General features: G+C 59.0%; 44 protein-coding genes. 23 read left to right on the top strand and 21 right to left on the bottom strand.

Annotation, left to right across the window (positions count from 1 at the left end; all coding sequences use genetic code 11):
• Positions 1-1,030: ammonium transporter (locus KGA83_RS20040; protein WP_223530637.1), on the bottom strand; the 1,030-nt coding region annotated here is incomplete at its 3' end.
• A gap of 328 nt (positions 1,031-1,358) precedes the next feature.
• On the opposite strand from KGA83_RS20040, the gene KGA83_RS20045 reads away from it, so the two are divergent.
• The 7 genes from KGA83_RS20045 (at position 1,359) to KGA83_RS20075 (ending at position 9,047) form a co-directional block, all read left to right on the top strand.
• A complete protein-coding gene (locus KGA83_RS20045) occupies positions 1,359-1,673 on the top strand; it encodes a YqjD family protein (RefSeq protein ID WP_007983472.1) in 315 nt (104 codons plus the stop codon).
• A 1-nt stretch (position 1,674) separates the two neighbouring features.
• Positions 1,675-2,067 (top strand): phage holin family protein, encoded by a 393-nt coding sequence (locus tag KGA83_RS20050; protein ID WP_108219619.1) that lies wholly within the window; start codon positions 1,675-1,677, stop codon positions 2,065-2,067.
• Complete coding sequence (locus tag KGA83_RS20055) at positions 2,064-2,408, top strand: hypothetical protein (RefSeq protein ID WP_108219620.1); 345 nt, start codon at positions 2,064-2,066, stop codon at positions 2,406-2,408. The genes KGA83_RS20050 and KGA83_RS20055 overlap by 4 nt, the downstream gene beginning before the upstream one ends.
• A 215-nt stretch (positions 2,409-2,623) precedes the next feature.
• Positions 2,624-3,952: a deoxyguanosinetriphosphate triphosphohydrolase gene (locus tag KGA83_RS20060; RefSeq protein ID WP_108219621.1), complete on the top strand. Its 1,329-nt coding sequence runs from the start codon at positions 2,624-2,626 to the stop codon at positions 3,950-3,952.
• Positions 3,953-4,130: 178 nt separating this feature from the next.
• Entirely contained in the window at positions 4,131-4,523 is a 393-nt protein-coding gene (locus KGA83_RS20065; protein WP_223530639.1) for a response regulator, read from the top strand.
• 247 nt (positions 4,524-4,770) lie between these two features.
• Positions 4,771-5,397: a response regulator transcription factor gene (locus KGA83_RS20070; protein WP_218427741.1), complete on the top strand. Its 627-nt coding sequence runs from the start codon at positions 4,771-4,773 to the stop codon at positions 5,395-5,397.
• Between the two features lie 8 nt (positions 5,398-5,405).
• Positions 5,406-9,047 carry a transporter substrate-binding domain-containing protein gene (locus KGA83_RS20075; RefSeq protein ID WP_223530641.1) on the top strand — a complete coding sequence of 1,214 codons (3,642 nt, stop codon included), beginning with the start codon at positions 5,406-5,408 and terminating at the stop codon, positions 9,045-9,047.
• An 86-nt stretch (positions 9,048-9,133) separates the two neighbouring features.
• Here KGA83_RS20075 and KGA83_RS20080 read toward each other — a convergent pair whose 3' ends face one another.
• Together KGA83_RS20080 and KGA83_RS20085 are read right to left on the bottom strand one after the other, a co-directional pair.
• Entirely contained in the window at positions 9,134-9,616 is a 483-nt protein-coding gene (locus tag KGA83_RS20080) for a GAF domain-containing protein (RefSeq protein WP_108219625.1), read from the bottom strand.
• On the bottom strand, positions 9,613-10,503 hold the full coding sequence (locus KGA83_RS20085; protein WP_223530643.1) for an ATP-binding protein: 891 nt from the start codon (positions 10,501-10,503) through the stop codon (positions 9,613-9,615). Before KGA83_RS20085 ends, KGA83_RS20080 begins: the two co-directional genes overlap by 4 nt.
• A gap of 165 nt (positions 10,504-10,668) precedes the next feature.
• Here KGA83_RS20085 and KGA83_RS20090 point away from each other — a divergent pair, with 165 nt between their 5' ends.
• The gene (locus KGA83_RS20090; RefSeq protein ID WP_115948253.1) at positions 10,669-12,990 is read left to right on the top strand and encodes a response regulator; all 2,322 of its coding nucleotides are present in this window, start codon (positions 10,669-10,671) and stop codon (positions 12,988-12,990) included.
• Here KGA83_RS20090 and KGA83_RS20095 read toward each other — a convergent pair.
• From KGA83_RS20095 to msrB, 3 genes are all read right to left on the bottom strand, one after another.
• Positions 12,974-13,435 (bottom strand): MarR family winged helix-turn-helix transcriptional regulator, encoded by a 462-nt coding sequence (locus KGA83_RS20095; RefSeq protein ID WP_115948254.1) that lies wholly within the window; start codon positions 13,433-13,435, stop codon positions 12,974-12,976. The two genes, KGA83_RS20090 and KGA83_RS20095, sit on opposite strands and share 17 nt — an antisense overlap.
• Positions 13,432-13,917 carry a glutathione peroxidase gene (locus KGA83_RS20100; protein ID WP_115948255.1) on the bottom strand — a complete coding sequence of 162 codons (486 nt, stop codon included), beginning with the start codon at positions 13,915-13,917 and terminating at the stop codon, positions 13,432-13,434. Before KGA83_RS20100 ends, KGA83_RS20095 begins: the two co-directional genes overlap by 4 nt.
• 125 nt (positions 13,918-14,042) lie before the next feature.
• On the bottom strand, positions 14,043-14,438 hold the full coding sequence (msrB, locus tag KGA83_RS20105) for a peptide-methionine (R)-S-oxide reductase MsrB (protein WP_115948256.1): 396 nt from the start codon (positions 14,436-14,438) through the stop codon (positions 14,043-14,045).
• A 226-nt stretch (positions 14,439-14,664) separates the two neighbouring features.
• Here msrB and KGA83_RS20110 point away from each other — a divergent pair, with 226 nt between their 5' ends.
• Complete coding sequence (locus KGA83_RS20110) at positions 14,665-15,876, top strand: pyridoxal phosphate-dependent aminotransferase (protein WP_115948257.1); 1,212 nt, start codon at positions 14,665-14,667, stop codon at positions 15,874-15,876.
• A gap of 315 nt (positions 15,877-16,191) precedes the next feature.
• Positions 16,192-17,082 carry a protease HtpX gene (gene htpX / locus KGA83_RS20115; protein ID WP_007973520.1) on the top strand — a complete coding sequence of 297 codons (891 nt, stop codon included), beginning with the start codon at positions 16,192-16,194 and terminating at the stop codon, positions 17,080-17,082.
• 178 nt (positions 17,083-17,260) lie between these two features.
• Here htpX and KGA83_RS20120 read toward each other — a convergent pair whose 3' ends face one another.
• Positions 17,261-17,917 (bottom strand): thiopurine S-methyltransferase, encoded by a 657-nt coding sequence (locus tag KGA83_RS20120; RefSeq protein ID WP_223530645.1) that lies wholly within the window; start codon positions 17,915-17,917, stop codon positions 17,261-17,263.
• 102 nt (positions 17,918-18,019) lie between these two features.
• On the opposite strand from KGA83_RS20120, the gene KGA83_RS20125 reads away from it, so the two are divergent.
• Complete coding sequence (locus KGA83_RS20125) at positions 18,020-18,787, top strand: DODA-type extradiol aromatic ring-opening family dioxygenase (RefSeq protein WP_223530647.1); 768 nt, start codon at positions 18,020-18,022, stop codon at positions 18,785-18,787.
• A 137-nt stretch (positions 18,788-18,924) separates the two neighbouring features.
• On the opposite strand, the gene KGA83_RS20130 is transcribed toward KGA83_RS20125, so the two are convergent.
• The gene (locus KGA83_RS20130; RefSeq protein ID WP_108219631.1) at positions 18,925-20,598 is read right to left on the bottom strand and encodes a DEAD/DEAH box helicase; all 1,674 of its coding nucleotides are present in this window, start codon (positions 20,596-20,598) and stop codon (positions 18,925-18,927) included.
• A gap of 422 nt (positions 20,599-21,020) precedes the next feature.
• Here KGA83_RS20130 and KGA83_RS20135 point away from each other — a divergent pair, with 422 nt between their 5' ends.
• Positions 21,021-21,812, top strand: coding sequence for a crotonase/enoyl-CoA hydratase family protein (locus KGA83_RS20135; RefSeq protein ID WP_115948260.1), 792 nt, complete (start codon positions 21,021-21,023; stop codon positions 21,810-21,812).
• Between the two features lie 101 nt (positions 21,813-21,913).
• Here the strand turns inward: KGA83_RS20135 and KGA83_RS20140 are convergent, their stop codons facing one another.
• A complete protein-coding gene (locus KGA83_RS20140; protein ID WP_115948261.1) occupies positions 21,914-22,669 on the bottom strand; it encodes a spermidine synthase in 756 nt (251 codons plus the stop codon).
• Positions 22,670-22,819: 150 nt separating this feature from the next.
• Between KGA83_RS20140 and KGA83_RS20145 the strand changes: the two genes are divergently transcribed.
• On the top strand, positions 22,820-24,166 hold the full coding sequence (locus KGA83_RS20145) for a class II 3-deoxy-7-phosphoheptulonate synthase (RefSeq protein WP_108219634.1): 1,347 nt from the start codon (positions 22,820-22,822) through the stop codon (positions 24,164-24,166).
• A 102-nt stretch (positions 24,167-24,268) separates the two neighbouring features.
• Here the strand turns inward: KGA83_RS20145 and KGA83_RS20150 are convergent, their stop codons facing one another.
• The gene (locus KGA83_RS20150; protein WP_223530649.1) at positions 24,269-25,498 is read right to left on the bottom strand and encodes a winged helix-turn-helix domain-containing protein; all 1,230 of its coding nucleotides are present in this window, start codon (positions 25,496-25,498) and stop codon (positions 24,269-24,271) included.
• A 64-nt stretch (positions 25,499-25,562) separates the two neighbouring features.
• A complete protein-coding gene (locus KGA83_RS20155) occupies positions 25,563-25,778 on the bottom strand; it encodes a DUF1127 domain-containing protein (protein ID WP_046043392.1) in 216 nt (71 codons plus the stop codon).
• Between the two features lie 95 nt (positions 25,779-25,873).
• On the opposite strand from KGA83_RS20155, the gene KGA83_RS20160 reads away from it, so the two are divergent.
• A complete protein-coding gene (locus KGA83_RS20160) occupies positions 25,874-26,728 on the top strand; it encodes a LysR substrate-binding domain-containing protein (RefSeq protein WP_223530651.1) in 855 nt (284 codons plus the stop codon).
• Here the strand turns inward: KGA83_RS20160 and KGA83_RS20165 are convergent.
• Positions 26,718-27,467 carry a sulfite exporter TauE/SafE family protein gene (locus tag KGA83_RS20165; protein WP_115948263.1) on the bottom strand — a complete coding sequence of 250 codons (750 nt, stop codon included), beginning with the start codon at positions 27,465-27,467 and terminating at the stop codon, positions 26,718-26,720. The two genes, KGA83_RS20160 and KGA83_RS20165, sit on opposite strands and share 11 nt — an antisense overlap.
• Before the next feature lie 111 nt (positions 27,468-27,578).
• On the opposite strand from KGA83_RS20165, the gene KGA83_RS20170 reads away from it, so the two are divergent.
• The 4 genes from KGA83_RS20170 to KGA83_RS20185 all read left to right on the top strand — a co-directional run bounded on the left by KGA83_RS20170 (position 27,579) and on the right by KGA83_RS20185 (position 30,879).
• A complete protein-coding gene (locus KGA83_RS20170) occupies positions 27,579-28,535 on the top strand; it encodes a LysR family transcriptional regulator (RefSeq protein ID WP_223530653.1) in 957 nt (318 codons plus the stop codon).
• Between the two features lie 67 nt (positions 28,536-28,602).
• Positions 28,603-29,064, top strand: a complete 462-nt coding sequence (locus tag KGA83_RS20175; RefSeq protein ID WP_008017203.1) for a MarR family winged helix-turn-helix transcriptional regulator — start codon at positions 28,603-28,605, stop codon at positions 29,062-29,064.
• Positions 29,065-29,411: 347 nt separating this feature from the next.
• Positions 29,412-29,831: an organic hydroperoxide resistance protein gene (locus tag KGA83_RS20180; protein WP_046031808.1), complete on the top strand. Its 420-nt coding sequence runs from the start codon at positions 29,412-29,414 to the stop codon at positions 29,829-29,831.
• Positions 29,832-29,865: 34 nt separating this feature from the next.
• Positions 29,866-30,879, top strand: coding sequence for an alpha/beta hydrolase (locus KGA83_RS20185; protein WP_223530654.1), 1,014 nt, complete (start codon positions 29,866-29,868; stop codon positions 30,877-30,879).
• Between the two features lie 187 nt (positions 30,880-31,066).
• Here the strand turns inward: KGA83_RS20185 and KGA83_RS20190 are convergent, their stop codons facing one another.
• Together KGA83_RS20190 and earP are read right to left on the bottom strand one after the other, a co-directional pair.
• Positions 31,067-31,636 (bottom strand): elongation factor P, encoded by a 570-nt coding sequence (locus tag KGA83_RS20190; protein WP_007943632.1) that lies wholly within the window; start codon positions 31,634-31,636, stop codon positions 31,067-31,069.
• A 48-nt stretch (positions 31,637-31,684) separates the two neighbouring features.
• On the bottom strand, positions 31,685-32,827 hold the full coding sequence (gene earP / locus KGA83_RS20195) for an elongation factor P maturation arginine rhamnosyltransferase EarP (protein WP_223530656.1): 1,143 nt from the start codon (positions 32,825-32,827) through the stop codon (positions 31,685-31,687).
• 124 nt (positions 32,828-32,951) lie between these two features.
• Between earP and KGA83_RS20200 the strand changes: the two genes are divergently transcribed.
• On the top strand, positions 32,952-33,362 hold the full coding sequence (locus KGA83_RS20200) for a hypothetical protein (protein WP_115948266.1): 411 nt from the start codon (positions 32,952-32,954) through the stop codon (positions 33,360-33,362).
• Positions 33,363-33,364: 2 nt separating this feature from the next.
• A complete protein-coding gene (locus KGA83_RS20205) occupies positions 33,365-33,847 on the top strand; it encodes a GreA/GreB family elongation factor (RefSeq protein WP_108219643.1) in 483 nt (160 codons plus the stop codon).
• A gap of 16 nt (positions 33,848-33,863) precedes the next feature.
• Here KGA83_RS20205 and cysB read toward each other — a convergent pair whose 3' ends face one another.
• The 5 genes from cysB to KGA83_RS20230 form a co-directional block, all read right to left on the bottom strand.
• Positions 33,864-34,838, bottom strand: coding sequence for an HTH-type transcriptional regulator CysB (gene cysB, locus KGA83_RS20210; RefSeq protein ID WP_007998136.1), 975 nt, complete (start codon positions 34,836-34,838; stop codon positions 33,864-33,866).
• A gap of 112 nt (positions 34,839-34,950) precedes the next feature.
• On the bottom strand, positions 34,951-35,454 hold the full coding sequence (locus KGA83_RS20215; protein WP_108219644.1) for a universal stress protein: 504 nt from the start codon (positions 35,452-35,454) through the stop codon (positions 34,951-34,953).
• A gap of 95 nt (positions 35,455-35,549) precedes the next feature.
• On the bottom strand, positions 35,550-36,455 hold the full coding sequence (locus KGA83_RS20220) for a 5'-nucleotidase (RefSeq protein ID WP_115948267.1): 906 nt from the start codon (positions 36,453-36,455) through the stop codon (positions 35,550-35,552).
• Positions 36,456-36,480: 25 nt separating this feature from the next.
• On the bottom strand, positions 36,481-37,434 hold the full coding sequence (locus KGA83_RS20225) for a putative 2-dehydropantoate 2-reductase (RefSeq protein WP_115948268.1): 954 nt from the start codon (positions 37,432-37,434) through the stop codon (positions 36,481-36,483).
• Positions 37,431-37,817: a thioredoxin family protein gene (locus KGA83_RS20230; protein WP_095966396.1), complete on the bottom strand. Its 387-nt coding sequence runs from the start codon at positions 37,815-37,817 to the stop codon at positions 37,431-37,433. Before KGA83_RS20230 ends, KGA83_RS20225 begins: the two co-directional genes overlap by 4 nt.
• On the opposite strand from KGA83_RS20230, the gene KGA83_RS20235 reads away from it, so the two are divergent.
• A complete protein-coding gene (locus KGA83_RS20235; RefSeq protein ID WP_115948269.1) occupies positions 37,816-38,259 on the top strand; it encodes a PilZ domain-containing protein in 444 nt (147 codons plus the stop codon). The two genes, KGA83_RS20230 and KGA83_RS20235, sit on opposite strands and share 2 nt — an antisense overlap.
• Before the next feature lie 188 nt (positions 38,260-38,447).
• A complete protein-coding gene (locus tag KGA83_RS20240; protein WP_108219649.1) occupies positions 38,448-39,524 on the top strand; it encodes a 3-deoxy-7-phosphoheptulonate synthase in 1,077 nt (358 codons plus the stop codon).
• Between the two features lie 71 nt (positions 39,525-39,595).
• On the opposite strand, the gene KGA83_RS20245 is transcribed toward KGA83_RS20240, so the two are convergent.
• The gene (locus KGA83_RS20245; RefSeq protein WP_057397257.1) at positions 39,596-39,883 is read right to left on the bottom strand and encodes a GNAT family N-acetyltransferase; all 288 of its coding nucleotides are present in this window, start codon (positions 39,881-39,883) and stop codon (positions 39,596-39,598) included.
• A 638-nt stretch (positions 39,884-40,521) separates the two neighbouring features.
• Here KGA83_RS20245 and oprI point away from each other — a divergent pair.
• Positions 40,522-40,773: an outer membrane lipoprotei OprI gene (gene oprI, locus KGA83_RS20250; protein WP_003199355.1), complete on the top strand. Its 252-nt coding sequence runs from the start codon at positions 40,522-40,524 to the stop codon at positions 40,771-40,773.
• A gap of 122 nt (positions 40,774-40,895) precedes the next feature.
• On the opposite strand, the gene KGA83_RS20255 is transcribed toward oprI, so the two are convergent.
• On the bottom strand, positions 40,896-41,870 hold the full coding sequence (locus KGA83_RS20255) for a L,D-transpeptidase family protein (RefSeq protein ID WP_108219650.1): 975 nt from the start codon (positions 41,868-41,870) through the stop codon (positions 40,896-40,898).
• Positions 41,871-42,228: the final 358 nt, after the last annotated feature.

A 42,228-nucleotide genomic window follows, 5' to 3' on the forward strand; every position in this document is an offset into this window, starting at 1 on the left:
CACCCAGCCCGCCCAAGGCGCTCTGACCGAAAATGCCGCAGGCAATGCCGCCCCACACGCCGCACAAGCCATGCAACGGCCACACACCCAATACATCGTCGATGCGCCATTTGCCTTGGGCCGCGGTAAAGCACCAGACAAACAGGGCCCCCGCGATGGCACCGGTGACCAGCGCCCCCACAGGATGCATCAGGTCGGAACCGGCACAGATTGCCACGAGCCCCGCCAACGGACCGTTATGCAGAAAGCCGGGGTCGTTGCGCCCGACAATCAACGCCGCCACCGTACCGCCCACCATGGCCATCAGCGAGTTCACCGCCACCAGTCCGCTGACACCTTGCAGGGTTTGCGCGCTCATGACGTTGAAGCCGAACCAGCCAACGATCAGGATCCACGAGCCCAACGCCAGAAACGGGATGCTCGATGGCGCGAACGCAACCAGGCGACCTTCGCGATAGCGGCCATTACGTGGCCCGAGCAACAGCACCGCCGCCAGTGCCAGCCAACCGCCCATGGCATGCACCACCACGGAGCCTGCGAAATCATGGAAACCGGCGCCGAAGCGCTCCAGCAACCAGGCTTGCAAACCCAGGTTGCCATTCCAGACCATGCCTTCGAAGAACGGATAGATGAACGCGACAATCAACGCGGTTGCACACAATTGCGGGACAAACCGGGCGCGCTCGGCGATCCCGCCGGAAATGATCGCCGGGATCGCCGCGGCAAAGGTCAGCAGGAAGAAAAACTTCACCAGTCCATAGCCATGGTCGGCATTGAGCACGGCCGCTGGCTGCATGAATGTCACGCCATAGGAAATCCAATAGCCTATAAAGAAGTAGGCCAGTGTCGAAACGGCGAAGTCACTGAGGATTTTCGACAACGCATTGACCTGGTTTTTCTGTCGCACGGTTCCGACTTCGAGAAAGGCAAAACCGGCGTGCATGGCCAGAACCATGACCGCACCGATCAGAATGAACAGCGTGTTGGAGCTATGGACCAGGGTGTCCACAGCGCTTTGCAGGTTTTCCATGGGATGGGCAGACCTTATGGCAGAAAAAAGCACCAAAGCAGTTCGCGATGACTGTCCATGCACCAAGTTGCGGCTTCCAAGCATCAGCGCACTGATCTCGTTGAACCACTTTGGCGCACGGACGCCCTCCAGGAAAAACGCGCCCCGGACGTTTACGCGAGTTTTTGATTGTTGGTCCTACGGTTTTACTGAAATCATGCCCGGCCATAGCGCAATGATGCGAACCGGTGCACCACGACAAAGCAAAAGTTGTACCAGTCATTTGTACTGAACCTTCGCCGAAGGCTCATACTCGAACACATCAGAAAGCCACTTAAGGAGATCCACCATGGCCCGCACCCAGGCAAAGACCGCCCAAGAAATCCTGATGAACGACTTTCAGACACTGGTCAGTGACACCGAACGGTTGCTGGAGCACACCGCGACCCTGGCCGGCGATCAGGCCGACGAATTGCGCGAGCAGATTCACGACAGTCTCTTGCGTGCCCGTGAAACCCTGAAACTGACCGAAGACTCCCTGCGCGAACGCGGCAAGGCGGCTGTCACCGCCACTGAAGACTATGTCCAGGCCAACCCTTGGCAATCCGTCGGGATCGCGGCCGGTGTGGGTTTCCTGATCGGCCTGCTGGCCAGCCGGCGCTGATATGTCGATCGGTGAATCCGGCCCGTCTGTAGCGGGTACCAGCAGCTCCTCATCGCGACGCCTGGGCGCTGCCTTCCTTGGGTTGCTGCACAGCCATGTCGAACTGTTCGGCATCGAATTGCAGGAACAAAAAGCCCGCACCGTCAGCCTGCTGCTGTTTGCCGGCCTGGCGCTGGTGTTTGCATTGCTGCTGTTGGTGGGGTTGTCGACGCTGGTGCTTATCGTGTTCTGGGACACCTATCGCCTGACCGCCATCATCGGGCTCTGTGTGTTCTACACCCTCGCCGCCATATTCTGTGGAATGCGTTTGAGAGCAGCAATTTTCGATGAGTCCTCGCCCTTCCACGGCACACTGCAAGAGCTGGCCAACGATCGGGAGCGCCTGCTGCCATGAGCCTGCCTGAATTGCCACACAACAGCTCACGCACGGAAATGCGCAAGGCCCTGATCCGCTTGCGCATGGAAATGCATCGTCAGGAAATCCGCCACGAATCCGCGCAACTGCTACAACCTTTGCAGCGGGTGCGCGGGATCACACAAAACCTGCAGGACGGTTTTGGTATCAAGCACGCGCCACTCTGGGGCGTGGCCGCCGTCACCTTGCTGGGCTTTCTGAGCGGCAAGGGTGCAAAAAACGGCGGCGGCCTCAGCAGCCTGACCCGGCTGGTCCGGCTCGGTGCCACACTGGCGCCGCTGATCAAGCTGATCACGCAGGGCTCTTCGCGCAAAGACTGACCAGTTTTTTCTGGCTGTATTCTTGCCATGCCGACGGGATGCGCCCCTCTATCGAGGGGTGCAATCCTGTGCGCCTACCCGGTCAACAGGCACCCTGCAAAAAAAATCTTGCAAGGAGGCCTCGATATCGGTTTCGCCGAGTTGTAGTTCCGCTTGCAGGTCATGGCGCGAAACGGGAAGCTAGGCTATCAGTCACCTGACGGAGAGACCCCGCCTTGGATTGGCACACTCTGCTTACCCGCGAACGCCTCGGAAAACCTCTGCACAGCCCTGAAGAGCTCGGCCGCAGCCCTTTTCACAAAGACCACGACCGCATCATTTTCTCGGGGGCTTTCCGCCGCCTCGGGCGCAAGACCCAGGTCCATCCGGTGTCCAGCAATGATCACATCCATACGCGCCTGACCCACTCGCTGGAAGTCAGTTGCGTGGGTCGCTCACTGGGCATGCGGGTCGGCGAAACCATCCGCAATGCCCTGCCCGACTGGTGCGAACCCAGCGACCTGGGGATGGTGGTGCAATCGGCTTGCCTGGCACACGACATCGGCAACCCGCCTTTCGGCCATTCCGGTGAAGACGCGATCCGGCACTGGTTCCAGCAGGCCGCCGGCCGTGGCTGGCTGGATGCAATGAGTGAAGCCGAGCGCAATGACTTCCTGAACTTCGAAGGCAATGCCCAGGGCTTTCGGGTACTTACTCAACTGGAGTATCACCAGTTCGACGGCGGCACCCGACTGACCTATGCAACGCTGGGCACGTACCTGAAGTATCCATGGACGGCCAGGCACGCCGACTCGCTGGGCTACAAGAAACACAAGTTCGGCTGTTATCAGAGCGAGCTGCCGCTACTTGAGCAGATCGCCCATAAACTCGGCCTGCCACAACTGGAGGAGCAACGTTGGGCGCGACATCCTCTGGTGTACCTGATGGAGGCTGCCGACGACATCTGCTATGCACTGATCGACCTGGAAGACGGCCTGGAAATGGAGTTGCTGGAATACGCCGAAGTCGAGTCCCTGCTGCTGGGCCTGGTGGGCGATGACTTGCCTGAGACCTACCGCCAGCTCGGTCCCGGCGATTCGCGCCGACGCAAACTGGCGATCCTGCGCGGTAAAGCCATCGAGCACTTGACCAATGCCGCGGCCCGGGCGTTTGTCGAGCAACAGGATGCGCTGTTGGCCGGTACGCTTTGCGGCGACCTGGTGGAACACATGCACGGTCCCGCCAAGCGTTGCGTGCTGAATGCCAAGGACATGGCCCGCAAGAAAATCTTCCAGGACAAGCGCAAGACTCTGCACGAGATCGGTGCCTACACCACACTGGAAATCCTGCTCAACGCCTTTTGCGGCGCAGCGCTGGAGCAACACAATGGACGAACGCCGTCGTTCAAGAGCCGTCGTATCCTTGATCTGCTGGGCAACAATGCACCCGACCCTCACGGCCCATTGCACACTTCGTTTTTGCGCATGATTGATTTCATCGCCGGCATGACCGACAGCTATGCCAGTGACATGGCCTTGGAAATGACCGGACGCGCCAGCCACTGAGGTGTATCGATTGATCAGCCATTACGGCATTCGTAATGGCTGATCCCCCCTTCAAACTCCAACAGCACTCAAGTTTCGTCGAATCGCCCTACAGCACCTGTCGAGCAAACTGATCGCTTGTCCGGCACTCTCGCGAAACAATCGCCCTCCCTTCTGTTCGACAGATGAAGTGCGCCCCATGGCCGAAGACGATCTACGCATCCTCGTGGTGGAAGACCATCCCTTTCAACTAATAGCCACTCAGTACTTGCTGGAAAGTTATGGTTTCACCCGGCTGACTACCTCCGATAGCGCCAAAAGCGCCATGCAGCAAATGCTCGGGGCGGACCAACCGTTCGACATTCTTTTATGCGATCAATGCCTGCCCGATCTGACGGGACTCGATCTGGTCCGGTTCGCCAGCCAGCGAAGGCTGATCAGACAGGCGATCATTCTGAGTAGCCTGACAACGTCTGAATTGGATGAGCTTGTAAAAACGGCCACTGATTACGGGCTGCCATTATTGGGATACTTGATAAAACCACTGAAACAATCTGAATTTAGAGACTTGTTGACCTCAGCACCACTATAGAAAAAAGAAACATATAAAAGCCGGAAAACATACAGCGTAAAACTTACAAACAACCTCCTTCCAAAGTGCACCAAAGCGCTGGACTTCCCTAGCCTTCCTAATAAGAAACCTAGTTGATACGTAGTCCCATTCCTTTTAATTTGTAGGATTTCTCCTATATTGCTGCTACAGCTCGGTCAGTTCATGCGGCCCTTCAAGTATCTGAGCTAAGGTGCGCGCTTTATTTGAGCTCGCATGGGACTTGATTATGAACTCCGTTTTTATTGTCGACGATCACCCGGTTATCCGCCTTGCCGTTCGAATGCTGCTGGAGCATGAAGGTTACAAAGTCGTCGGCGAAACTGACAATGGGGTCGACGCCATGCAGATGGTTCGCGAATGCATGCCCGATCTGGTCATTCTCGACATCAGCATTCCAAAACTGGATGGCCTGGAAGTGCTATCCCGATTCAACGCAATGAATACACCTATTAAAACACTGGTACTGACAGCACAATGCCCGACACTTTTCGGCATTCGTTGCATGCAATCCGGTGCCTCGGGCTATGTCTGCAAACAAGAGGACATCAGTGAACTGGTCAGCGCCATAAAAGCGGTATTTGCAGGTTACAACTATTTTCCGAGCGAGGCCTTGAACCCCATCCGCGGAGATGAAACACGCTGCATCGAACTGGAACTGTTCAAATCCGTAAACGACCGGGAACTGATGGTCTTGCAACTTTTTGCGCAAGGTCGCACAAACAAGGAAATCGCCAAGGGAATGTTTCTGAGCAACAAGACCGTGAGCACCTACAAAAAGCGCCTCATGCAGAAGCTCAAAGCCAAATCCCTGGTTGAACTCATCGAGATGGCTAAACGAAACGCGCTAGTGTGAGATCCTCGATGCCCAGCCGTTTGAAGGTTTATCTGATACAGGTGACTGCAGGTCTATGCGTGAGCACCTCGTTGTTTGGGGCTCCGAACAGTGAACGCTACACGCTGCTCAGCCGTTCGAAGGCCGGAGCAATGGAGGTTCGACTGGATGAATCCCAACGGCAATGGATAAAGCAAAAACATGAACTGACGCTCGGAACGTCGGCCCCGGACTACCCCCCTTTCGACCTGACCACCAGTGGGCAGGACTATGAAGGGTTTACCGCCGATTACGCGGGTCTTCTGGGAAAAATAACCGGTTTGCCCGTCACGGTTCAGCGTTTCGATTCCCGAGGGGCCGCGATCGCTGCACTGGAAAGCGGCGAAGTCGATCTGCTAGGCACCGCCAATGGATTCGAAGCTGGCAATGCCGACATTGCACTGTCGATACCCTATGCCGTCGACCAACCCGTATTGGTGACCCGCGAAGGGGAAACCCGATCCCTCACCGATGGCCTGGCCGGATTGCGCCTGAGCATGGTGTATCACTATTTGCCGCTGACGGAAGTCAGGGCGTTGTACCCGAAGGCGATCATCACGTCCTATCCCTCCTACCAGAATGCAATCAACGCCGTTGCTTTCGATCAGGCGGACGTGTTTCTCGGTGATACCATTTCAACTCACTACATGATCAACAAGGGATACCTGAACAACATCCGGATGGCCAACTTCGGCAAACATGAAGCCTATGGTTTCAGCTTCGCCGTTAACAGGAACAACCCCGAGCTGCTTGGCATCATCAACGCGACGATCACGGCCATCCCCTCCAGTGAGCGAGAAAACATCGCCAAACGCTGGAGCGCCGGTAGCGACATTCTGCTGACCGATCAAAAATTGCAACTCACTGAACGGGAAGAACGCTGGCTGGCACGCCACCCGATAGTGCGCGTCGTCGTCAACGAAGCCTTTGCGCCACTGACGTTTTTCGATAGCAACGGCAACTTTCGCGGGGTCACCGCAGATTTGCTTGAGCTGATCAGGCTGCGCACCGGCTTGCGCTTTGACATCCGGCACAGTCGGAGCGATGACGAGATGATCAAACAGATCAAGGACAACAAGGCCGATGTGATCGCCGCGTTGCTTCCCAGCGCGCAACGTCAAACCCAACTGAACTTTACCCGACCCTTTCTGGAAAATTCCTACGTCCTGCTGACCCGCAAAGCCGCCGACAGCCCGACCAACCTCGTGCAGTTGCAGGACAAGCGCCTGGCCATTGCCCGCGGCAATCCACTCATGGACTACCTGCGCAGAGAATTTCCCCGGATCAAGTTGATCGAAGCCCCGGACACCTTCAGCGCCGTAGAGTTACTCGCCGGAGGCCAGGCCGAGGGCGCGGTGAACTCACTGATCATTGCCAATTACTTCATTTCGTCGCGACTGTTCGAGCACACACTGCAAATCAGCACCACCATCGGCACCGAGCAGGCAGCGTTTTCCCTTGCCACCGCTCAGGGCGCCAAAGAGCTGAACGCGATTCTCGACAAGGCGTTACTCAGCATCTCGCCGGAAGAGCTGGGCATCATCAACAGCCGTTGGCGCGGCTATTCGGCGTCTTCGCAAAACACCTGGCGCAACTATCAACGACTGTTCTATCAGATCGTCATCGGTGCCGGCGTGCTGTTGCTGATTTCCATTGCGTGGAACGACTACATGCGACGCCAGATCAAGCAACGCAAGGCCGCCGAGCGTGCGTTGAACGATCAGTTCGAGTTCATGCGATCGCTGGTCAATGGCACGCCCCATCCGATCTACGTACGTGATCGCCAGGGGCTACTGCAAAGTTGCAACGACAGCTACCTGCAAGCGTTCAGCGCCAGGCGTGAAGATGTCATCGGCAAAAGTGTCATGCAGGGATCGATGAGCAATGTATTCGAAGCCCGGGAGTACCAGGCTGACTACCAACGCGTGGTGGCCGAGGGCAGGCCTTTGATCGTCGATCGCGAACTGCACATTGGCGGCCGGCGGCTGACGATCTATCACTGGATTCTTCCCTATCGGGACTCCAGCGCAAAAGTGCAAGGCATTATCGGTGGCTGGATCGATATCAGCGAACGGCGGCAACTGCTCGATGATCTGCGTTGCGCGAAAGAACGTGCCGATAACGCCAACCGGGCCAAAAGCACGTTTCTGGCCACGATGAGCCATGAGATCCGCACGCCGATGAATGCAATCATTGGCATGCTTGAACTGACACTCAAGCGTCTTGATCATCAGCACCCGGAGCGTGCGGCCATCGATGTCGCGTACAACTCGGCGAAAGGGTTGCTGGAGCTGATTGGCGACATTCTAGACATTGCCAGAATCGAATCAGGACGCTTGAGCCTGAGCCCGGAGCGCGTTATTCCGGGTGAACTCGTAGCCTCGGTCGTGCGGATTTTCGATGGTCTGGCCCGACAGAAGGAGCTCGAGCTGGTACTTGAGTTCCCATCGGCCAACCCGACCTTCGATGTGTTGCTGGACCCTTTGCGCTTCAAGCAAGTGCTGTCCAACCTGATCAGCAATGCCATCAAGTTTACCGAGCAAGGTCAGGTCCGGGTCATTGTCGATCTGCAGCCGGCAACGCAATCCGGGCGCGTGCAGATGCAGGTGCAGGTTCACGACAGTGGTATCGGGATCAGCGAACAGGATCAACAGCACCTGTTCGAACCCTTCGCCCAGGCCGACAACGCCATGCAATCGGCAAGGGGGGGCGCAGGGCTGGGGCTGGTGATCAGCCGCAACCTCTGCGAGATGATGGGCGGCAGTCTGCAATTGCGCAGCGAGCCGGGCGTCGGCACTCAAGTGGAGGTGTTGCTGCTGCTGGAAACATTGCCGCTGCAACAGTCAGCCCAGGTGGCCGAAACGCAAATCATCGTCGCCACTACCCCGTTGAGTGTGCTGGTAGTCGACGATCACCCGGCCAATCGCTTGCTCACGTGCCAGCAACTGGAGTTTCTTGGACATCGATTTACCGTCGCGGCCGATGGCCAGGAGGGACTGGATGCATGGAAAGACCAGCCGTTTGATCTGGTGATCGCCGATTGCAACATGCCGGTCATGAACGGTTACGAGCTGGCCCGCGCCATTCGCCAGCATGAACGACAAAACCATCGTCCTCCCTGCACCGTTCTCGGTTTTACCGCCAACGCCCAACCGGAAGAAGTACAACGCTGCAAACAGGCGGGAATGGACGACTGCCTGTTCAAACCCCTCAGCCTCGGTGCCTTGAGTCAATGGGTGGAAGGCATTGGGCCCACCCAGGCAACCCCGGCGTTCAACCTGCACGGGTTGAAACTGATGACCGGAGGCAACCCGATGTTGAACCGGCGATTGCTCAACGAGTTGGCGAATAGCAACCGCCAGGATCTGCAAACACTGTTGGCACTGTCCAGCCCAGGGGATACGCAGGCGCTGCAGGACATTGCCCACAAAATCAAAGGCGCAGCCCGGATAGTGCAGGCATCCCGCTTGATCGACCGCTGCGAGGCACTTGAAGCAGCCTGCCATGAGGATTTCGATCGCGAAAAAGTGGCTGCATGCTGCAAATCCATGGAGTGCGCCATGCTTGAGCTGGAGGACGCGTTACTACGTCAGATCGAGCATTACGACGAAGGCAAAGTGACAGAGCCTTGACGATGCCCGGACCCTCGGCAGGGTGTTGACCGTCATGGAGAAAACCGGCGTCAGGCCTGCTGCTCAAGGCAGGCCCGGAGTCTTGATCAGCAGTCGGTCAGGCGCAGGAAAATCGCCGCCAGGTGTTCGATTCCTGCCTGGTCCTGTGCAGTGAAACGCGCCAGTTTCGGACTGTCGAGATCGAGCACGCCGATCAATCGGCCGTCCTTGACCAGCGGCACCACCAGTTCGCTGTTCGAGGCGCTGTCGCAGGCAATGTGACCGGGAAACGCGTGCACATCTTCGACCAACTGAGTCTGCAAGGTGGCTGCCGCTGTCCCGCATACGCCGCGACCGAACGGAATCCGCACGCAAGCGATCTGCCCCTGAAACGGCCCCAGCACCAGTTCTTCATGGCGGTTGAGGTAGAAGCCGGCCCAGTTCAAGTCATCGAGCTGATTGAACAGAAACGCCGAGAACTGCGCGGCATTAGCGATGAAATCCCGCTCGTCCGCCAGCAAGGACTCCAGTTGCGCGTGCAGCATGCCGTAGCCTTCGAGGCCCTGGCCGCTCTTTTGTAAATCGATCATGCCTTGTGCTCCAACAGTTTCAGCCCGACCCAATAACGGGCAAATTGATAAGCGCAACGTCCATTGCGATTGCCTCTGCCTGTGGCCCAGCGTACCGCCAGAATGTCCAGTTCCTCGGTGCGCTGCCACGCCAGTCCGGCCTTGCCGGCCAACTGGCCGATCCAGTGGTCGACGACGTCGAGGAAGTGTTCTTGGGTAAACGGATAGAACGACAGCCACAGGCCGAAGCGGTCCGACAGCGCGATCTTGTCTTCCACCGCCTCGCTTGGATGCAATTCTCCGTCGACCCGTTTCCAGTTTTCGTTGTCGCTTTCCTTTTCCGGCACCAGGTGGCGACGGTTGGACGTGGCGTACAGCAAAACGTTGTCCGGCGCCTGTTCCAGCGAGCCATCGAGGACGCTTTTGAGCACTCGGTAATCACCCTCGCCCGACTCGAAGGAAAGGTCATCGCAAAACAGCACGAAACGCTGGGGCAGTTTGCCGATCTGTTCGACCACTCGCGGCAGGTCTGCCAGGTGATCACGTTCAATCTCGATCAAGCGCAAACCGGCTTGGGCGTGCTCGGCCAACAAGGCGCGCACCAGTGACGACTTGCCCGTGCCGCGCGAGCCCCAGAGCAAGGCGTGGTTGGCCGGCATGCCATCGAGAAACTGTCGGGTATTGCGCCCAAGCTGCTCGACTTGCCGGTCGACGCCGATCAGGTCCGACAGGCGCATGTCGAGGCAGACCTGAAGCGGCATCAGATAACCGCCGCTCGACTCACGCTGCCAGCGCGCGGCCAGGCATTGCGTCCAGTCGATGGCTGGCCGGGGGGCCGGCAGCAACGGCTCGATACGGGCCAGAACGGCATCGGCGCGTTCAAGAAAAGCATTCAATCGGGAATCCACGACTTCTCCTCGGGCACGTTCACAGTAATGATGGTGATACAGCGACGAAACACAGCGTCACACAAGCGGTGGCCCTCGCAGTACAGGCCTCGCGAGAACATCAACAGGCAGGCATGATCGACTATGCTTGAGCAGCGAAAGGAAACGGAAGTGGTTCACCCCTCCATGGACATCAAATTCACCAACCGACTGTCATTCAAGCAAGCCCGGCTTACCGTGCTGGTCGGTTTCATTCTGGGCACGCTGCTCAGCCTGCTGCAAATAGGCATCGATTATGCCAGTGAAGACGCCTCCATCAATCGTGAAATCCTTTCATTACTGGAAATCAGCCACAACCCGGCCTCGCGAATTGCCTACAACATCGACGCCGAACTCGCCAAGGAACTGACCCTGGGCCTGCTGCGCTCGCCAGCGATCACTGGTGTGAAACTGACCGACAACAACGGCACTGTGCTGGCCAGCGTCAAGCGACCTGGTGTGGAAAACGGATACCGGATGCTCAGTGACTTCCTGTTCGGTGCCAACCGACAGTTCGAAGACCGGCTTTACCTGGATCATTTACCCAACGAATCCCTGGGTACGCTGCGACTGAACGTCGATACTTACGCTTTCGGCGACCGGTTCCTGCGCCGGGCCGAAGTGACCCTGCTCAATGGTTTCGCCCGCAGCCTGCTGCTGTCCGGCATCCTGCTGGCGCTGTTCTATGTGATGCTGACCAAACCCCTGGTGCGGGTCATCCGCGAACTCAGCGGTCGCGACCCGAGCAGCACCGAGCCGACCTCACTGGAGTGTCCCGCCGGGCACACCGACGATGAGATCGGCGTGTTGGTCAAGGTTGCCAACCAGCAATTCAAAAACATCGCCACCGAAATCCAGCAGCGGCGCAATGCGGAAAACCGCCTGACCGAGTATCTCGGCCAACTGGAAAATATCGTCTCGGCCCGTACTGCCGAACTCAACGCGATCAATGCCCGGCTGAGCCAATCCAACGAGGAACTGGAAGTCGCTCGCAGCACAGCACTGGACATGGCCGACGCCCGCTCGGTGTTCCTGGCCAACATGAGCCATGAAATCCGCACGCCCCTCAATGGCTTGCTCGGGATGATCGCGCTGTCCCTCGACGGGCCGCTGACTGCCGAACAACAGCAACAGCTGTCCATCGCCCATGACTCGGGCAAAGTGCTGGTGGAATTGCTCAACGATATTCTCGACTTGTCGAAGTTCGATGCCGGTCAACTCGAACTCGAACACATCCCCTTCGACCTCGGTTCGCTGATCGAAGACACTGCCAACCTGTTATCGCAGAACGCCGCCCCCAGCGTCGAACTGACCTGCCTGATCGATCCGCATTTCCCGACACTTGTGCTCGGCGATCCGACCCGGGTGCGGCAGATCGTCAGTAATCTGCTGTCCAACGCCCTCAAGTTCACCCGTTTCGGGCGTGTCGACGTGCGCCTGTCGACGTTCGGGGACGGCGTCAGAATCGAAGTGTGTGACACCGGCATCGGAATCCCGCTGGATGCCCAAGTGAAAATTTTCCAGCCTTTCACTCAGGCCGGCGCCGGTATTACCCGCCAATTTGGCGGCACCGGGCTGGGCCTGGCACTGACCTACAACCTTTGCGAAGCCATGCAAGGGCGCCTGACGATCGACTCCGAGCCGGGTTTTGGCAGCCAGTTCTGCGCGGACTTGCCATTGCCCAGCCATACCCGTGCAATGCCTGCTGTTTCGCTCAAGGGCAAAGTCATCGCCATCACGTCCGCCAGCAGCGGGCTGGGCGAACTGTTGAACGGCCTGTTACCTGGCTGGGGACTGGACTATGAACGGCGCTCCATGGATGACCCACTGCTTGGCCTGGCGGCCGACGTGCTCATCACCGACTGCCCCGAGTGCCTGTTCAATTTGCGCCCCACCCTCAGCGCGCCGATCCTGCTGGTTACCGCTTATGGCAATTTCATGCCCAGCGAAGAGGTCAACGCCCTCGCCCCCTTGCAACAGCAGGCCCGCCCCCTGGCACGCAATACGCTGCATCAGTTGTTGCGGCGAATCCTGCAACCGCAAACCCACCCGATCAACAATGCCCCACTCGACGCGCAAAGCCCGCCGCGCCGCGGGCGCGTGCTGCTGGTGGAAGATAATCCGGTCAACCAACTGGTGGCCAAGGGCATGCTCGGTAAACTCGGCTGCGAGGTGACCACCGCGGCCCATGGTGCCGAAGCCCTGGATCAACTCGAACAACGGGAATTCGATCTGGTGCTGATGGACTGCAACATGCCCGTGATGGACGGCTATGAGGCCAGCCGGCAAATCCGCCGCAGCGGACGCTGGCCCCAACTGCCCATCGTCGCCCTGACGGCCAACGCCATGTCGGAAGAGCGCGAACGCTGTCGTGCCGCGGGCATGAGTGACTACCTGGCCAAACCCTTCCGGCGGGAAGAACTGGCTGCCCTGCTGGACTTGTGGATCTGCGCTACGTCAGCGCCTTGATCTGTCCCAACAAGTGATCGAGACCATCGCGCAAATCATTGAGACGGCTCAGATCGACCCCGCTGTCGCACAACAGGCGGGCCTTGAGTGGCCCTACCTGATCACGCAGGGCCGTGCCGGCTGGCGACAGGCTCAGATGCACTTCACGCTCATCGCGCGCCGAACGCTGACGCTGCACCAGTTGCAGTTGTTCGAGGCGCTTGAGCAACGGTGTCAGCGTGCCGGAATCCAGGGCCAGGCGCTCGCCCAGCGCCTTGACGGTCGGCTGCTCCGGGGGCGATTGCTGCCACTCCCACAGCACCAGCATCGCCAGGTACTGAGGGTAAGTCAGGCCCAACTGATCGAGCATTGGCTTGTAGGCGCGAATGACCGCCCGGGAAGCGGCGTACAGCTTGAAACACAGCTGGCTGTCGAGCTTCAGGGAATCGACTGACAAGGTATTCATTTGAGCAGGGCTTCGATCTCGCGGGTCAGGTCCTGCGGCTTGGTCGCCGGGGCGAAGCGCTTGACCAGTTGCCCGTCCTTGCCGATCAGGAACTTGGTGAAGTTCCACTTGATGCCCTGGGAACCCAGCACACCCGGTGCGCGCTTTTTCAATTGCACGAACAGCGGATGGGCGTCGGCACCGTTTACGTCGATCTTTTTGAACAACGGGAAGCTGACACCGAAGTTCATCTCGCAGAATTCGGAGATCGCCCCTTCGTTGCCCGGCTCTTGCTTGCCGAACTGGTTGCAGGGAAAACCGAGCACCACAAGGCCCTGGTCCTTGTAGGTCTGCCACAGTTCTTCCAGGCCTTTGTACTGCGGAGTGAAACCGCATTTGCTGGCCGTGTTGACCACCAGCACGGCCTTGCCGGCGAAATCCGCCAGGGTCTTTTGCTCACCCTTGATGGTGGTGCAAGGGATGCTCAGCAGGTTGTCGCTCATGTTTGAGGGTCCGAGTGAATGGAAGATATAACAAAATAGCGAGCAATTGAATTGCGTGCAATTTAATTAATCAAAACACTGACCAACTGTAGGAGCTGCCGAAGGCTGCTCCTACAGGGCTCGCATTACGCGCGGGGCACCAGGTCCAGGCACACTGAGTTGATGCAATAGCGCAGACCGGTCGGCGGCGGACCATCGGGGAATACATGCCCCAGGTGCGCGTCGCACTTGGCGCAGACCACTTCGGTGCGGATCATGCCGTGGCTGACATCACGGATTTCGGTCATGGCGCTGTCACCGATCGGTGCGTAGAAACTTGGCCAGCCGCAGCCGGAATCGAACTTGGTGCTGGAGTCGAACAACGGCTCGTTACAGCAGATGCAGTGGTAGATACCGTCGGTCTTGGTGGCGTTGTATTTGCCGGAAAACGGACGTTCGGTGCCTTTGAGGCGGCACACGTTGTACTGCTCTGGGTCGAGCATCGCCTTCCATTCTTCCAGGGTTTTTTCCAACTTTTCCATCATCACACCTCAGCGGCTGAAAAAGCCCGATCTGTACCTTTTCCACGGATCGGGCGGCACGTATGATTGCGCCTCGTCAAACGCCAGTCTGGCAGCCAGTCCACGCGCATTCAAACGGAAATATGGGTGCTGCATCTCAAGGCGTCAGGCCTGTGTGAATACGCAGGATTCCCAGCACGGTTGCCCAAACGCCGTCTGGATCGTTCATTTTCGGGAACACATCGCCATGCAGGTCAGCAAATCGAACAAGCTCGCCAACGTCTGCTACGACATTCGCGGCCCGGTGCTCAAGCACGCCAAGCGCCTGGAAGAGGAAGGCCATCGCATCCTCAAGCTGAACATCGGCAACCCGGCGCCTTTTGGTTTCGAAGCGCCGGATGAAATTCTCCAGGACGTGATCCGCAACCTGCCGACCGCCCAGGGCTACAGCGATTCCAAGGGCCTGTTCAGTGCGCGCAAGGCCGTGATGCAGTACTACCAGCAAAAGCAGGTGGAAGGCGTCGGCATTGAAGACATTTACCTGGGCAACGGCGTTTCCGAACTGATCGTGATGTCGATGCAGGCCCTGCTCAACAATGGCGACGAAGTGCTGGTGCCGGCGCCGGACTATCCGTTGTGGACCGCAGCCGTGAGCCTGTCCGGCGGCAATCCGGTGCATTACCTGTGCGACGAGCAAGCCAACTGGTGGCCGGACCTGGCCGACATCAAGGCCAAGATCACCCCGAACACCAAGGCCCTGGTGATCATCAACCCGAACAACCCGACCGGCGCGGTGTATTCGAAGGAAGTGCTGCTGGGCATGCTGGAACTGGCCCGCCAGCACAATCTGGTGGTGTTCTCCGACGAGATCTACGACAAGATTCTCTACGACGATGCCGTGCACATCTGCACCGCCTCCCTGGCGCCCGACCTGCTCTGCCTGACCTTCAACGGTCTGTCCAAGTCCTATCGCGTGGCCGGTTTCCGTTCCGGCTGGATCGCCATTTCCGGCCCGAAACACCACGCCCAGAGCTACATCGAAGGCATCGACATGCTGGCGAACATGCGTCTGTGCGCCAACGTGCCGAGCCAGCATGCGATCCAGACCGCCCTGGGTGGCTATCAGAGCATCAATGACCTGGTGTTGCCGCAGGGCCGCCTGCTGGAGCAACGCAACCGCACCTGGGAGTTGCTCAACGACATTCCGGGCGTGAGCTGCGTCAAGCCAATGGGCGCGCTATATGCATTCCCACGGATCGACCCCAAGGTCTGCCCGATCCATAACGACGAAAAATTCGTCCTCGACCTGCTGCTCTCCGAAAAGCTGCTGGTGGTTCAAGGCACTGCGTTCAACTGGCCATGGCCAGACCACTTCCGCGTCGTGACCCTGCCGCGTGTCGATGAGCTGGAGATGGCCATCGGACGCATCGGCGGCTTCCTCAAGTCCTACCGCCAGTAAGTGATCTGTCACCGTGCGACGCCCCCGAACGTCGCACGGTGATTCATCCGGCAACATTTGTTTGCATTGCGCCACTGGCAGTCGCTTTGTCGCTGCCGGACAGCGCCTTGCCTGCTCGCGCCTAACAAAGGCGGGGCCTTCGACACGAATTGACTGACAAACACTTCCCGCATACTTGTCGGAAATGCCCTGCAAGCAGCTAGACTGTTGCCGTAGGACACAGTTTGAAATAGTCACCCGGTTGAATACCCCGGTGCAGCACTTTATATACCCCGCAGTACGCTACATCTTTAGCATGAGGAGATTTCTACAACCATGATGCGCATCCTGCTGTTCTTGGCCACTAACCTGGCGGTCGTGCTGATTGCCAGCATCACCCTGAGCCTTTTCGGCTTCAACGGGTTCATGGCGGCCAATGGGGTTGACCTCAACCTCAATCAGCTGCTGATCTTCTGTGCGGTCTTTGGTTTCGCAGGTTCCTTGTTCTCGCTGTTCATCTCCAAGTGGATGGCGAAAATGAGTACCAGCACCCAGATCATCACCCAGCCACGCACCCGTCACGAGCAATGGCTGCTGCAAACCGTCGAGCAACTGTCCCGCGAAGCCGGGATCAAGATGCCCGAAGTCGGTATCTTCCCGGCCTACGAGGCGAACGCCTTCGCTACCGGCTGGAACAAGAACGACGCATTGGTCGCGGTCAGCCAGGGATTGCTCGAACGCTTCTCGCCTGATGAAGTGAAAGCCGTCCTGGCCCACGAAATCGGTCACGTGGCCAATGGCGACATGGTTACCCTGGCGTTGATTCAGGGCGTGGTGAACACCTTCGTGATGTTCTTCGCACGGATCATCGGCAATTTCGTCGACAAGGTGATCTTCAAGAACGAAGAAGGCCAGGGCATTGCCTACTACGTGGCGACTATCTTCGCCGAACTGGTTCTGGGCATCCTGGCCAGCGCCATCGTCATGTGGTTCTCGCGCAAGCGTGAATTCCGGGCCGACGAAGCCGGTGCAAACCTGGCCGGTACCGCCGCGATGATTGGCGCCCTGCAACGCCTGCGGGCGGAACAGGGACTGCCGGTGCACATGCCCGACACCCTGAATGCCTTCGGCATCAACGGTGGCATCAAGCAAGGGTTCGCTCGCATGTTCATGAGCCACCCGCCGCTGGAAGAACGTATCGATGCGCTGGCTCGTCGCCGGGGCTAAGAGGCTCCACAGCAAAAAAAAAGGCCCGCAGCGATGCGGGCCTTTTTTGTCGGCTAATTATTGGTATGTGTGAGGGCCTCATCGCGAGCAGGCTCACTCCTACAGGTGATTTGTGAACGATGCAGACCCCTTGTAGGAGCGAGCCTGCTCGCGATGAGGCCAGAACTGTCGCTACAAATTACCGCGTGGAAACCCGATACACCCGCTCCTCAAGCCTCGTAACACCCGCCTCCAGGAATTTCCCGCCTTCACTCAATACATCCTGATCTTCCAGGATCTTCAGCGTCCACGAGTCCCCGAACAACCGCCGCACCTCATCATCGAGCACGGCAAACGGCGGGCCGGACATTTGCGCCTGGTCATAGTCCAGGGTAATCACCAGGCCAAGGGACTCCTTCGGCAGTATCCGCTTCAAATGGGCGGCGTAGCGCTCGCGCATTTCCGCCGGCAACGCGATCAACGCCGCGCGATCATAAAGCGCGGAGCAATCGGCAACATCGCCTGCCGTCAGCTCGAAGAAATCGCCGCACCACAGCTCAATGGAACCTGCCCGATAAACCTTGAACGGCCCCTGCTCGCTGACGGCCGGATCAAAGCCATGCTCGCTGAAAAACTCCTCGACGGCTTTTTCCGACAGCTCTACTCCCAAGACCTCATGGCCTTGATGGGCGAGCCACAGCAAATCCAGGCTTTTTCCACATAACGGCACCAACACGCGCGCGCCTTCTTCAAGGCTTAACGCCGGCCAGAACCGCTTCAGATGAGGGTTCACCTGCGGCAGGTGAAAGCCGATCTGGTTCGCCGCCCACTTTTTGTGCCAAAACTCCGGCTGCATAAATAACCCCGAAAATTCGATCAAAACACCCTAAAACTTATATTAGATTTAGATTAATGATCTGACTGAAGATGTTGCATCTTAACTCTCAGGAGCTCATTCATGTTCCCCAGCCTGTACATATCCCACGGCTCCCCCATGCTTGCCCTGGAACCCGGCGCCAGCGGACCGGCACTCGCCCGCCTGGCCGCCGAGATACCGAAGCCAAAAGCCATCGTGATTGTTTCCGCACACTGGGAAAGCGATGAGCTGCTGGTCAGCGGCAATCCACAACCGGAAACCTGGCATGACTTCGGTGGCTTTCCCAAAGCCTTGTTCGAAGTGCAGTACCCAGCCCCAGGCGACCCACGACTCGCCGCAGAGGTTGCCGGGTTATTGAAAACCGCTGGCTTTCCAGCACGTGTCGACAGCAATCGGCCTTTCGACCATGGCGTCTGGGTGCCTTTATCGCTGATGTACCCGCAGGCAGACATCCCGATTGTCCAGGTTTCGTTGCCCACCCGGGGCGGCCCCGCCCTGCAGACCCGCGTTGGCCACGCGCTGGCCAGCCTGCGCGAGCACGGAGTCCTGCTGATCGGCTCAGGCAGTATCACCCACAACCTGCGGGAACTGGATTGGCATGCCGCTCCCGAGAGTGTTGAGCCCTGGGCTCTGGCGTTTCGCGACTGGATGATCGACAAACTCGCGGCGAACGACGAAGCCGCGCTACACGACTATCGTGCGCAGGCACCGAATGCCGTGCGCAACCATCCCAGCGACGAGCACTTGTTGCCGCTGTACTTTGCCCGTGCCGCCGGTGGGCCGTTCAGCGTTGCCCATCAGGGGTTCACCATGGGTGCGTTGGGCATGGACATCTATCGATTCGGCTAGCCCATGGACCGAGTTGCTCCCTTCGCGAACAGGCTCGCCCCCACAGGGCTCAAGCGTCGGCCACAAATCAGCAGGCAAAAAAAATCCCCGAACCAGTCGGGGATTTTTCATGTTCGATCAATCAGCCCGAAAGCGGATCAATCTTCGCGGTAGCGACGCAGCTTCAACTGCTTGCCGGCAACGCGAGTGTCCTTCAGCTTGGTCAGCAACTTCTCAAGACCATCTTCCGGCAGCTCTACGAGGCTGAAGCTGTCACGCACCTGGATGCGACCGATCGCTTCACGTGCCAGACCACCTTCGTTGAGGATGGCGCCCAGCAGGTTCTTGGCGGCGATACCGTCACGCGCGCCCAGCGCGGTACGGCAACGTGCACGGCCTTCGCCCAGTGGCATCGGAGCACGACGCTCGCGATCACTACGCTCTGGACGATCACCGGAACGCTCTGGACGATCGCCACGCGGTGCATTGTTCGGCACCAGTGGACGCTCTTTCTCGATTGCAGCCAGGGTCAGCGCTTGAGCGTTGGTTGCCTTGCGCAGCAGGGCTGCGGCCAGGGCACGCGGGCTGCAACCGATGTCGGCAGTCAGGCGATCGAGCAGATCACCGTGAGTCGATTCGGCATCGGCCACCAGCGGCGACAGGCTGTTGGTCAGTTTTTTGATGCGCGCATCCAGAACAGCTTGAGCGTCTGGCAGGCGAACTTCAGCAACCTTTTGACCGGTTACACGCTCGATCACTTGCAGCATGCGGCGCTCACGCGGAGTCACCAGCAGCAGTGCACGACCTTCGCGACCGGCACGGCCGGTACGGCCGATACGGTGAACGTAGGATTCCGGATCGTACGGCATGTCAACGTTGAACACGTGAGTGATGCGCGGAACGTCCAGGCCACGAGCAGCAACGTCGGTCGCCACAACGATGTCCAGACGGCCATCCTTGAGGGAGTCGATCACGCGCTCACGCTGGTTCTGGGCGATGTCACCGTTCAGCGCAGCGGCTTTGTAGCCTTTGGCTTCCAGGGCACTGGCCAGATCCAGGGTCGCTTGCTTGGTGCGCACGAACATGATCAGGGCGTCGAAATCTTCCACTTCCAGCAAGCTGAGAACGGCGGATGTCTTCTGGTCAGCGTGAACCAACAGGTGAGCCTGTTCGATCGCGGTAACGGTCTGGGTCTTGGTCTGGATCTTCACGTGTTGCGGATCGCGCAGGTGGCGTTCGGCAATGGCACGGATCGACTGCGGCAAGGTAGCCGAGAACAATACGGTCTGACGGGTTGCAGGCAGAGCCTTGAAGATAACCTCCAGGTCGTCCATGAAACCCAGCTTGAGCATTTCGTCGGCTTCGTCGAGAACCAGGTGGTTCACGGTCGCCAGTACTTTTTCGTCGCGACGCAGGTGGTCGCACAGACGCCCCGGAGTGGCGACAACGATCTGTGCGCCATTACGGATTGCTTTCAGTTGTGGGCCCATCGGCGCGCCGCCGTAGACAGCCACAACAGTCACGCCCGGCATTTGCTTGGCGTAGGTTTCGAAAGCGGTTGCAACTTGTAGCGCCAACTCACGAGTTGGCGCCAGGATCAGGGCTTGCGGTTCGCGCTTTGCAGGATCGATGCGATGCAGGATCGGCAGGGCGAACGCAGCGGTTTTACCCGTACCGGTTTGCGCCTGACCAATCATGTCGTGACCGGCCATGATGATCGGGATCGATTGCTGCTGAATAGCCGATGGCTCTTCGTAGCCAGTCGCGGTGACGGCTGCAAGAATATTCGGATTAAGATTAAAAGCGGCGAAGCCGCCGGTTTCCTGGGTCATGGGTCTGCCTCTAAGTGCATCCGCAAAGACCCATGCTCCAAAGCTGCGCGTGCCGTGTTGAGACTCAAGAGTCGCCCTGGCAGCTTTGTCGGCGGGGATTTGCGAAAACGAATGAATGAAAAGAATCGTCAAGGGAGAGTCCGCAGTACGGACGTGCAGCCGAAGCTGACTTCGGGGAATTGCTCTACCTAAACGCGGCCCGGCTAAAGGCCGGCGCGCACTATACCGGAATTTGCCCAAAAAGGGAGCTTTTTTTATCGGAAATCCACCGGATACACCTTTGTGTCACAGGCTTTGCGAATAATCGATCAGCCGTCTACTTTTCAAAGGCCCGGCCTTGCGGGTGATGGCGCTAAAACGGTTCACCCATTGCCGTGCAGACCGCCGGTCTGGCACGCCTTTCCCACCCCGAGGATCACTCCATGAATCAGCCTAACTCCAGTCGAGTCAGCCGCGAACGGCATGGTCATGTGTTCATGATCGGTCTGGATCGGGTAGCCAAGCGCAATGCCTTCGATCTCGACCTGCTCAACGCATTGAGCCTGGCCTATGGCGAGTTCGAAGCCGACAGCGAGGCGCGCGTGGCGGTGGTGTTCGCTCATGGCGAGCACTTTACCGCCGGGCTCGACCTGGTCGATGCCAGCGTTACACTCGCCGAAGGCTGGCAGGTGCCCGCTGGCGGCTGTGATCCGTGGGGGGTGTTCGCTGGCCCCAGGGTCAGCAAACCGGTAATCGTCGCCGCCCAGGGCTATTGCCTGACCATCGGCATCGAGTTGATGCTGGCCGCCGATATCAACCTGTGCGCCAGCAACACCCGGTTCGCGCAGATGGAAGTGCAACGCGGGCTCTTCCCGTTCGGCGGCGCCACCCTGCGCCTGCATCAAGTCTCCGGTTGGGGCAATGCCATGCGCTGGTTGTTGACCGGTGATGAGTTCGACGCCCGTGATGCCTTGCACCTGGGTCTGGTGCAGGAAGTCATGGCCAGTGAAGACTTGCTGCCCCGTGCGATTGAACTGGCCGAGCGGATCGCCCGGCAGGCGCCGCTCGGCGTTCAAGCGACGCTGATGTCTGCGCGACAGGCCCGGTATGAAGGGGAAACCGCTGCCGCACAAGCATTGCCTCTGCTAGTCAAGAAGTTGATGGCTAGCGAGGATGTCAAAGAAGGTGTGCGGTCGATGGTGGAGAAGCGGCCTGGGGTTTTCAAAGGTTGCTGAAAGTCTGTGTAGGAGCTGCCGAAGGCTGCGATCTTTGATATTGCTTTTGAAGATCAAAAGATCGCAGCCTTCGGCAGCTCCTACAAGGGGATCTGTGCTCCTCAGGTAGCCGGGCGAATGCACTTGATCAACGACTGCAACGAATACCCCAACCGCGGAGCCAGCGCTTCGGCGCGGGCGATCAGGCCGTCCATGTCCAGTTCCTGATCCAGCTGCGACGGCACGATCAGAATCACGTTACCCTCCTTCACCGGCAGTTCCCAGTAATGTCGGTGGTACAAACCACGCAACAACGCGGCGCCCAAGGGTTTGCCATCGTCGGTAGCCCACTGATTGATGACCAGCCAGCCACCCGGACTCAATCGTTTCTGGCAGTTTTCCAGAAAGCTCCAGGCCAGATGCCCGACACCCGGGCCGACATCGGTGTAAAGGTCGACGAAAATCAGGTCGGCCGACTCAGCCGTGTCGAGCAGTTCCAGGGCATCGCCAACGCGGATGTACAGGCGTGGATCGTCATCCAGCCCCAGGTACTCGATGGCCAGGCGCGGTACGTCCGGGCGCAGTTCGATGGCTTCGACATCTTCCAGCGGCAGGAACTTGAGGCAGGCCTGAGTCAGCGTACCGGCACCGAGACCGAGAAACAGCGCACTTTCCGGTTGCTCGTGGCACAACGCGCCGATCAGCATCGCCCGGGTGTAGTCGTACTCGAGCCAGCTCGGATCGGCCGTGAACACGCAGCTTTGCTCGATGGCATCACCGAACTCGAGAAAACGGTAATCGGCCACTTCCAGCACACGAATCACGCCGAACTCGTCCTGTACCTCGGCGAGCAGATGCTCGACGCGCTCCTCAGTCATTTCATCTCCTGATCGTCACCGGGGCCGGTAACGCAATAACACCGCGTATAGAGAGCGGCAAAGGCGAGATTGTCGGCGAAGCGACGGGAACAGGTCACGCACTAATTTACTGATAACATGGAGGTCCGAGCGAAAACACTAGAGACCGTGATGAGCCAACCGTGGAGCCCTGACAGCTGGCGCGCCCTGCCGATCCAGCAACAACCCCAATACCCCGACGCCGCGCATTTGCAGCAGGTCGAACAGACTCTGGCCAGCTATCCGCCACTGGTGTTTGCCGGTGAAGCCCGGGAGTTGCGCCGTCAGTTTGCCGAGGTGACCCAGGGCCGCGCGTTTCTGTTGCAGGGTGGCGACTGCGCCGAAAGCTTCGCCGAATTCTCCGCGGCGAAAATCCGCGACACCTTCAAGGTGTTGTTGCAGATGGCGATCGTAATGACTTTTGCCGCTGGCTGCCCGGTGGTCAAGGTCGGGCGCATGGCCGGGCAGTTCGCCAAACCCCGCTCGGCCAACGACGAAACCATCGATGGCGTGACCCTGCCAGCCTATCGTGGCGACATCGTCAACGGCATCGGTTTCGACGAAAAAAGCCGCGTGCCGGACCCGGAGCGCCTGTTGCAGTCCTATCACCAGTCCACTGCCACCTTGAACCTGTTGCGCGCGTTCGCCCAGGGCGGTTTTGCCGATCTGCATCAGGTGCACAAGTGGAACCTGGACTTCATTGCCAACTCGGCACTGGCAGAAAAGTACAGCCACCTGGCTGACCGCATCGATGAAACCCTGGCGTTCATGCGTGCCTGCGGCATGGACAGTTCGCCGCAATTGCGTGAAACCAGTTTCTTCACCGCCCACGAAGCGCTGCTGCTGAACTACGAAGAAGCTTTCGTACGTCGCGACAGCCTGACCAACGATTACTACGACTGCTCGGCCCACATGCTGTGGATCGGCGACCGTACGCGCCAGCTCGACGGCGCCCACGTCGAATTCCTGCGCGGGGTGAACAACCCGATCGGGGTCAAGGTCGGCCCGAGCATGAACCCCGACGACCTGATTCGCTTGATCGACGTGCTCAACCCGGACAACGATCCGGGTCGCCTGAACCTGATCGCGCGGATGGGCGCGAACAAGGTCGGCGATCACTTGCCGCAGCTGATCCGCGCCGTCGAGCGGGAAGGCAAGCAAGTGCTGTGGAGTTCCGACCCGATGCACGGCAATACGATCAAGGCCAGCAGCGGCTACAAGACTCGCGACTTCGCGCAGATCCTTGGCGAAGTGAAGCAGTTCTTCCAGGTACACGAAGCCGAAGGCAGTTATGCCGGAGGTATCCATATCGAAATGACCGGGCAGAACGTCACCGAATGCATCGGTGGTGCGCGGCCGATTACCGAAGACGGCTTGTCGGATCGCTACCATACCCATTGCGACCCGCGGATGAATGCCGATCAGTCGCTGGAGCTGGCGTTTTTGATTGCCGAGACACTGAAGCAGGTTCGGCGCTAAACCCCGTCGCCCCCATCGCGAGCAGGCTCGCTCCCACATTGGACCGCGTTCCCCTGTGGGAGCGACGGTGCGGCGATCCGACCTGCTCGCGAAGAGGCCAGCTCAGTCACCATCAATCTGTGCCAATGCCACCCGCAACCTTGCCGCACTCGCCCGCGGGCAATTCAACTGAACCTGCGCCAGCCCCAGCCAATCCGCCATCTGCCGCAGATTGACCGCCAACGCCAGCATCCCCTCCTCGTCCAGCCCCGCCTCCTCCTCATGCACCGCGTGCACCGCCAAACGTCCAGCCTCCCGCTCGGCGCGCAGATCGACTCGCGCGGCAATCCGCTCGTTGTGTAAAAAAGGCAGGACGTAATAGCCGTACACCCGCTTGTCCTGCGGGGTGTAGATCTCCAGCCGATAACGGAAATCAAACAGCCGCTCGGTCCGGCTGCGCTCCCAGATCAGCGAATCGAACGGTGAAAGCAAGGCGCTGGCCGTGACTTTGCGCGGCACTTTTGGCTCGGGCAGACAATAGGCCGGTTGCCGCCAGCCCTCAACTTCACAGGTCAGCAACTCACCAGCCTCGACCAACTCGGCCAATCGCGGGCGACTGTCCGCAGGGTTCAAGCGGAAATAGTCGCGCAAGTCCTTCTCCGTACCGACACCCAAGGCCGTTACCGCATGCCGCAACAGGCCGCGCTGGGCTTCGTCTTCGCCCAGAATGGGTTGGGCAAGCACCGCCGAGGGAATCACCCGCTCCGGCAAATCGTAGAGCCTTTCGAATCCGCGCCGTCCGGCAACGGTCACTTCACCGGCAGCGAACAACCATTCCAGCGCATGCTTTTCCGCGCTCCAGTCCCACCAGGGACCGGCCCGTTCCTGACGGGTCGACAGGCTCCCGGCACCCAGCGCGCCCCGCAGCTCAACTGAAGCCAGCACCCGGCGAATGGTGTCTTGTTGTTCGCGACCAAAACGCGCCAGTTGCTCATAAATGTCTTCGCCACGGCTCGCACGCTGCATGCGCCAACGCATCAACGGGTACATGGAGAGAGGCAATAACGAGGCTTCATGGCCCCAGTACTCGAACAACGTACGGTGCCGGCCCTGACTCCAGGCAGCCTGGTCGAGTAAACCGGAAGAATAGTTACCGAAGCGGGAAAACAGCGGAAGGTAGTGCGAGCGCACCAATGCATTGACTGAATCGATCTGCAAAATGCCCAGCCGTTCGATCAGGCGATTGAGCGCAGCAGCCTTGATCGCCGCTGGCGGCGACCGCCCGTTGAACCCTTGGGCGGCCAGCGCCAGACGCCGAGCCTGTTTGAGGGTAAAGGACAACGTTGCGGGCATGGGTGCCTCCTTGTCTGCTCGCAACCTACCTCACCGGTAAGGGGTTTGTGTAGCGTGGCATTCATCATTTATGCATCGGGTCATTCCAGAACGGCTTGATCGACTCGTTCTCCACATCCGCACGGCTCATGCCGATGTCCTTGAGTGCTTCGTCGCTCAAGCTCGCCAGCAATTCGCGCTCGCGATGCAGTTCGTACCAGCGGCCGACCTTGTGCAGCAGGTCGGATATCACGTGAATCGAGTGTTTTTCTGATCCGTGGAACTCGTGTTGACCTTTCATCTTGTTGCCCTCCGTTTGGATGGCTCCAGTCTCGCGCCGGGTCTAAGATCAATCCAACGAATGTTTCTGATGTCACATATCTCGGAGATTGATGGATGTCCGCCTACCCGAGTATCGATACCGAAGTGTTGCGCACCTTCGTCGCCATCGCCGACCAGGGCGGCTTTACCCGCGCCGGTGAAATGGTCAACCGTACCCAGTCAGCCGTCAGCATGCAGATGAAACGACTGGAAGAAGATGTGCTGCAGCGCCAGTTGTTCCAGCGCGACGGACGGCAGGTACGGCTGACGGCCGAAGGCCAGGTGTTGCTGGGCTATGCGCGACGGATCCTCAAGCTGCATAGCGAAGTGTTCAACACCCTGCGCGAACCCGACATGGTCGGCACTGTGCGCATCGGCACGCCGGACGATTATGTGATGCGGTTCCTCCCGGGGATTCTGCGCCGATTTGCCCAGTCCTACCCGCTGATTCAGATAGAAGTGCACTGCGAATCATCCAAACAACTGCTGATGCGCCAGGACCTGGACCTGTCCATCGTGACCCGCGAACCGGGCAGCGAAATCGGCCAGCTGTTGCGCAAGGAACGTTTTGTCTGGGCCGAAGCGCAATGCTACAGCGCCCATGAACAGACGCCGTTGCCGCTGGCGATGTTCAACAGTGATTGCTTCTGCCGCCTGTGGGCCTGCAATGCACTCGATGCCATGGGTCGCGATTACCGGGTGGCGTACAACAGCGACAGCCTGTCGGCGATCATGGCGGTGGTCGGCGCTGGCCTGGCCGTCACCGCGCAACTTGAAAGCCTGATTACCACGGACATGCGCATCCTCGGTGAGGCCGAGGATCTGCCGCTGCTGCCCGAGGCCAGCATCATGCTCGTGCGCAACCTGCATAACCCGTCGCCGATCACCGAGTGTCTGGCCGAGCACATTGTCGAAGGTTTCAAACCTTGAAGGCGAGCATCGCCGCACAGAACACCAGGAACCCGCAAAACAGCCCGCGCAGCAGCCGCTCCGGCAATGCGTGGGCAACCTTCACGCCCCAACTGATGCTCATCAGCCCGCCGACCGCCAAGGGTAAGCCGATCACCCAACTGACCTGATGGTGCACGGCGTAAGTCACCAGCGTCACTCCGGTACTCGGCAAGGCCAGCGCCAACGACAACCCCTGCGCAACCACCTGGCTGGTGCCGAACAGACTGGTCAGCACCGGCGTCGCCACGACCGCGCCCCCCACGCCGAACAACCCGCCCATCGTGCCGGATGCAGCGCCAAGCACGCCCAGCCAGGGCCATGAGTAGTTCATCTGCGAAGCCGGCGCTGCGCTGGCGGCGAACAGGCGAAGCAAGTTGTAGGCCGCAAGTGCAATTAGAAACGCGACAAAACCTATGCGCATGGTTTGCGCATCAATGCCCACCGCCCAGATCGACCCGAGCCAGGCGAAGCAGAACCCCATGATGGCCAGCGGTAGCGCGTGGCGCAGTTCGATCCGGTTGCGCTGATGATAGCGCCACAGCGCCAGCATCACGTTCGGCACCACCATCACCAGTGCTGTTCCCTGGGCAATCTGCTGATCGAGCCCGAATAGCACGCCCAACAGCGGAATGGCGATCAGGCCGCCGCCGATGCCAAACAACCCGCCGAGCGTGCCCAAGGCAGCGCCGAACGCCAGATACGTCAAGAACTCAATCACAGCATTTTCCCCGTTGCCGTCAGGCCTTTGATCCTACGCAGTTGCTTCTGGCGCGGAAACGCACAGCGACGCACAATGGCTGTGCCAAATTCGCACAAGCGCAAACCTGCCATGAACCCCAATCAACTGACCGACCAACTGGCTTTGTTCCTCGACGTGCTGGAAACCGGCAGTTTTTCCGCCGCCTCGCGCCGTCATCCGCTGACCCCTTCGGCCGTGGCACGGCGCATCGACAGCCTGGAAAACGCGGTCGGCAGTCAGTTGTTCATCCGCAGCACGCATGCGGTACGCGCCACCCCGGCGGGATTGGCCTTTGCCGAGCGAGCACGGCGGATCGTCGCCGAGTTGCGCCTGGCTCGAGCCGAGGCGGTGTCCCTGAGCAGCGTGCCGGAAGGTCTGATTCGTATCGATGCACCAGCAGCCTTTGGGCGCCGGCATCTGGCACCGGTAATTGCCGATTTCCTCATGCTCTATCCCGGGCTCGATGTGCAATTGCACTTGATCGACAGTTTCGTCGACATGCAGGGACAGAACCTCGGCAAGGTCGATCTGGTGCTGCGCGCCGGCCAATTGGCCGACACCCGACTGGTGGCCACGCCGCTGGCGAGCATCGTGCGCATCGCCTGCGCCAGCCCTGAGTATTTGCGGTGTCGCGGCGTACCGACCGATCCCTCACAACTGAATGAACACGACGGACTCGATTGGGATGGCCTGGCCCCGCTGTTCGCCTGGCGCTTCGAGCGGGATGGGCAAATGCAGCTGCACCGGCCGGCGCGGGTCCGCATGAGCGCCAACAATGCCGAGGCACTGGTCTGCGGCGCGCTGGCCGGACTGGGTATCGCGCACCTGCCAACCTGGCTGGCCAGCGAGTACCTGTTGCGGGGTGAGTTGCTGCCGTTGTTCTGCGAAAGCGGCCTGCCGAAACCGGAAAGCACCGGTATCTATGCCTTGCGCCTGGAACAGCAGCCCAACTCCCGCAGTCGCTTGTTACTGGAATACCTGAAAACTCGCTTCAGCCCCGTTCCGCCTTGGGATCTGGTATTGCAAACCCATTTGCAACGGCACTGATCAGAATTATCTGGCGCATTAAAGATTCGCCCGCTAGATTCTTGAAATCACAGATCAAGGCTTCGACATGACCACCGAGCGCAACACTCCAGACAACTGCGACAACCTGCTGCTGGACAATCAGGCCTGCTTCGCACTGCACTCCACTTCGCTGATGATGACCAAGGTCTACAAACCCTTGCTGCAAGCGCTGGGCCTGACCTACCCGCAATACCTGGCGATGATGGTGTTGTGGGAACGGGACGGTTTGACCGTAGGCGAAATCAGCACGCGGTTGCTGACCGATCCAGGCTCGTTGACGCCGCTGCTCAAGCGCCTGGAAGCCGAAGGCTTGCTCAGCCGCACCCGCAGCCGCGAGGACGAGCGTGTGGTGATCGTCGAACTCACCGAGCAGGGCCGAGCCTTGCGCGACAAGGCCCGGGATATCCCCCAGTGCATCCTCGGCGCTAGCGGAATGACGCTGGAGCGCCTGCAAAACCTGCAAGCGGAGCTACAAGAACTGCGTCGTCACCTGCAAGACAGCCTCTGACTTCAAGACCAACAAAGCCCCCCTGTGGGAGCGAGCCTGCTCGCGATGGCAATGTCACATTCAACCTCTACGTTGACTGACACACCGCCATCGCGAGCAGGCTCGCTCCCACACTTGTTTTGCGCGGGACCGAAAAATCGAGTTCGCCACATCTTCTTGAAAAATCCTCCTCGATAGCTCTAGTTCAACACTTCCAACCAAAACGCCCCCGCTGCCTTTTCGTTTTTTCAAATTTCTTTGAAAATTTATCTTGCGCGCAAAATATTAGCGATATACATTTATCTCGCACTTACTTAGCGCGCAAACATTTAGCGCAAACAAACTAAACCCTGAACGAGGCCTTCACCATGCAAACTCTCTACACCGCAATCGCAACCTCCACCGGTGGCCGTGACGGTCGTGCGGTTTCCAGCGACAACATCCTCGACGTCAAACTCGCCACCCCGAAAGAACTCGGCGGCGCCGGCGGCGCAGCCACCAACCCTGAGCAACTGTTCGCCGCAGGCTACTCCGCCTGCTTCATCGGCGCCCTGAAATTCGTGGCCAGCCAGACCAAGCGCAGCATCCCGAACGACGCCTCGATCACCGCCCATGTCGGCATCGGCCAGATCCCCGGCGGCTTCGGTCTGGACATCGACCTGCACATCAGCCTGCCGGGTCTTGAACAAGCCGACGCACAAGCACTGGTCGACGCGGCCCACCAGGTCTGCCCGTACTCCAACGCCACCCGTGGCAACGTCGATGTACGTCTGCACGTAACCGTCTAAGCGCTGACTACCCAGGCCCGAACAGGAAACGAACATGAACATTTTCAGCAAAGTCTTGACCGGTACCCTTCTCGCCTTGTCCATCAGCAACGCGTTTGCAGGTACCGGGGTTGAACACAACACCCAGGCATTCCTCGACGTTCTGAACGCCGGTACCGGCAAGCCGATGGAGCAAATGACGCCCGCCGAGGCCCGCGCCGTTCTGGTAGGCGCGCAGGCCGGGGTGAAGCTGACGCTGCCAAATGCCGATGTCAGCCAGAAGACCATTCAAGTCGACGGCCAACCGATCAGCCTGACCATCGTCCGGCCGGCCGGGGTCAAGGGTGAGTTGCCCGTGTTCATGTTCTTCCACGGCGGTGGCTGGGTACTGGGAGATTTCCCGACCCACGAGCGGCTGGTACGTGACCTGGTGACAGGTTCGGGTGCAGCGGCTGTCTTCGTGAACTACACGCCGTCGCCAGAGGCGCATTACCCGGTGGCGATCAACCAGGCTTACGCCGCGACCCGTTGGGTGGCCGAGCACGGTAAAGAGATCAACGTCGATGGCAAGCGCCTGGCGGTAGCCGGCAACAGTGTCGGCGGCAACATGGCGGCGGTGGTTGCGCTGATGGCCAAGGATAAGGGCACACCGGCGATCAGGTTCCAGGTACTGCTGTGGCCGGTGACTGATGCCAACTTCGAAACGGCGTCCTACAACCAGTTTGCCGAGGGGCACTTCCTCACCAGGAACATGATGAAGTGGTTCTGGGACAACTACACCACCGACGCCAATCAACGGAACGAGATATACGCCTCACCACTGCGTGCGACCACCGCCCAGTTGAAAGGACTGCCTCCAGCGCTGGTGCAGACCGCCGGAGCCGACGTGTTGCGCGACGAAGGTGAAGCCTACGCCCGTAAACTCGATGAAGCCGGTGTGCCGGTGACCTCGGTTCGCTACAACGGCCTGATCCACGACTACGGTTTGCTCAATGTGGTGAGCCAGGTGCCGGCGGTGCGTTCGGCGATGTTGCAGGCGTCTGAAGAACTGAAACAGCACTTGAAATAACACCGCCCAACTGTAGGAGCGAGCCTGCTCGCGATGGACGCCCAGACAACGCGGGCTATTCAGGAAGCTCGCGTTATCGTTAACGCCCATCGCGAGCAGGCTCGCTCCTACAGGAGAACTGGATGTTTCATCCAGGCACAAAAAAGCCCGACTCAATGGTCGGGCTTTTTCATTCCTGAAGCTGTGCTTATTTGGCACGGCCTTTGTAGGAACCGCCTTCGCGGGTATCGATCTCGATCATGTCGCCGATTTCGATGAAGTCAGCAACCGACAGCTCGGTACCGTTCTTCAGTTTGGCAGGCTTCATTACCTTGCCGGAAGTGTCGCCACGAGCGGAACCTTCGGTGTAGTCAACCTGACGCACGATGGTGGTCGGCAGTTCTACGGAAACCAGACGCTCTTCGAAGAAGATCGCTTCGCAAACATCGGTCATGCCTTCTTCAACGAAAGGCAGAACGGCTTCGATGTCTTCAGCGTTCAGCTCGTACATGGTGTAGTCGGTGGTGTCCATGAACGTGTAGGTATCGCCGCTGATGAAGGACAGGGTCGCTTCTTTGCGGTCGAGGATTACGTCGTCCAGTTTGTCGTCGGCGCTGTAAACGATCTCGGTCTTGTAACCGGTCAGCAGGTTCTTCAGCTTGGTCTTCATGATCGCGCTGTTACGACCGGACTTGGTGAATTCAGCTTTCTGAACCAGCCAAGGATCGTTTTCGAGACGAATCACGGTCCCGGGTTTCAGTTCTTTACCAGTTTTCATTGCGAATATCCGAATTTGGATGGGATTTACAAAAATCTAGGCCGCGTATCATATCCAATTTCCATAAAACTGTACCAGCGCCGTGGCAAGATCGGCCTGCAAGGCCTGCTCCAGACACCACGCCTCGGCGTGTTTTTCCAGCTCTGGCCAGTGTTTACGGGTGAATTGCCAGTGGTCGGCCATTTTTTCACCGGCGTTCCACGCGCGCCAGAGACCGCTGATCGCCTCCCGTGCAGGTTCAGAAAGCCCCTTTATATAGACTTCGAGGAAGGCCTCGAGTTTGTCCAGATGGATATCTTCTTCCTGCCGGTAGATGTGCCAGAGAAATGGCCGGCCGGCCCATTGAGCGCGCACAAAGGAGTCTTCGCCGCGCACGGCATTGAAATCGCAACACCACAGCAACAAGTCGTATTGGTCCTGGCGGACGAACGGCAGCACTTGCACGGTCAAGGCATCACGCACATGCACGGCACCGGCCGCCAAACCCTCCACACCGAGCCAACGTTCTACGTCGCCGAGAATCCGCCCTTCCGGCACCAGCAGATGAGTGGTCGTCGAATCGCCTGCCATCCCATCGAGCCAACTGCTCAAACCGGTATTTTCGTAGGCAAACAATGAGATCAACTGCGCACCGGGTGCAGGATCAATCCCCAAACCTTGCAGGAACTCTCTTTGAGCCTGCGGGTTTTGCTGAAATTGCCGACGACGCTCAAGCAACCCGCGCTCACGTAACAACCCGCCAGTGCCCTTCTGGAACCCCGGAAAGAAAAAGAACTTCTGCACGCTTTTGTACTTCACCGAGGGCAAACCGTGGCAGCCGATGACCCAGTCCTCGGCACTCAGGTAATCGAGGTTCATCCACAGCGGCGTTTTTTCCCGCTCGGCCATGGCCTCCATATAGGCGCTCGGCAACTGGCAGGCAAATGCAGCAATCACCACATCGGCCGCTTCGGTCGGCTGCCACTCGGCGGGCCATTGGCGCACTTCGACGTCTTGCTGCCACTGCTGCGCAGCATGGATGTCGATTTCCGGGCACAGGCGCTCGAACGCTCGCAGATCATCGACCCACAGACGCACCGCCACTCCATGCTCGGCCACCAGTTGCCGGGCCAGTCGCCAGGTCACGCCGATGTCGCCGAAGTTGTCGACCACGGTGCAAAAAATATCCCAGCGGGCTTTCATTTCAGGCATTGCAGGCTCCCGTTGGCAAAGGCGCCGATTGTCCGCATAAATTACCCCGTGCAGAAGAGCCGACGGCGATTATTCTTCATGCGACAATCGCCACTCGCCAGTGACCTTTCGCCAAGAGGCAACCATGCCCCACCGCCCCACTCCGCGCCGATCCTTCCCGATCAGCCTCAACGCCCTGCAACTGACCGGCAGCATCGCCCTCGGCATGTGGCTGGGATTCATTGCCATTGTGCTGACCTGCTGGCTCGCATCGCGCCTGCTTTTCAGCGAACAATTGGCATCTGTGGCGGCAGCTGTGGAACAACTGGCCAAACCACCGGTGGTGACTCAACCAGTGCCGGACATCGCGCCACAGAGCCCGCTGTTCGAGCAATACGAAGAAAACCTGCGCAAGAACGAGCAGCAGCAACGGCTCGATCAGGCGCGCAGCAGCAGTCGTAACCTGTCCAACCCAAGCTGTCAGTTCTGGCTGCAACAGGACCGGACTGCCCCCAGCGAAAAAAGCCGCGCCAACGTCCAGCAATTCTGCGATTGATCATGAATAAGCATACCGTCCACCAACTGATTCTCGACAAGCTGCGGATCGATCTCGACATCTCTGAACGGGCCGCACAAACCGCCTACGAAACGGCGACCCATGAAGAAAACATCGCCGAGAACAAATACGACACCCTGGGGCTGGAAGCCTCCTATCTCGCGGCAGGGCAAGCCAGGCGGGTCGAAGAAATTCGCCAGTCACTGAGCCTCTGCCAGAACCTGGCCTTGCGCCCGTATGACGATCAGCGGGGCATCGAAGTGGGCGCGCTGCTCGGGCTCGAGGACGAAAAGGGGCGCGAACAATGGCTGTTTCTTGCCCCCGACGCAGCAGGATTGAAGGTCGATCTGGTGGGGCAACTGATAACCGTCATCACCCCGCGCTCACCGCTGGGCAAAAGCCTGCTGGGCAAGTTCGAGGGCGATGAGGTGGAGATCATGGTGGCGGGCGCTCGGCAACAGTTCGCTGTCACCGAGGTGATTTGACCGGCAGGAAACGTTATCAGTGAACGGGCAGTTCGACGCCGTCGAACAGCTCTTCCAGTTCCTGCTTGTTGTGGCATTGAATGGCCTTGGCCATGACTTCGCGGGTCAGGTGCGGCGCGAACTTCTCGATGAAGTCGCACATGAAACCCCGCAGGAAGGTGCCGCGACGGAAGCCGATCTTGGTCACGCTGGACTCGAACAACTCACTGGCATCGAGCACCACCAGGTCGCTGTCGAGTTTGCTGTCGACGGCCATTTTCGCCACGATGCCCACGCCCAGACCCAGGCGAACATAGGTCTTGATCACGTCGGCGTCGGCGGCGGTGAACACCACTTTCGGCGTCAGGCCACGATGGCTGAACGCTTCGTCGAGTTTCGAACGACCGGTAAAACCGAACACGTACGTCACGATCGGGTACTCGGCCAGCGCTTCGAGGGTCAGTTTCGACAGTTTGGTCAACGGGTGCCCTTGAGGCACGACCACGCAACGGTTCCAGCGGTAGCACGGCATCATCACCAGATCACCGAACAGCTCGAGCGCTTCGGTGGCAATGGCGAAATCCACGGTGCCATCAGCGGCCATTTCGGCGATCTGCATGGGCGATCCCTGGTGCATGTGCAGGGCAACGTCCGGATATTGCTTGATGAAATTGCTGATCACCGGGGGCAATGCATAACGCGCCTGGGTGTGAGTCGTGGCAATCGACAGGGTGCCTTTCTTCTCGTTGGAGAATTCCTGGGCGATCTGCTTGATGCTTTCAACTTTGCGCAGAATTTCGCCAGCGGTGGTGATGATTCGCTCGCCGGCCGGGGTAACGCGGGTCAGGTGCTTGCCGCTGCGGGCGAAAACCTCGACGCCCAGTTCGTCTTCCAACAGACGGATCTGTTTACTGATGCCCGGTTGAGAGGTGTAAAGACTTTGGGCTGTAGCGGAAACGTTGAGGTCGTGGTGCGCCACTTCCCAGATGTAGCGCAATTGTTGAAGCTTCATATGAATCCCTCAAAGCAGGTAGACGCCACGGGCATCAGCGACGGTATATAACTATATTAATGGTACGAAGAATAAATCTAGAACTTTTTTATCAAATTGCCATTATTCTGTTCTAGCGATCCCCTTGCCGACGACGTTGCATCAGCGGCACCAGATAGACCGGTACCTTGGACAGTTGCAGCACACGGGCGGCGGTTCGCCCCAGAGGCGTTTCCGCACCCGCACCGTGGCTGTGACTTCCTACGATCAACAAATCCACGGAGAGTTTCTGCGCCTGGTCCAGAATCACCTGCGATGGGTCGCCCTGCAGCACCCGTACTGCCTGAATCCGCTCCAGGTCGTGCTCCCCTTCATCCCCCAACTCCTCACGAAAACTGTCGAGCACCCGCTGCTCGATACTGGCAATCACCGTATTCAGGCCCTGGCTGTGAAACTCGTTCAGCGCCTGTTCATCGAGATAACTTTCCAGCACCGATTCGGCAAACAACCCCATGGGTTCAACCGCATGCACCACATACAAATCGGCATTGAAGATCCGGGCCAGCTCCAGGGCATGCTGCATCACCACGGGCGCATACAGGCCAAGGTCAGTGGCATACAGCATCGAACGAATCATATGACCTCCTCGACTGCCAACATGGCGGAGATTTGATTCAGCTTAGCAGTGCCTTGGCCACTGCGACGTGCGGCGCAACGCATTGAACGGTGGGCTTAAACCTTTCGCTCGTTGCTTATGCCATGGGGCACGTGACCGGTGGCGACGACTTCACGGGCCAATTCGCAGTGGCCGGCCTGATCGTCGAAAAACACATCGGCGGCGAAGGCTTCGAGAAAGGCTGACTTGGTCAGGCCGCCGAGGAACAGCGACTCATCGAGACGGATATCCCATTCGCGCAACGTGCGAATCACTCGCTCATGAGCCGGCGCCGATCGCGCCGTGACCAGCGCAGTACGGATCGGACAGGCGTCCTCCGGGAACTCACGCTGCAACAGATTGAGGGCGGCGAGAAAGCCCTTGAACGGCCCACCACGCAACGGCTCGCGGGCGGCCTCACGCTCACTGGCCTGGAATGCCTCCAGACCACCGGCCTGATAAATGCGCTCCGACTCATCGGAAAACAGCACCGCGTCTCCGTCGAAGGCGATGCGCAATTCGTCGCTGGCCGCACGACTGGCACCGCCCGACAGAATGGTCGCCGCAGCGAACCCGGCGTCCAGTGCACTGCGTACGTCTTCGGCGTGGGTCGAGAGAAACAGGTCGCAGCCAAAGGCCTTGAGGTAGGGATACGGACTGCGCCCGCCGGCAAAGGCAGCGCGAGAAATTGCCAGGCCATAATGGTCAATCGAGTTGAATACCCGCAGCCCGGTGTCGGCGCTGTTGCGCGACACCAGAATCACCTCGACCCGGGCACGGCCGAGGCTATTGTTGAGGTTCAGGAGTTTGTGCACCAACGCAAAGGCATCGCCGGGTTGGAGGATTTCGTCTTCGTGCTCGATCTGATACTGCCGGTAGGCTTCGACGCCGCTCGACAGATAGACCTTGTGGCTTTCGCTCAGGTCGAACAGCGCCCGCGAAGAAATCGCCAGCACCAGTTTGTCGTCAATTGCCTTTGGCATGCCCTTCCCCCTCAGGTCGGTCGACTCAGGTGTTTCGTCGATCAATGAAACTCAAACTGCGATACAAGGCCTCGATGCGCGGCATCTCACACCCCGTGGCCCTGGCGGCCGCCAGTGGTCGGGCGTAGATGGCGGCCAGCTCCAGCGGTCGCTTTTGCAGGAAATCGTGGTACATGCTCGGCCAGTAGTCAGGCATTTTTTCGGTCACCATGAACAAGTGCTCGGCATACCCCGCCGGTACACCGTGCCCGCACGCGACTGCGCCTTGCACCACTTCAGCCATCAGCGCCTTGATCAGTTCGCGACTGTCGGCATCGGCCATCAACGGTGTGGTGCTCGCACCCAGCAACACCGAGAGACCGTTGTACGGGATATTCCAGACCAGTTTTTGCCAACGCGCCTGATACAAATTCGCCATGGCCTGGGAGTCGAGGCCGGCGTTGCGAAACAGCCCGACACCCTCCTCGACAATCGCAGTGCGTGCCGGCCCGTCGGCGGGACCGCTGTGATAACCAACGTGCACTGCGCCCAGCGCCTGATGGGTAATGACGCCCGGCGCCTCGCGATGGACGCAGATGTAGCAGAGCCCGCCGAGCACATGCAGCGAATCGGGGAGCAACTCACGCAGGCTGTCCTCGACGTCCAGGCCATTTTGCAACAGCAGTACCTTGGCGTTCGGTGCCGCCGCTTGCAGGATGGCGGGTGCCAGGCCTGCATTGCTGGTGGTTTTCGCGCCCACCAGCAGCCAGTCGCAGGGCGGCATGCCTTCGGCGTTCGAATAAGCCTGCACCGGGTTCAGTTTCAGCGCACCGTGGGGCGCGCTATCGACTTGCAACCCGTGCTCGGCCACGGCGCAAAACTCGCTGCGCAGCAGAAAATGCACATCAAAACCGGCACGCGCCAGCATCACCCCGTAGAAACCGCCGATTGCGCCGGTCCCGATAATGCCGATTCTCGGCCTGGCAATTGTCCCCATCATGGCAACTCCTCTGCTGTTCGACTCAACGCCTGGCGCACCGCCCGATTGAGCTCGGTGTCGGTCAGGCGGGATTTCAGTGCTCCAAAGAATTCGCCGTCGCGAACAACAAACAGCGCCGGCAAGTGAAAGACCTGATAACGCTCGACCACCCCGCCGTTGTTGCCGGCGTCGATCCAGCACAGTCGATCGACTGCCAGATCGAGTGCCGGCAATTGCTCACGGGCAAAACGGCAACCGGCGCAGCCGACACTGGTGAAAATAACCAGCGATACGCCGCTCATCGCCAGCAGCCGTTGGTCGGCGTCAAAATCGGTCAGTTCCAATTCGACCACTATACTGGGGAGAACAATGTCAGATGGCCGACACATGGAGTCTGTGTTCATGAGACGTTTTATTCCTCACCCTGACGATGTGCCCGTCGAATTAACGTTGCTGAAACCTGAGTGTATTTCGCGACGACAGCTGCACACTATCAGTCTCGGGGGCATGGCTTGCAATTATCACCGTGCGTGGCGCTACGGCACGGCGCTGGAGGTACGCATGCCGACCGTGAACCCGGACATGCGCTATCTGGGCTATGTCGCCTGGTGCCTGCGGCGCAAACGCGGTTATCTGGTGGGCATCGCCTTTGTCGACGAGCAAACGCTGTTCAGCGCCCGAATGGGCGAGCAGGTGTGCCAGATCGAACACTACTGCCGCCTGCATGACACCCATGACGACTTGCAGGATATCCAGGCCCTGGCCCTCGAATGGGTCCAGGAGCATGCCGACGAGTTCTCTCACGATTCGGTGCAAAGGGCTTTTGCCGAGCCTGTGCCGGATTAGCGGTATTGCCGAAGCGTTTGCCGGTCACGTTGGGGGAAACTCACTGAGAATGGCCCCTAAACCGGTGTCTGCCCATTGTCGAGCCACGGTGTAACGCGCTAAGGTTCGGCTTCCCGACGCGCTTAATTTGCTGTGCTCCGCCGCGCGGGTTCGCTGGCGGCCGGCACCCGTGACCTGACGAGTAAACGATGGCTGATTTACCGATCAACGACCTAAACGTCGCCTCCAACGAGACGCTGATCACTCCCGATCAGCTCAAGCGCGATATTCCCCTGAGCGACGCTGCACTGCGCACCGTCACCAAGGGCCGCGAAGTCATCCGCAACATTCTGGATGGCACCGACCACCGCCTGTTCGTCGTCATCGGGCCTTGCTCGATCCACGACATCAAGGCCGCCCATGAGTATGCCGAGCGCCTGAAGGTTCTCGCTGCTGAAGTGTCCGATACCCTGTATCTGGTCATGCGCGTTTATTTCGAGAAGCCACGTACCACCGTCGGCTGGAAAGGCTTGATCAACGACCCGTACCTGGACGACTCGTTCAAGATCCAGGACGGCTTGCACATCGGTCGCCAGTTGCTGCTGGACCTGGCCGAAAAAGGCCTGCCGACCGCCACCGAAGCCCTCGACCCGATCTCCCCGCAATACTTGCAGGACCTGATCAGCTGGTCGGCCATCGGCGCGCGCACCACCGAATCCCAGACTCACCGTGAAATGGCCTCCGGCCTGTCCTCGGCCGTCGGCTTCAAGAACGGCACCGATGGCGGCCTGACCGTGGCGATCAACGCCCTGCAGTCGGTTTCCAGCCCACACCGCTTCCTGGGCATCAACCAGGAAGGTGGCGTGTCGATCGTGACCACCAAGGGCAATGCCTACGGTCACGTGGTATTGCGCGGCGGCAACGGCAAGCCGAACTACGATTCGGTCAGCGTTGCGCTCTGCGAACAGGCGTTGAACAAGGCGAAGATCAAGCCGAACATCATGGTCGATTGCAGCCACGCCAACTCCAACAAGGATCCGGCCCTGCAACCGCTGGTGATGGAAAACGTCGCCAACCAGATCCTCGAGGGCAACAAATCGATCATCGGCCTGATGGTTGAAAGCCACCTGAACTGGGGCTGCCAGGCGATTCCGAAAGACCTCGCCGACCTGCAATACGGCGTGTCGATCACCGACGCCTGCATCGACTGGACCGCGACCGAAAACACCTTGCGCAGCATGCATGCCAAGCTCAGGGATGTACTGCCTAAACGCGATCGCAGCTGATCGCTTTTAGCGAACACACAAAAACGCCGGACTAAACCCGGCGTTTTTTTATACGTTCGTTTTATTGAAGGTCACTGACTCAGCTTGGCCGCATGCCGCTGGTGACGCTCCATGTAGCGCTCGACGTAGGAACACGATGGAATGACGGTGTAGCCCATTTCCTCCGCGTACTCCAGCGCCTTCTCGGTCAAGGCTGCCGCAATACCGCGACCACGCAACGCGTTGGGCACGAAGGTGCGATAGATATCCAGGGTCTGCTTCCCCAGATCCATATAGGTCAGATAGGCACGATGACCGTCCACAATGGTCTCGAACTGATGACCAGCCTGGTCATGGTGGATGGACAACGCCTCGCTCATCACTACTCCTCGCGGGTCTGGAATTCCGACCCCTACCTTACCGATGTTTTTCCGGCGAAGGAACATCTACGCCACCCCGTGCCTGAATGGACACCGAGAAGAGCTGCACCGATCTCGCGCTACCGAGCACCTACAAATAGTAGGCACCATTGGCAGAAATGCTCAAGGTGCGCTCGTCATCGTGCGGGTTGGCGGGTGCTGCTCCGGATCACGCAGGAATGGCTCGACCGAAGATCACTCCGGGTCGATAGCCTGAACATTGCCGGATGTTGAGACTTAAGACGAGCGCCCATTGTTAAAGTCACCTGAATATCGAGAAAGATATTGAGGGGCGCTACGCAAAAGCCGAACAAAAGTGTAGGCGAATCCATGTAGGCGGCTCTAGCCAGACTGGAAAAAGAGCGGTATACCCAAGGAACTTTTTCTCGTCAGCTGGCTCAGCCACGGGCCTTGCAGCTGGATGTTTTTTAATCAGTTCAGTTAAAAGTTGCTCGAAAAAGAATCAACGCCTACAATTTTTTTTGCTTCTTGCGTCACGTCAGTTTTACTTACTACAAGTAATAGGTAGTATGTACGCCGGCTATTTCCTCAATCGGAGGAGATAGCTACTTAATAGAAAGTCCTTGAAGGGGAACACGATGAACAACGTTCTGAAATTCTCTGCTCTGGCCCTGGCCGCAGTTCTGGCTACCGGTTGCAGCAGCGCATCGAAAGAAACCGAAGCACGTCTGACCGCTACTGAAGACGCAGCTGCTCGCTCCCAGGCTCGTGCAGACGAAGCTTACCGTAAAGCTGATGAAGCTCTGGCTGCTGCTCAAAAAGCACAACAGACTGCTGACGAAGCTAACGAGCGTGCTCTGCGCATGCTGGACAAAGCTAGCCGCAAGTAATAGTCCTTCGGGATTGTTATCAAGCCGACCCATTTTTTGGGTCGGCTTTTTTATTGCCCGGCGTTTCTCCGGGCAATAAAAAACCCGTCGACGCGGTCCGCGCCGACGGGTTCCTTACAAGCTTACTGCATCAGGTCGACCGGAGTGCTCGACACCATCGGTGCAGCGTTGTTGCCCGGCACAGCAATCTCCACCGGCAGGCCGTCTTCAGCGGCAACCACATCACGCACCACATCCCAGTTCATGCGCAGGTTGTTAGTGATGTCTTCACGCTTGAGCATCGCGTTGATGACCGCTGTGTGCTTGTCGACCACCGACGGGTTGCCCTTGTCGTCCAGCGGCGTATGCGCCTCCAGATAGACCTTGCCGCCACTCAAGCCAAACTTGTACGGGTCGTTGATGATCCGCACCGACGTACCGACCGGTACCATGCCCGCCATTTCCAGCACGTTGTTGTTGAACATGCGGAAGCAACCGTGGCTGGTGCGCATGCCGATACCGAACTTCTTGTTCGAACCGTGGATCAGGTAGCCCGGTGTGCCCAGGGTGAACTTGAACGGCCCCAGCGGGTTGTCAGGGCCGGCCGGCACGACGTTGGGCAGCGGATCACCGTCGGCTGCGTGTTCGGCCTTGATCGAAGCCGGAGGCGTCCAGGTCGGGTTCGGCGTCTTGGCGGTGATGCTGGTGTGGGCAATCGGCGAGCCCCAGCCTTCACGACCGATACCCAGCGGGAACGTGTACACCACGTTTTTGCCTTTCGGGTAGTAGTAGAGGCGGTACTCGGCCAGGTTGATCACGATGCCTTCACGCGGGCCTGGTGGCAGGATGAAGCGGGTCGGCAGAATGATTTCCGTGCCGACGCCTGGCAACCAGGCATCGACACCCGGGTTGGCCGCGACCATTTCCGTGTAGCCCAGATCGTAGGCGGTACCAAGGTCGGCGAAGGTATCTTCGTACTTGGCCTTGATCACCTGCACCTGGCCGATGATGTCTTCACCGGGCGGTGGCAGGGGAAACTCCAATGCTGCAACGGGACCGGCCACCAAAAGGGCGGCAAGTGTCAGGCAGCGGGTGACGGCAGGAAAGCGCGACAACATCCGGAAAATCCTTCGCATGATCAACTGAGAGTATAAGCACGCGATTGTACACCGCTGTCCGTTATTTCGGGGAGATGGCCCGATTGCAGGTAATGCAAGGAGATTTTGCGATTGTCCTCGATCCCGTGTGGGAGCGAGCCTGCTCGCGATGGCGTTGTGTCAGGCGATGAGTATTTTGTGGGTGTACATATCCGTTGCTGCGATAACGGCCGCTTATGGTTCCGCCCTTACGGCCAGCCCTTTCAAGGTGTTTTCCCTTTATGGGCCTTGAGCACCCGATCCGTCGACACATGAGCGTGCGCAGCTTTACCGTCCAGCCACTCCTTGGGTTTGGCGATTTTGGGACCACGTATGCTTT

Origin of the sequence: Pseudomonas sp. GL-R-19 (assembly GCF_019956375.1) — a bacterium.
Classification (GTDB): domain Bacteria; phylum Pseudomonadota; class Gammaproteobacteria; order Pseudomonadales; family Pseudomonadaceae; genus Aquipseudomonas.

Bases quoted from the DNA above. Each gene is read 5' to 3' on its own strand.
- KGA83_RS20075 (WP_223530641.1), top strand. From the start codon at position 5,406: ATGCCCAGCCGTTTGAAGGTTTATCTGATACAGGTGACTGCAGGTCTA.
- KGA83_RS20160 (WP_223530651.1), top strand. From the start codon at position 25,874: ATGTCCGCCTACCCGAGTATCGATACCGAAGTGTTGCGCACCTTCGTC.
- cysB (WP_007998136.1), bottom strand. From the start codon at position 34,838: ATGAAGCTTCAACAATTGCGCTACATCTGGGAAGTGGCGCACCACGAC.
- KGA83_RS20070 (WP_218427741.1), top strand. From the start codon at position 4,771: ATGAACTCCGTTTTTATTGTCGACGATCACCCGGTTATCCGCCTTGCC.
- KGA83_RS20245 (WP_057397257.1), bottom strand. From the start codon at position 39,883: ATGAGCGAGGCGTTGTCCATCCACCATGACCAGGCTGGTCATCAGTTC.
- msrB (WP_115948256.1), bottom strand. From the start codon at position 14,438: ATGGAAAAGTTGGAAAAAACCCTGGAAGAATGGAAGGCGATGCTCGAC.
- KGA83_RS20090 (WP_115948253.1), top strand. From the start codon at position 10,669: ATGGACATCAAATTCACCAACCGACTGTCATTCAAGCAAGCCCGGCTT.
- KGA83_RS20255 (WP_108219650.1), bottom strand. From the start codon at position 41,870: ATGTTGTCGCGCTTTCCTGCCGTCACCCGCTGCCTGACACTTGCCGCC.
- KGA83_RS20065 (WP_223530639.1), top strand. From the start codon at position 4,131: ATGGCCGAAGACGATCTACGCATCCTCGTGGTGGAAGACCATCCCTTT.
- KGA83_RS20130 (WP_108219631.1), bottom strand. From the start codon at position 20,598: ATGACCCAGGAAACCGGCGGCTTCGCCGCTTTTAATCTTAATCCGAAT.
- oprI (WP_003199355.1), top strand. From the start codon at position 40,522: ATGAACAACGTTCTGAAATTCTCTGCTCTGGCCCTGGCCGCAGTTCTG.
- KGA83_RS20145 (WP_108219634.1), top strand. From the start codon at position 22,820: ATGAGCCAACCGTGGAGCCCTGACAGCTGGCGCGCCCTGCCGATCCAG.
- KGA83_RS20215 (WP_108219644.1), bottom strand. From the start codon at position 35,454: ATGATTCGTTCGATGCTGTATGCCACTGACCTTGGCCTGTATGCGCCC.
- KGA83_RS20230 (WP_095966396.1), bottom strand. From the start codon at position 37,817: ATGAACACAGACTCCATGTGTCGGCCATCTGACATTGTTCTCCCCAGT.
- KGA83_RS20080 (WP_108219625.1), bottom strand. From the start codon at position 9,616: ATGATCGATTTACAAAAGAGCGGCCAGGGCCTCGAAGGCTACGGCATG.
- KGA83_RS20205 (WP_108219643.1), top strand. From the start codon at position 33,365: ATGAATAAGCATACCGTCCACCAACTGATTCTCGACAAGCTGCGGATC.
- KGA83_RS20185 (WP_223530654.1), top strand. From the start codon at position 29,866: ATGAACATTTTCAGCAAAGTCTTGACCGGTACCCTTCTCGCCTTGTCC.
- KGA83_RS20150 (WP_223530649.1), bottom strand. From the start codon at position 25,498: ATGCCCGCAACGTTGTCCTTTACCCTCAAACAGGCTCGGCGTCTGGCG.
- KGA83_RS20110 (WP_115948257.1), top strand. From the start codon at position 14,665: ATGCAGGTCAGCAAATCGAACAAGCTCGCCAACGTCTGCTACGACATT.
- htpX (WP_007973520.1), top strand. From the start codon at position 16,192: ATGATGCGCATCCTGCTGTTCTTGGCCACTAACCTGGCGGTCGTGCTG.
- KGA83_RS20095 (WP_115948254.1), bottom strand. From the start codon at position 13,435: ATGAATACCTTGTCAGTCGATTCCCTGAAGCTCGACAGCCAGCTGTGT.
- KGA83_RS20175 (WP_008017203.1), top strand. From the start codon at position 28,603: ATGACCACCGAGCGCAACACTCCAGACAACTGCGACAACCTGCTGCTG.
- earP (WP_223530656.1), bottom strand. From the start codon at position 32,827: ATGCCTGAAATGAAAGCCCGCTGGGATATTTTTTGCACCGTGGTCGAC.
- KGA83_RS20125 (WP_223530647.1), top strand. From the start codon at position 18,020: ATGTTCCCCAGCCTGTACATATCCCACGGCTCCCCCATGCTTGCCCTG.
- KGA83_RS20225 (WP_115948268.1), bottom strand. From the start codon at position 37,434: ATGATGGGGACAATTGCCAGGCCGAGAATCGGCATTATCGGGACCGGC.
- KGA83_RS20135 (WP_115948260.1), top strand. From the start codon at position 21,021: ATGAATCAGCCTAACTCCAGTCGAGTCAGCCGCGAACGGCATGGTCAT.
- KGA83_RS20140 (WP_115948261.1), bottom strand. From the start codon at position 22,669: ATGACTGAGGAGCGCGTCGAGCATCTGCTCGCCGAGGTACAGGACGAG.
- KGA83_RS20235 (WP_115948269.1), top strand. From the start codon at position 37,816: ATGAGACGTTTTATTCCTCACCCTGACGATGTGCCCGTCGAATTAACG.
- KGA83_RS20170 (WP_223530653.1), top strand. From the start codon at position 27,579: ATGAACCCCAATCAACTGACCGACCAACTGGCTTTGTTCCTCGACGTG.
- KGA83_RS20220 (WP_115948267.1), bottom strand. From the start codon at position 36,455: ATGCCAAAGGCAATTGACGACAAACTGGTGCTGGCGATTTCTTCGCGG.
- KGA83_RS20240 (WP_108219649.1), top strand. From the start codon at position 38,448: ATGGCTGATTTACCGATCAACGACCTAAACGTCGCCTCCAACGAGACG.
- KGA83_RS20200 (WP_115948266.1), top strand. From the start codon at position 32,952: ATGCCCCACCGCCCCACTCCGCGCCGATCCTTCCCGATCAGCCTCAAC.
- KGA83_RS20190 (WP_007943632.1), bottom strand. From the start codon at position 31,636: ATGAAAACTGGTAAAGAACTGAAACCCGGGACCGTGATTCGTCTCGAA.
- KGA83_RS20100 (WP_115948255.1), bottom strand. From the start codon at position 13,917: ATGAGCGACAACCTGCTGAGCATCCCTTGCACCACCATCAAGGGTGAG.
- KGA83_RS20050 (WP_108219619.1), top strand. From the start codon at position 1,675: ATGTCGATCGGTGAATCCGGCCCGTCTGTAGCGGGTACCAGCAGCTCC.
- KGA83_RS20155 (WP_046043392.1), bottom strand. From the start codon at position 25,778: ATGAAAGGTCAACACGAGTTCCACGGATCAGAAAAACACTCGATTCAC.
- KGA83_RS20120 (WP_223530645.1), bottom strand. From the start codon at position 17,917: ATGCAGCCGGAGTTTTGGCACAAAAAGTGGGCGGCGAACCAGATCGGC.
- KGA83_RS20055 (WP_108219620.1), top strand. From the start codon at position 2,064: ATGAGCCTGCCTGAATTGCCACACAACAGCTCACGCACGGAAATGCGC.
- KGA83_RS20045 (WP_007983472.1), top strand. From the start codon at position 1,359: ATGGCCCGCACCCAGGCAAAGACCGCCCAAGAAATCCTGATGAACGAC.
- KGA83_RS20180 (WP_046031808.1), top strand. From the start codon at position 29,412: ATGCAAACTCTCTACACCGCAATCGCAACCTCCACCGGTGGCCGTGAC.